The organism is Nocardia sp. NPDC004151 (genome assembly GCF_042874235.1).
GTDB lineage: Bacteria > Actinomycetota > Actinomycetes > Mycobacteriales > Mycobacteriaceae > Nocardia.
In genome coordinates this window covers 113,145-170,815 of record NZ_JBIAMR010000016.1, presented here as the reverse complement: position 1 = coordinate 170,815, position 57,671 = coordinate 113,145, and the positions used below count along the sequence as shown (strand labels likewise).

The 57,671-nt window shown below is 70.4% G+C and carries 40 protein-coding genes, 1 tRNA gene and 2 pseudogenes (2 of these 43 cut by a window edge); 26 read left to right on the top strand and 17 right to left on the bottom strand.

The features are described 5' to 3' along the window. A protein-coding gene (gene bcp, locus ACFYTS_RS29700; RefSeq protein ID WP_387308846.1) for a thioredoxin-dependent thiol peroxidase crosses the window boundary here: on the bottom strand, nucleotides 1-374 show its 5' portion. 127 nt of this gene lie to the left of the window's left edge; only the first 374 of its 501 coding nucleotides appear in the window; it begins with the start codon at nucleotides 372-374; its stop codon lies off the left edge, out of view. Between the two features lie 142 nt (nucleotides 375-516). Between bcp and ACFYTS_RS29695 the strand changes: the two genes are divergently transcribed. Then, on the top strand, nucleotides 517-741 hold the full coding sequence (locus tag ACFYTS_RS29695) for a DUF3618 domain-containing protein (RefSeq protein ID WP_357284235.1): 225 nt from the start codon (nucleotides 517-519) through the stop codon (nucleotides 739-741). Between the two features lie 211 nt (nucleotides 742-952). Here ACFYTS_RS29695 and ACFYTS_RS29690 read toward each other — a convergent pair whose 3' ends face one another. After that, nucleotides 953-1,258, bottom strand: a complete 306-nt coding sequence (locus ACFYTS_RS29690) for an excalibur calcium-binding domain-containing protein (RefSeq protein WP_357284238.1) — start codon at nucleotides 1,256-1,258, stop codon at nucleotides 953-955. A gap of 318 nt (nucleotides 1,259-1,576) precedes the next feature. Between ACFYTS_RS29690 and ACFYTS_RS29685 the strand changes: the two genes are divergently transcribed. Further along, entirely contained in the window at nucleotides 1,577-2,041 is a 465-nt protein-coding gene (locus ACFYTS_RS29685; protein ID WP_357284240.1) for a MarR family winged helix-turn-helix transcriptional regulator, read from the top strand. 35 nt (nucleotides 2,042-2,076) lie between these two features. Here the strand turns inward: ACFYTS_RS29685 and ACFYTS_RS29680 are convergent, their stop codons facing one another. Both ACFYTS_RS29680 and ACFYTS_RS29675 read right to left on the bottom strand, forming a co-directional pair. Next, the gene (locus ACFYTS_RS29680) at nucleotides 2,077-3,135 is read right to left on the bottom strand and encodes a crotonase/enoyl-CoA hydratase family protein (RefSeq protein WP_387308843.1); all 1,059 of its coding nucleotides are present in this window, start codon (nucleotides 3,133-3,135) and stop codon (nucleotides 2,077-2,079) included. Nucleotides 3,136-3,195: 60 nt separating this feature from the next. Continuing rightward, complete coding sequence (locus ACFYTS_RS29675; RefSeq protein ID WP_357284245.1) at nucleotides 3,196-3,510, bottom strand: hypothetical protein; 315 nt, start codon at nucleotides 3,508-3,510, stop codon at nucleotides 3,196-3,198. Nucleotides 3,511-3,856: 346 nt separating this feature from the next. Here ACFYTS_RS29675 and ACFYTS_RS29670 point away from each other — a divergent pair, with 346 nt between their 5' ends. Continuing rightward, a complete protein-coding gene (locus ACFYTS_RS29670; protein WP_387308841.1) occupies nucleotides 3,857-4,714 on the top strand; it encodes a GNAT family N-acetyltransferase in 858 nt (285 codons plus the stop codon). 16 nt (nucleotides 4,715-4,730) lie between these two features. On the opposite strand, the gene ACFYTS_RS29665 is transcribed toward ACFYTS_RS29670, so the two are convergent. After that, on the bottom strand, nucleotides 4,731-5,177 hold the full coding sequence (locus ACFYTS_RS29665) for a MarR family winged helix-turn-helix transcriptional regulator (protein WP_357284250.1): 447 nt from the start codon (nucleotides 5,175-5,177) through the stop codon (nucleotides 4,731-4,733). A gap of 79 nt (nucleotides 5,178-5,256) precedes the next feature. On the opposite strand from ACFYTS_RS29665, the gene ACFYTS_RS29660 reads away from it, so the two are divergent. From ACFYTS_RS29660 to ACFYTS_RS29650, 3 genes are all read left to right on the top strand, one after another. Further along, the gene (locus ACFYTS_RS29660) at nucleotides 5,257-5,631 is read left to right on the top strand and encodes a cupin domain-containing protein (protein WP_357284253.1); all 375 of its coding nucleotides are present in this window, start codon (nucleotides 5,257-5,259) and stop codon (nucleotides 5,629-5,631) included. Nucleotides 5,632-5,728: 97 nt separating this feature from the next. Next, nucleotides 5,729-6,550 (top strand): acyl-CoA thioesterase domain-containing protein, encoded by an 822-nt coding sequence (locus ACFYTS_RS29655; protein WP_357284254.1) that lies wholly within the window; start codon nucleotides 5,729-5,731, stop codon nucleotides 6,548-6,550. Between the two features lie 56 nt (nucleotides 6,551-6,606). After that, nucleotides 6,607-7,356 (top strand): ZIP family metal transporter, encoded by a 750-nt coding sequence (locus tag ACFYTS_RS29650; RefSeq protein WP_387308838.1) that lies wholly within the window; start codon nucleotides 6,607-6,609, stop codon nucleotides 7,354-7,356. Between the two features lie 9 nt (nucleotides 7,357-7,365). On the opposite strand, the gene ACFYTS_RS29645 is transcribed toward ACFYTS_RS29650, so the two are convergent. Then, entirely contained in the window at nucleotides 7,366-8,121 is a 756-nt protein-coding gene (locus ACFYTS_RS29645; protein WP_387308836.1) for an EI24 domain-containing protein, read from the bottom strand. Between the two features lie 56 nt (nucleotides 8,122-8,177). Between ACFYTS_RS29645 and ACFYTS_RS29640 the strand changes: the two genes are divergently transcribed. Then, nucleotides 8,178-8,825 carry an NUDIX hydrolase gene (locus ACFYTS_RS29640; RefSeq protein WP_387308834.1) on the top strand — a complete coding sequence of 216 codons (648 nt, stop codon included), beginning with the start codon at nucleotides 8,178-8,180 and terminating at the stop codon, nucleotides 8,823-8,825. A 2-nt stretch (nucleotides 8,826-8,827) separates the two neighbouring features. Here the strand turns inward: ACFYTS_RS29640 and ACFYTS_RS29635 are convergent, their stop codons facing one another. Next, entirely contained in the window at nucleotides 8,828-9,472 is a 645-nt protein-coding gene (locus ACFYTS_RS29635) for a substrate-binding domain-containing protein (RefSeq protein ID WP_387308832.1), read from the bottom strand. A 51-nt stretch (nucleotides 9,473-9,523) separates the two neighbouring features. Between ACFYTS_RS29635 and ACFYTS_RS29630 the strand changes: the two genes are divergently transcribed. Then, on the top strand, nucleotides 9,524-10,309 hold the full coding sequence (locus tag ACFYTS_RS29630) for an FAD-dependent monooxygenase (protein ID WP_387308830.1): 786 nt from the start codon (nucleotides 9,524-9,526) through the stop codon (nucleotides 10,307-10,309). A 49-nt stretch (nucleotides 10,310-10,358) separates the two neighbouring features. On the opposite strand, the gene ACFYTS_RS29625 is transcribed toward ACFYTS_RS29630, so the two are convergent. The 4 genes from ACFYTS_RS29625 to ACFYTS_RS29610 form a co-directional block, all read right to left on the bottom strand. After that, complete coding sequence (locus ACFYTS_RS29625) at nucleotides 10,359-10,514, bottom strand: hypothetical protein (RefSeq protein ID WP_387308828.1); 156 nt, start codon at nucleotides 10,512-10,514, stop codon at nucleotides 10,359-10,361. A 20-nt stretch (nucleotides 10,515-10,534) separates the two neighbouring features. Next, nucleotides 10,535-10,933 (bottom strand): PPOX class F420-dependent oxidoreductase, encoded by a 399-nt coding sequence (locus ACFYTS_RS29620; RefSeq protein WP_387308826.1) that lies wholly within the window; start codon nucleotides 10,931-10,933, stop codon nucleotides 10,535-10,537. Between the two features lie 147 nt (nucleotides 10,934-11,080). Continuing rightward, nucleotides 11,081-11,476 (bottom strand): DUF6463 family protein, encoded by a 396-nt coding sequence (locus ACFYTS_RS29615; protein WP_387308824.1) that lies wholly within the window; start codon nucleotides 11,474-11,476, stop codon nucleotides 11,081-11,083. After that, on the bottom strand, nucleotides 11,473-12,102 hold the full coding sequence (locus ACFYTS_RS29610) for a DUF2867 domain-containing protein (protein ID WP_387308821.1): 630 nt from the start codon (nucleotides 12,100-12,102) through the stop codon (nucleotides 11,473-11,475). Before ACFYTS_RS29610 ends, ACFYTS_RS29615 begins: the two co-directional genes overlap by 4 nt. A 94-nt stretch (nucleotides 12,103-12,196) precedes the next feature. Here ACFYTS_RS29610 and ACFYTS_RS29605 point away from each other — a divergent pair, with 94 nt between their 5' ends. From ACFYTS_RS29605 to ACFYTS_RS29590, 4 genes are all read left to right on the top strand, one after another. Next, nucleotides 12,197-12,781: a TetR/AcrR family transcriptional regulator gene (locus tag ACFYTS_RS29605; RefSeq protein WP_357284284.1), complete on the top strand. Its 585-nt coding sequence runs from the start codon at nucleotides 12,197-12,199 to the stop codon at nucleotides 12,779-12,781. A gap of 1 nt (nucleotide 12,782) precedes the next feature. Continuing rightward, nucleotides 12,783-13,490, top strand: a complete 708-nt coding sequence (locus ACFYTS_RS29600) for a ubiquinone/menaquinone biosynthesis methyltransferase (RefSeq protein WP_387308819.1) — start codon at nucleotides 12,783-12,785, stop codon at nucleotides 13,488-13,490. Nucleotides 13,491-13,663: 173 nt separating this feature from the next. Continuing rightward, complete coding sequence (locus tag ACFYTS_RS29595; protein ID WP_387308817.1) at nucleotides 13,664-14,098, top strand: YdeI/OmpD-associated family protein; 435 nt, start codon at nucleotides 13,664-13,666, stop codon at nucleotides 14,096-14,098. A gap of 110 nt (nucleotides 14,099-14,208) precedes the next feature. Then, the gene (locus ACFYTS_RS29590) at nucleotides 14,209-14,736 is read left to right on the top strand and encodes an AAA family ATPase (protein WP_387308815.1); all 528 of its coding nucleotides are present in this window, start codon (nucleotides 14,209-14,211) and stop codon (nucleotides 14,734-14,736) included. A gap of 96 nt (nucleotides 14,737-14,832) precedes the next feature. Here the strand turns inward: ACFYTS_RS29590 and ACFYTS_RS29585 are convergent, their stop codons facing one another. Further along, on the bottom strand, nucleotides 14,833-15,429 hold the full coding sequence (locus ACFYTS_RS29585) for a hypothetical protein (protein ID WP_387308813.1): 597 nt from the start codon (nucleotides 15,427-15,429) through the stop codon (nucleotides 14,833-14,835). Nucleotides 15,430-15,615: 186 nt separating this feature from the next. Between ACFYTS_RS29585 and ACFYTS_RS29580 the strand changes: the two genes are divergently transcribed. The 3 genes from ACFYTS_RS29580 to ACFYTS_RS29570 all read left to right on the top strand — a co-directional run bounded on the left by ACFYTS_RS29580 (nucleotide 15,616) and on the right by ACFYTS_RS29570 (nucleotide 18,255). Next, a complete protein-coding gene (locus tag ACFYTS_RS29580; protein WP_357284296.1) occupies nucleotides 15,616-16,014 on the top strand; it encodes a DUF4870 domain-containing protein in 399 nt (132 codons plus the stop codon). A gap of 95 nt (nucleotides 16,015-16,109) precedes the next feature. Beyond that, nucleotides 16,110-16,622, top strand: a complete 513-nt coding sequence (locus tag ACFYTS_RS29575) for a DinB family protein (RefSeq protein WP_357284299.1) — start codon at nucleotides 16,110-16,112, stop codon at nucleotides 16,620-16,622. Nucleotides 16,623-16,836: 214 nt separating this feature from the next. Beyond that, nucleotides 16,837-18,255 carry a serine/threonine-protein kinase gene (locus tag ACFYTS_RS29570; protein WP_387308810.1) on the top strand — a complete coding sequence of 473 codons (1,419 nt, stop codon included), beginning with the start codon at nucleotides 16,837-16,839 and terminating at the stop codon, nucleotides 18,253-18,255. Between the two features lie 7 nt (nucleotides 18,256-18,262). Here the strand turns inward: ACFYTS_RS29570 and ACFYTS_RS29565 are convergent. The 5 genes and pseudogenes from ACFYTS_RS29565 to ACFYTS_RS29545 all read right to left on the bottom strand — a co-directional run bounded on the left by ACFYTS_RS29565 (nucleotide 18,263) and on the right by ACFYTS_RS29545 (nucleotide 23,770). Next, a tRNA-Lys gene (locus ACFYTS_RS29565) sits at nucleotides 18,263-18,338 on the bottom strand. Between the two features lie 108 nt (nucleotides 18,339-18,446). After that, nucleotides 18,447-20,258: an acetyl/propionyl/methylcrotonyl-CoA carboxylase subunit alpha gene (locus ACFYTS_RS29560; RefSeq protein WP_387308862.1), complete on the bottom strand. Its 1,812-nt coding sequence runs from the start codon at nucleotides 20,256-20,258 to the stop codon at nucleotides 18,447-18,449. Nucleotides 20,259-21,074: 816 nt separating this feature from the next. Next, nucleotides 21,075-21,602: pseudogene (locus ACFYTS_RS29555) on the bottom strand (FAD-dependent oxidoreductase); the annotation flags it as partial. Between the two features lie 53 nt (nucleotides 21,603-21,655). Continuing rightward, complete coding sequence (locus ACFYTS_RS29550; RefSeq protein ID WP_387308807.1) at nucleotides 21,656-23,113, bottom strand: purine-cytosine permease family protein; 1,458 nt, start codon at nucleotides 23,111-23,113, stop codon at nucleotides 21,656-21,658. A gap of 225 nt (nucleotides 23,114-23,338) precedes the next feature. Beyond that, nucleotides 23,339-23,770, bottom strand: coding sequence for a MarR family transcriptional regulator (locus ACFYTS_RS29545; RefSeq protein WP_357284307.1), 432 nt, complete (start codon nucleotides 23,768-23,770; stop codon nucleotides 23,339-23,341). A gap of 134 nt (nucleotides 23,771-23,904) precedes the next feature. On the opposite strand from ACFYTS_RS29545, the gene ACFYTS_RS29540 reads away from it, so the two are divergent. The 11 genes and pseudogenes from ACFYTS_RS29540 to ACFYTS_RS29490 form a co-directional block, all read left to right on the top strand. Beyond that, nucleotides 23,905-24,978 carry an alkene reductase gene (locus tag ACFYTS_RS29540; protein WP_357284310.1) on the top strand — a complete coding sequence of 358 codons (1,074 nt, stop codon included), beginning with the start codon at nucleotides 23,905-23,907 and terminating at the stop codon, nucleotides 24,976-24,978. A 164-nt stretch (nucleotides 24,979-25,142) separates the two neighbouring features. Then, the gene (locus ACFYTS_RS29535) at nucleotides 25,143-26,066 is read left to right on the top strand and encodes a zinc-binding dehydrogenase (protein WP_357284312.1); all 924 of its coding nucleotides are present in this window, start codon (nucleotides 25,143-25,145) and stop codon (nucleotides 26,064-26,066) included. Nucleotides 26,067-26,224: 158 nt separating this feature from the next. Continuing rightward, the gene (locus ACFYTS_RS29530) at nucleotides 26,225-27,541 is read left to right on the top strand and encodes an FAD-dependent oxidoreductase (protein WP_357284315.1); all 1,317 of its coding nucleotides are present in this window, start codon (nucleotides 26,225-26,227) and stop codon (nucleotides 27,539-27,541) included. A 2-nt stretch (nucleotides 27,542-27,543) separates the two neighbouring features. Next, nucleotides 27,544-28,407, top strand: coding sequence for an alpha/beta fold hydrolase (locus tag ACFYTS_RS29525; protein ID WP_387308802.1), 864 nt, complete (start codon nucleotides 27,544-27,546; stop codon nucleotides 28,405-28,407). Continuing rightward, the gene (locus tag ACFYTS_RS29520) at nucleotides 28,404-29,936 is read left to right on the top strand and encodes an aspartate aminotransferase family protein (RefSeq protein WP_387308799.1); all 1,533 of its coding nucleotides are present in this window, start codon (nucleotides 28,404-28,406) and stop codon (nucleotides 29,934-29,936) included. The genes ACFYTS_RS29525 and ACFYTS_RS29520 overlap by 4 nt, the downstream gene beginning before the upstream one ends. Before the next feature lie 23 nt (nucleotides 29,937-29,959). Next, on the top strand, nucleotides 29,960-31,474 hold the full coding sequence (locus ACFYTS_RS29515; RefSeq protein WP_387308797.1) for an FAD-binding oxidoreductase: 1,515 nt from the start codon (nucleotides 29,960-29,962) through the stop codon (nucleotides 31,472-31,474). Nucleotides 31,475-31,505: 31 nt separating this feature from the next. Next, nucleotides 31,506-32,033 carry an ester cyclase gene (locus ACFYTS_RS29510; RefSeq protein ID WP_387308795.1) on the top strand — a complete coding sequence of 176 codons (528 nt, stop codon included), beginning with the start codon at nucleotides 31,506-31,508 and terminating at the stop codon, nucleotides 32,031-32,033. Between the two features lie 92 nt (nucleotides 32,034-32,125). Beyond that, on the top strand, nucleotides 32,126-32,902 hold the full coding sequence (locus ACFYTS_RS29505; RefSeq protein WP_387308793.1) for a thioesterase II family protein: 777 nt from the start codon (nucleotides 32,126-32,128) through the stop codon (nucleotides 32,900-32,902). A 114-nt stretch (nucleotides 32,903-33,016) separates the two neighbouring features. Further along, nucleotides 33,017-46,303, top strand: coding sequence for an SDR family NAD(P)-dependent oxidoreductase (locus tag ACFYTS_RS29500; RefSeq protein ID WP_387308791.1), 13,287 nt, complete (start codon nucleotides 33,017-33,019; stop codon nucleotides 46,301-46,303). A gap of 50 nt (nucleotides 46,304-46,353) precedes the next feature. Continuing rightward, nucleotides 46,354-55,362, top strand: a complete 9,009-nt coding sequence (locus ACFYTS_RS29495; RefSeq protein WP_387308789.1) for an SDR family NAD(P)-dependent oxidoreductase — start codon at nucleotides 46,354-46,356, stop codon at nucleotides 55,360-55,362. A 19-nt stretch (nucleotides 55,363-55,381) separates the two neighbouring features. Further along, nucleotides 55,382-57,671 (top strand): annotated as a pseudogene (locus tag ACFYTS_RS29490) (type I polyketide synthase) (its annotated part continues 3,935 nt past the right edge of the window); the annotation flags it as partial.

The window sequence follows — 57,671 nt, the reverse complement described above, 5'->3', positions numbered from 1 at the left end:
GAGCGGATGACGCCGGTCACCTTCTTGCCGTACATCATCTTCTCGCCGAAGGCGCCGTACGCGGACAGCGTCTCCTTCTCCGGATCCGACAGCAGCGGGAAGGTGAGCTGTTCGGTGTCGCGGAACTTGGCCAGCTTGGCCGGCTTGTCGGGGGAGATGCCGATGACATCGATGCCGGCGCCGTCGAGATCGGCCAGGTTGTCGCGGAAATCGCAGGCCTGCTTGGTGCAGCCGGGAGTGCTGGCGGCCGGGTAGAAGTACACGATCACCTTGCGGCCGCGGTAGTCCGACAGCGAGACGTCCTTGCCGTCGGCATCGGGCAGAGTGAAGGCGGGCGCGGTGTCCCCGGGACTGAGTCGGTGATTCTCGGTCATGCCGCCACGCTAGTCGACGGGCTCGAGCCGGTGTTGGCGATACACTCTCGGCAGGTCGGCTCGCCTGCGCGTGCGTCGCGCGAGAGCGGCCCCGATTCGACGGCGCCGCGGATTCCGCGCGGCTTTCAGACAGGAGTGTGACGTGGCGAGAGATACCGAGGCGATCGAGCGGGAGATCGAGGCCGCACGCAACCGGCTCGCGAGCACGCTCGACGAGCTGGCGGTACGCGCCGACCCCCAGCGGCTGGCGGACAATGCCAAACAGTCCCTGGTGGCCAAGATCAACGAGCCGAAGATCAAGTACAGCCTGATCGGCGCGGGCGCCCTGATCGCGACCCTGGTCGTGGTGAAGATCTTCCGCCGCTGAGCGGCAGCCGGATTCGGGGGACAGCCCCCCGAACCCGAACACGGATGTGGCCCGGTCCCCTGCATGGGACCGGGCCACATTTTTCTGTGCCGAGGACAGCCGTGGCTTCTCGGGCCGGGAACAGCTGTGGCCCGGTCCGTCCGGACCGGGCCACGCGTCTCCCTGGGGCTTCAGGGGTTCACCCCTGTGAGTCCCGAGAGTGGGGTCTCTCTCAGACCGTCGGGCAAGCCATGCCGGTGCCGTCGGGGTCCAGGTGCGGGCTGTAGCCGGGCTGGCCGCGGAACAGCGGAGCGGCACCGGCGGCGCGGGCCTGGTCGCAGTTCTGGTACACGGGGCCGCCGGCGGAGCCGGTCTGGCTGAGACCCGCGGAGCCGGTGGCGGCCGAACCGGTGTCGATGGCGGAGGATCCGGTACCGGCGGATCCGGTGATGACATCGGCGGTGGCAACGGCGGTCTGGGCTGCGATGGTCGTCAGGCCCGCGACGCTGGCGGTGACGAGTAGCCGGCGAACGTTCATGTATTCCTCAATGTCGGCGCGGTTAGGGTTAGCTGGCCCGAGTGTTCTGGCGCAACGTTGCATTGTCAACCGGATGAGCTATTCATCGAGGTGAATTAGGGGATTAACCCCGAATGCCGGAACCTCTTCTGCCACTATGTGTCTCATTCGTCCTGACTGAAATGCGCTCGGGCATTGATGATTTCCGCCAGAACTACGCAAATCGAACGGTCAGTACTGTACCGAAGGTTGCATGCCGGGGGTGGCACGGATTCTCCGTGAACTTCCTGAGGGTTAACATGGTGTCCATGTCAACTATTTCCCGATATCATGGATGTCATGACGCGCTGGCTGACCGATGAGGAACAGACGACCTGGCAGTCCTTCATCCGCATGCGGCAACGCCTGGACTCGGCGATCGCCGCCGGACTGACCCGGGACGGGCTGTCGTTCTCCGACTACGAAGTGCTGGTCGCGCTGTCCGCGGCCGGTGGCCAGCTGCGTGCCAAGGAACTGGGCGCGGAGATCTGCTGGGACAAGAGCCGCCTGTCCAAGCATCTTTCCCGGATGGCGACCCGAGGGCTGGTCGACCGCTGCCAGGCCGCAGACGACGCCCGCGGCCGCGAGATCAGGCTCACCGACGCGGGCCGCGCCGCCCTCGAGGCCGCCGCGCCCAACCATGTCGAGCTGGTGCGGCGGCTGTTCATCGACGAGATGACCGTCGAGGAGGCGAAGGCCGTACGCTCACTGGCCGACCGGGTGGTCGCCGAGGTCGAGCGCGCGGATCTGGACGGGATCGACTGAGCGGCGACCGACGGGGTTCGGTCGACCCGGCCCGACTACGCCTCGGGCTCGGCCGGTTTCGACTCGCCCGCGGGCTTCCCGAATTGCGCCCGCTTCCAATCGCCGAACGGCTCATCGCGTTCCCGCACGGCCTCGCGGAAACCAGCGGTGGCCGAGCGCAATTGGAAGGCATAGCCCTCTCGGGTGTGCCGTGAGATCCCGTCGAACACGGTGCTGACCATGCCGGAGTTGGCCACGCCCTGGTTGAGCAGCGCGCTGTTGAGGGCCAGCTTCGCCATGACCAGCTGGTTGATCGGCACCATCGAAATGCGCTCCAGCAGTTCCTCGGTGCGCGCGTCCAGTTCATCGGCGGGCGGGGCTTCGATGGCGAGGCCCCATTCGAGCGCCTGCTTGCCGCTGAGGCTGTCGCCGGTGAACAGCAGGCGCTTGGCCCGCTGGTCGCCGACGCGGTGCGCCCACATGCCCGCGGCGGGGATGCCCCAGGTGCGGGTGGGCGGGTAGCCGAAGCGGGCGTCGTCGGCGCAGATGATCTGGTCGGCGAACAGCGCGATATCGGTGCCGCCCGCGATGGCGAAGCCGTGCACCTTGGCCACGGTCGGCTTATTGGCGTGCAGCAGGCTGGAGAAGCCGCGGTTGAAGCGCGACATCATGGCGTAGTCGACCATGGGGTCCCAGGTGGCCCACGGATTGTGATTGCGCGCCTGCACGACCGGATCGAGCACGCTGCCCTCGGCGGGCTGGGCGCCCTCGGCCGGTTCGAGGCCGTTCTCGGCGAAGATCGACAGGTCGTAGCCGCCGCAGAAGCCCTTGCCGCGCCCGCTCACCACGATGACGTGCACCCGTGGATCCAGGTCGGCGCGCTCGACGGCCGCGGCCAGTTCGATCGGGGTGTCGACGGTGATGGCATTGCCGCGCTCGGGCCGGTTGAAGGTGATGCGCGCGATCCGGCCGGTCACCTCGTAGGTCAGGGTGCGCCCGGTGTACTCGTTCACCGGTTCCGGGCGGCCGGCGAACAGCGAGTCGTCGCCACCGGTCAGGTCGTCGCGCCAGGCGGCCGGGCGGGTGCCGGCGTGGTTCTCGTAGTCGGGGGACACCCAAGCAGTGAACCCTTGTTCATTTCTTGCTGTCAAGAGTTCACGGGCGATGGCTTCCCGCTACTCCCAGGGCTTGACCGGCGGTTTCACCCACAGGATCTTCTCGTCCGCGTGATCGCGCACGGCCGCCGGATGCCCCGGATTCCGGGCCGCCCACGCGTCCTTCTCCCCGAGCAGCCGGGCCACCGCCTGCCAGGTCTCCTCGGTGCTGGGCGGATTCGTCTCCGCCGCCCGGGCCAGTTTCCGCCGCTGCGCCACCGGCAGCTCCAGCAACTCGACCCCGCTGATCCCGCGTGCCCAGACATACGCGGCCAGCCGCCGAGCCTTCTCCTCGCGGCTTCGGCTGGCGTGATCGGAATGTGCGTAGTCGGCCATATCTTCCTCGAACTCCGCGCAACCTCGCAGGTCGCGGGCCATGACATACCGACCCTACCGGAGTCCTGGCCCCCGATCGCCGCGTGCTCGAGTCCCCGCCGCCGCGCCCGACCCCCGCCGTCGGCGCCGAGTGGCGACGTCCTGGTCGGTGAGGTGCCGGCGGGAGCCATGGGGCCGTGGGCCGGGGTGGTTTCCGCTGGACGCGGCATTGCCGGCACCGGAGCGGGTTGTACCCACGTCGGGGCGGCGTCGTGCTGCCGCGCGGGCCGGGTGGCGCTGCTCGCGCTCTGCCCCGGCTCCGCGAATTCTGCCGAGTAGCAGCGGTTTTGCGGCTACCGTTGGTCGCATGCCGGAGACCGTGCGCATCGATGATCTGGTCGTTTCCCGGGCGACGCCGGGGGAGTGGGCCACCGTGGTGGAGTGGGCTGCCGCCGAGGGCTGGAATCCGGGGCGGCGGGATACCACCTCGTATTTCGCGCAGGATCCCGACGGGTTCTTCCTGGGGCGGGTGAACGGGGAGCCCGCGTCCGCGGTGTCGGTCGTCAATTACGGCGCGGACTACGCCTTCCTGGGTTTCTATCTGGTGCGGCCGGAGCTGCGCGGGCGTGGATTCGGGCTGGCCACCTGGGAAGCCGGGTTGAAGCACGCGGGAAACCGGGTGGTCGGCCTGGACGGGGTGCCCGCGCAGCAGGACAACTATCGGCGCAGTGGATTCGAACTCGCCTACAGCAGTGCGCGATTCATCGGGGTGCCACGACTGCCGTTGCCCGACAACGCGGTCACGGCGCTCGCCCCGGCGGATACGGCGGAGCTGCTGCCGTACGACTCCGCGTGCTATCCGGCGGATCGCCCGGCATTTCTCACCGCCTGGCTCGACGAACCGGGGCATCGGACGTTCGCGCGCATTGTGGACGGTACGCTCACCGGGTACGCCGTCCTGCGCCCCGCCCGGGACACCCTGCGGGTCGGGCCCCTGTTCGCGGATACGCCCGCCGACGCGCGTCAGCTGCTGGCCGCGCTGGCCGCGCACGCGGCGGGAATGCCTCTGGCGGTGGATGTTCCGCTGGTCAACGAGCCCGCGGTGCGCCTCATGGAGGAGGCCGGTCTGACGCCGAGCTTCGAGACCGCGCGCATGTACACCGGGCCGGTGCGGGATCACCGGCTGGATCGGGTGTTCGGCGCGACCACCCTCGAACTGGGCTGAGTTCCCCGCGGATCGGTCACCAGGCCGAGGGGCGCACGCGGCCCGGTGTGACCACGCGCGCGAGGGCGTTGCGCAGGTCCACCGTCGCTTCGACCCCGAGTGTCGCCGCCCATCGCTCGGTGAACCGGGCCGCGGCGGCGTCGGCGGCGCGGGTGCACGCCCAGCCGCGTTCGGTGAGCGTGATGATCTTGGCGCGGGCGTCCGTGGGATGCGGATTGCGCTGCGCGTAGCCCTTTTTGACGAGCTCGTCGACCAGCTGGCTGGCCGCCTGCTTGGTGACGCCCAGGTGTTCGGCGATCTCGCCGACCGTCGCCCCGGACGGCGCCATGCGCACGAAGGCGAAGCCGTGGGTGGGCCGGATGTCGGTGAACCCGGCCGCCACGCAGCCGTCGTTGATGGCGTCGGTCACCTCGGCGGCGGCCGCGAGCAGCAGCAGCGGCAGGTCCTGTACGGGTCCGGGCATGTCTGAGATCTTGGCACTTGACAAAGAAGTCAACAAGCTTGACTATATAGTCAAGCTACTTGACCAAAGGAGAGTGCTCATGCCCGTCGTCCACGCCGCCGATATCCAGTCCCACGAGATGCACGGTTCCCGCTTCACCCCCTTGATCCGCCCCGCTGTCGGCAGCAGCGAGCTGTGCGTGTGGCGTCTCGAGATCGCGCCCGGCACCCAGGGCGTCGCGCACCGCATCCACCGCGAGGAGGGCTTCGTGGTGCTGGCGGGCTCGATCACGCTGACCATCCAGGGGGAGTCGGCGCGACTCGCCGCCGGTGACGCGGGCGTGGCGCCCGCGGATTCGGTCATCCGCCTGGACAACCCGTCCGACCGGACCGCCGAGGTGCTGGTCACGGCCCCGGTCGGCTTCACCGGCGAGCTGCTCGACGGCACCGTGGTGAACCCGCCCTGGGTGAACTGACTCCGCCCGCTGCTCGCTGATCGGGACGCGCGCCTTCCCCCGCGTTTCTGACACGTGTTCTAATTTGGAAGATCATTCACCAGGTAGGGGAGGCATCATGACCGCGTTCTTCACTCGGGAGGACGGTCGCTATACGGCGACCCGCATGGCGGTCAGTGCCTGGTCTTCCAGCCAGCTCGCGGGCACCGCCGTCTGCGGGCTGCTGGCCCACGAGCTCGAAACCCACAACCCCGGTTCCGAGTTCGTGCCCGCCCGTTTCACCGTCGACATGTTCAGCCCCGTCCTGAACGAGCCGATCGAACTGCACAGCTCGATCGTCCGCGACGGCAACCGCATTCGCGTGGTCGACGCCTCGATCGTCCAGCAGGACCAGGTCCGGGCCCGCGCCACCGTCCAATTCCTGATCGCCGCGGCCGAGCCGCCCGGCGAGATCTGGCAGCCCACCCAGGAACTGCCGGTCCCCGACCAGCGGCTCGACCGCCCCGAGGGCGCGCCGCCGCTGTTCAAGTCCGGATCCGCCGACTGGACCCACGATTTCGCCTCCGGCGTCAACCCGCATCGCAAGGCCGCCTGGAACAACGTTCCGCCCCTGATCGCGGGCGAGCCCATCACCCCGTTCGAGCGCGCGGCCTTCGCGGCCGACACCACCAACCTGGTGTGCAACTGGGGCACCGCGGGCGTCGGCTACATCAACACCGATGTCACCATGACCCTCTCGCGCCTGCCGGAGGGCCCGGAGATCGGCGTGCACGCCCGGGATCACGTGTCCGCGAACGGTATCGCGGTCTCCACGGCGACTCTCTACGACCGCACCGGCGCGCTGGGCGTGTGCACCATCACCGCCCTGTCCAATGCCCGCCGCATGGTCGACATGGCGGCGTTCGCCGAAGCGCAGTCCCTGCCCGCCGTCACTCGCTGAGCCGCCCATCGGCCGGTCGCGCACCGTCGGGCCGGGTCCGGTGGTAATCACTGGACATGGGCACTGTGGTCGAGGCGGGTGGCTGGGGACTGCTCGCGGGCGCGGCACTGGTGATGGGCGCGGGCCTGGGCTATCTGGTCCAGGTTCCCGCCAAGCTGGTGGCGACCATCATGGCGTTCGGCAGCGGCGTACTGCTGTCGGCGGTCTCGTTCGAGTTGATCGACGAGGCGCACGCGCGCGGCGGGCTGGTGCCCACCACGGTCGGCGCGCTGGCCGGGGCCGCGCTGTACACCGGCGCGAACAGCGCGCTGGCCCGCCGTGGCGCGCGGCACCGCAAACGGTCTGGTGATCAACAGCCTTCGGAGGCCGATCAGGAAGGGTCGGGCACCGCGATCGCGTTGGGCGCACTGCTCGACGGCATCCCCGAATCGATGATCATCGGTGTGGGCATCGCCTCCGGCGGCGCGGTCAGCGTCGCGACCGTCGCCGCGGTGTTCATCAGCAATATCCCCGAGGGTCTGTCCAGTGCCACCGGCATGCGTCGCGCGGGCCGCACTCCCGTCTACATCTTCGGCCTCTGGGGCGGCATCGCGGTGCTCAGCGCGGCGGCGGCCATGCTCGGTTTCGCCCTGTCGGATGTGCTGTCCGCGTCCGTCCTGGCCGCCATCATCGCGCTGGCCGCGGGCGCGATCCTGACCATGATCGCGGACACGATGATTCCCGAGGCCTTCGAAAACGCCCACCTGGTGACGGGTTTGGTCACCGTCGCCGGATTCCTCACCGCCTTCGCGCTCTCGACCAGGTGAGCGGCGGGATCAGGCCCGGGTCGGTTCGCCCAGTAGTTGACGGCTCAGCAGTGTGGCCCCGGCGACCGCCCCGGGCATGAGGAACACGGCCACCACCGGGATGAGGAACGCCGCCGCGAGGGGTGCGCCGAAGCCCCAGGCCACGGTCTTGCGGGAGCGCAGCATGGCCATCTGCTGGTTCAGCTGCACTCCGCGTCGTTGCAGCGCAACCGAAGTCAGCTCCTGGGTCAGGAAGAATCCGGTGACGAACACCGCCAGCACGGGAATCACCGTCTGCCCGATGACGGGCACGAACCCCAGCACGAACAGCAGTGCCGCCCACAGCATGGCCCGCACCAGGATTCGAGCGCTGTCCCGCACGGACACCCACAGCTCGACCCACCAGGCCAGCGCCGATTCGGGCGCGGTTCCGTCCGGCGAGACCGACCGGTCGACCCGCTCGGAAATCACGTCGTAGAACGGCGATCCGATCAACAGGGTGACCGCGGTGAAGGTCAACGCCGCCACCAGCACCGCCAGCGCGATCAACGCCACCATCAGCGCTGCGCGGAACAACCCCAGCCAGGGGCTCGGCCACCCATCCGCGAACGGTGTCAGCGTCTCCGCCACATCTCCGCCCCGGGTGATCACCCCGACCAGTGCGGCCCCGTAGATCACCAGCGTGATCAGCGCGGGCACCAGCCCCAGCCCGTACTCCCGGCGATGCCGTGCCACCCACCGCTGCCCCGCCAAGAACTGGGCAAATCCCATCCCGAAATCGCGCATGCCGGAACGATACTGGCTGCTTGACGGTGGGTGTCGCGGCGATCTAGGTTCGGCGAATGCCCGTCGACCAGGACAGCAGCGGATACCGCTGGACCGCCGTGCCCGCGGCCCGGTTGCGGGACGCGATGGCCGAGGCGCTCGACGCCTTCCCGCGCCGGCCCGTCGACCCGGAAGGCCGCAAACCCGCCGCGGTGCTGATCGCGATCGTCGACCGCGGTGCGGACCAAGGCATCTGGCTGACTGAACGCGCGCCGAGCCTGCGCGCCCACGCCGGCCAGCTGGCCCTCCCCGGCGGCCGCCTCGACCCGGGCGAGGACCCGCAAGCCGCGGCCCTGCGCGAACTTCACGAGGAACTGGGCATCGCCCTGCCCCGATCGGCCGTCCTGGGCCTGCTCGACGACTACCCGACCCGGTCCGGCTACATCATGACCCCCGTCGTGGCCTGGGTCGGCGACCCGCCGGCCCTCGCCCCGAACCCCGCCGAAGTGGCTTCCGTGCACTGGATCCCACTGGCCGAACTCGACGTCAACCCGCGTTTCGCCGCCGTCCCTGGTTCCGACCGCCCCACCATCCAGCTCCCGCTGCTCGGCGGCCACCTGCATGCCCCCACCGCCGCGATCCTGCACCAGTTCCGCGAAGTGGCCCTGCATGGCCGCGCGACCCGCGTGGACCACTTCGATCAGCCCCGCTTCGCCTGGGAGTAGGTCTATGCGCCGCGTAGGTCGGTGAGGACTTGGGCGAGGGCGCGGATAGGCTCGGTGTCCGCGTCGGCGCGCCAGCAGAGGTGGTAGGTGAGGGGCGGGATGTCGGGGATGGGGATGAAGCGGACGTGCGACATCTTCCAGAATTCGGTGACGTGGGCCGGGAAGGAATGGATGATGTCGCCGTTGATGACCCATTCGATGAGGTCGTCGACATTGGTGACCGGGCGGAGGCGATTGATCGGGCGTCCGGACGGTGTGGTGAAGGGGAGGTAGGTCTCCTCCCATTCGCGGGCGTTGCCCGGCGGCATCGAGTGCAGGTAGTCGGGGTAGTCCTCGATCGACACCGTGTCGCGATCGGCCAGTGGGTGGCCGCGGCTGACGGCCATCACCCGGCTGTCGCTGAAAAGGGCTGGGCCGACGGTGATGTCGTCGGGGACCGGGCCCCAGACGGCGATCACGTCGTAGTCGCCGTTGCGCAGGGACCCGAAGACGTCGGTGTAGGGGAGTCGGTGGACCTGGAGCTCCCACTGCGGGTGGCGGGCGCGGAATTCGTTCCAATAGCGGTGGAACTCGGGGATGTTGAACGGCAGCAGGGCCAGTTTCAAGACCGCGGTGTGCCCGCGGGCGGCCTGTTTGGCGCGCCGCACACTGAGTTCCAATCCTTCGAACAAGGGTCGCAGGTCGTCGCGTAGTTGACGATGGCCGAACTCGGCGCCAGTATCCGCCGCGTCCTGGGCTTCGACCTGCCTCTGGGTGAGCCGTCCCGGCTGTCCCGCTATGTCTTCCAGGACCGACAGGCCGAAAACTACCGTGCCGGAAGAGTTTTCCTCGCAGGCGACGCGGCCCACCTCTTCCCGGCCACGGGCACGGCCCTCAACTGCGGTCTGTCCGACACCGTCAACCTGGCCTGGAAACTCGCTGCGGCAGTGCAGGGTTGGGCGCCCGCTTCACTCCTCGACACCTACCACACCGAACGCCACTACGCCGGTGCGCGAGCCCGTCTCCAAACCCGCGCCCAAGTCGCTCTGCGCCGAGGCGGCGACCCCGCCGCCGAGGCCCTCCGGGACGTCCTCACCGAACTCCTCACCGACGACCCCGCAGCCCACCGCCTGGGCGCCCTCGTCGGCGCCACCGACCTCCGTTACCCCACCCCCGAAACCCACCCATTGACCGGAACTTTCGCCCCGAACCTCACCCTCCACACCGACCCCGACATCGTCACCGTCGCCGAACTCATGCATACCTCCCGCCCCGTCCTCCTCGACTTCGCCGACCGCCCCGAACTCCGGGAAGTCGCCGAACGCTGGCCCCTCCGGGTCGACGTCATCACCGCCAAAACCGACAACCCTCCCGCCGACGCCCTCCTGATCCGCCCCGACGCCTACATCGCCTGGGCAGCGGATTTCGCCGAGCCCGCCGAAACCGCGGCATCGGGTCTCCACCAGGCCCTGTCGACCTGGTTCGGTGCACCGATGACCCACTGAAACGCGTCATGCCCCGGTAAGTGATTGCCGGGGCATGACGACGGTTACGTCAGTAGATCCAGGGACCGGGCTGACCCTGGCCGGGGGCTTGCGGCGTGCTCTGCGCGGCGGGACGGAAGTAGGCGGTGGATTGTTTGCCCCACCACAGGATTACGATGGCCAGCTCGATCGCCCAGCCCAGGGAATTGATCACGATCGTGGGCACGGTTCGCCTACGCCACCTGATTACTCGGCGCGGCGGCTGGTGAAGTCGAAGGAGCCGCCGTCGATGCCCCAGGAGATGATGCGGTCCGGGTGGATTCGGATGATGGCGCGTTCCTGGTGGGGGAACGGCGGGTCGATGTCCTCGATCGCCTCGGCCGTGCCGCGCACCTCGACGCCGCGAATCTCGTACGGTTCCAGCGAAACCTGTTGGTCGACAACGAATGACACCCGGCTGCCGGACTGCACATTGCGGTACTTTCGAGTGGCGACCATCCGCATGCCGCCGATGTCGATGGTGCCGTCGGCGTTCACCCGGTAGCTGGTCGGATTGTTCTGCACCACACCGTCGGCCGACACCGTCGCCAGCCGGCCGAGCCCGGCCTCAGCGAGGAACTTCTGTTCATTGATGGTGAAGCTCATGTCGATTACTCCTCGTCGGTTACTGCAACCTAGCAGTGCTAGATTCGGGAGCAACGGTAACACGGGCTCGAGAGCTTGTCTAGCGTTGCTAGATTGCAGTTCTTCGCGAAGAAGTCGAGGTCGAATAGGTCGGAACGATGGTGGCCGTTACCCGGCTTCAGGTGTCGGGGCGGGGGCGGGATGTCGGGCGCCCGCCACCAGTAGACCGGTCGCCACCGCCATGATCGGCCATGGCGTGAGCGGCATGATCACCGCGCCCAGGATGGTCCAGGCCCCGAGTATCCAGGCGATGAACGGCGGTGGCGTGAGGGCGCGCCGATCCAGCCACAGCACGATCAGTCCGACGGTGACCAGCGGAATTCCGAAGCTGTCCAGCGAAAGCCAGAGTGCGCTGTTGGCGGGGCTCATCGCGGACAGGTCGTCGTGCCACAGGGCGCCGCCGAACCAGTCACCGGCATGGCGCGCGGCGCCCTCGAGGGTCAGGGCCAGAATGGTGTGCGCGGCTCCGAAGAAGACGACGAGCCGACCCGCCCACGTGATCACCGGACCTCCTCGGTCGAGCACCCGGCGTCGCCGCCCCCGGTCGAATTGTGTTGGCGCCACAGGCGATCCCATCGGCGCAGCATCGCGGGATAGACGATGAGCAGACGGAACGGTTCGATGCCGGCCAGGTACAACCGGCCGCGGAGTCCATTCGGTTTGACCAGGACCGCCATCCGCAGCTCGTACCCGTCGCCAGTCGGGACCCAGCCGAGGTGCGCCACCCCGTGCACGGTCTTGTTCGCCAGCTCGAGCGCCGATTCATCATGGGTTTCGTACAGCGTCGTGAACGGGGTGCCCGGCACGGTCGGACCGGCCGGCTCCTGGCGCAGGTCGTCGGGCAGCCGGTCGCGTAGTGACCGAACCCGGGTCCCGAGTCCAGCGCCGGGATCGTCCCAGCTCAGGAGGGCGCCGAGCCGCCAGCGCACCGCGAAGAGGAACCGAACCGGCGGGGACGCGGTGGATGGGCCGCCGTCGGTGTCGAGCAGGGCGAGAGCGACTGGGAAGTCGTCCGCTCCGGCGCCGGGCGCTCGAAAGGCCCAGACGTCCTGTATCTGGAAGTCGGGCGCGATTTCGTGGATCCGCCATGGCATTTCGGTGTGCGCGGCGCGGGGGAGTCGATTGGACATGACACCGTCCTCAGTGGGTTATACGGTTGCGTATAATGTGAGGCTAGATCAGTTATACGGTTCCGTACAACGTTGGAGTGGGGTGGATCACGGCATGGGTGCGCTGCGCACACCGCGCGAGACATGGATTGACGCCGGGTTGAGCGCCTTGGCCACCGGGGGCGTCGATGCGGTGCGCATCGAGACCCTCGCCAAGGCGCTCGGGGTGACCAAGGGCGGGTTCTACGGCTACTTCGCCGATCGTGAGGCGCTGCTCACGGCGATGCTCGACACCTGGGAGCACGAAGCGGTCGACAATGTGCTCGAGGAGGTCGAGCAGGCCGACGGCAGCGTTCTCGACAAGGCCCGGCTGGCTGGTCGCCTCACCTTCTCGGATGGCCGGTTGCTTCCCATCGACCTGGCCGTGCGTGACTGGGCCCGCCGCGACGCCGCCGTCGCCGAACGCCTACGCCGAGTGGACAATCGGCGCATGGACCTACTGCGTGACGCGATCGGCACCGTCTGCTCCGATCCCGCCGAGATCGAGGCTCGCAGCCTCCTCGCCTTCTGCGCGGCCATCGGCAGCCATTTCCTCGCCGCCGATCACCCCGGCCGGACTCGTGAAGAGGTCATCGCGCGAGCGGGAGATCTGATCCTGAACCGTTCGACGGGCGAGCGCCCCGACGGCGCGGGTGCGTGAGATGGCCATCGATGAGGTGCCCCAGGGCAAAAGTGTTGCGGTGCACGGGATCTTCCAGGGAATCGCCGAGTACTACGATCGGATGAACCGGGTCATGACTCTCGGCCGTCATCGCCGGTGGTGTCGTGAGGTCGCCGAGCTCGCCGCACCGCCCGCGGGCGGGAGCCTGCTCGATCTCGCCACCGGCACAGGCGTGATCGCACTGGAGGCCGCCCGCGCCTATCCCACCGCCACCGTCACCGGCGCCGACTTCTCCGAGCGGATGCTGGAGCGCGCCAAGACCAAGCCGGGGGCTGACGCCGTCCACTGGCAGCTCGCCGACGCCGCCGACCTGCCCTTCGGTGACGAATCGTTCGATGCGATCACCGAGGGCTACCTACTGCGCAACGTCGAAGACCTCGAAGGGGTGTTGCGCGAACAGCAACGGGTGCTCCGACTCGGCGGTCGCATCGTCATCCTCGAGACCTGCCCGCCCAGCGGTCCGGCGAAGCCGATCGTGGAGTGGGGATTACGCACAATCGTGCCGCTGCTCGGGCAGGTGTTCTCCGGCGACCGCTCGTCGTACACCTATCTCGAATCCAGCACGCGCGCTTTCGAATCCCCGCGACAGGTCGCGGATCTGTTGATTCGCCTGGGTTTTCGAGACGTAGGCTGGCGAAAGAAGTTCTTCGGAACCAACGTCATCATGTGGGCCACCAAGGCGCGCTAGCGCGTCGGCGGCACACCGGTGTCGGCTGTGCACTGCGCTGCGCGGCACGAGGATCGGCCCGTGCCGCGGCGGTTCCGGACGCGGCGATGATCCTGGTGTAGGAAGTGGGAGCGGCAATCGGAGCCGGGCGTGCCGGATCCGCGGTGAGCCCGCAGAACCACAGGAGAAGGAACATGAAGTTTCGGGCCATCGTCGAGCCGCCGGAGCCCATGCGCGGCTTGGAAGTTCCGCCCGAGGTAGTGGAAGCGCTCGGCGGGGGCGCCCGCCCGCCGGTGACGATCACGCTCAACGGCCACTCCTGGAAGAGCCGGGTCGCCATCCTGCGCGGCCGCAACCTACTCGGTCTCAGCAATGCCAACCGGAAGGCCGCCGGTGTCGAGATCGGCGACGAAGTCGAGGTCGAAGTGCGGCTCGACTCCGAACCCCGAGTCATCGTCGAGCCCGACGACTTCACCCAGGCCCTGGACGCCGACCCCGCGGCCCGCGCCGCCTACGACAACCTCTCCCACAGCCGTAAACGCGAGCACGTCCACGCCATCGAGAGCGCCAAGAAGCCCGAGACCCGCCAACGCCGCATCGAGAAGGCCATCGCCACCCTGCGGGGCTGAAGTCGAGAAGCGAAGAGGCGAGCCGCGCGAGCCTGTTCAGCGCAGAGCTGATCTGCGCGCCCTGGCACCAGAGGGCTGGTCGTACAAGAACATCGAATCGAAGGAGTCGAATGCGGATCGGGGTATCCGGACCACACGGGACCGGCAAGACAACGCTGGTTCACGAACTGTGTTCCCGCTTCGACGAACTCATGCCGATCGAGGAACCGTATGTCCTCCTCGAGGAAGACGGCTACGACTTCGAATACCCGCCCTCGCGCGCCGACTACCGAGCCCAGCTGGCCCGCTCGATCCAACTGCTGACCAGCGAGCCGGACGGATCCGTCTTCGACCGAACCCCCTTGGACTTCCTGGCTTACCTGTCAGCGACCGGCCTCGACCTCGAGTCCGCCACCACTCCCGCCACAGTCCGAAATGCCTTGGCCACACTGGATCTCCTGGTCCTGGTGCCCATAACCCCCGAAACCGAACGACTCCTGCCCTCGGTGGAGATGCTCGGTCTGCGCCACACGGTCAACGACACGCTCCTGGAGTTGGCCTACACCGACCCGCTGCACCTCCTCGCCGACATCCCGGTGATCGAGTTGAGCGTCCCCCTGGCGGATCGAGTCGAAACAATCGGCGCCATGATCCGGTAACCCAGGCAGCGGAACTCGATAGCGGCGCAGCAACTTCGGGCGGCCTACTCATATCCGAACCACAGCACTCGGATGCGGTCGCAGGTCACCCGGTTGCTAATGATCGGTTCGTCGCTCGTCGGTGTACCAGTCCGGTGCCGGTTCGACCGCCTGTAGCAGGCCCCAATCGATGTGGGCGAAGTAGCGCTGCTGACGTCCGGTATCGGGATCGGTCGCGGTGAAAGCAACCACGTCTCCGACCGCACCGAATCCGTCGACGAAGTCAATTGGGCCGAGGCTGGATTCTTGCAGCTCCTCATTTGTGCACGACCAGGGCGTCAGATCAGCAACGGAGTCGATCTGCGGCCTTGGCAGCTCCGGTCTGCGAAGCAACCGTTTGAGTACGTTGTATCCGCGATGAAGCTCTGTGAATTCGAGCTGCAATCCCGGCCAGAACGTGAGATCCCACACCGCATACCGCACCGTGCGGCTGCCGACCTGTTCGCTTCGCTCCGAAGTCGGTGCACCCCAGGCTGTTACATACTCATCGATCGACTTGAAGTTGTTGACAGCCTCTCCGTAGAACCACCGCTTCTCAGCGATCGCGGTGTCGACCCGGGTAGCGCCGAGATGACGGCGTAGCTCCGCGGCCTGGGCCGGCGCGCTCTTGTTCATCGGGTGCAGCATCGCCAATTGGTAGTCGTACAGCGTCATGACAGGCTCGCCGGCCATCATCCCTCCCCGTCGGCAGAATCCCCACGAATGTACCGGCGTCGCTGAAACGCACTCGTCTGCTTCTGGACGATTTCTGTGCGCGGCACTGACCCCGCAGCCAATGGACCTGCGGGTTCATGCTGAAGTTGAGATCGGTAGGGGGCGTGCGCGGCATTTACTTACGCCATGACATTTTCTCAGCCTCCCGCCAACCAGCCGCAGTCCACCGGCCTGGACAAGAAGACCAGCGCGATCCTGTCCTACGCGCTGGGCTGGCTCACCGGAATCATCTTCCTGTTCCTGGGGAAGAACGACCCCGACGTGAAATTCCATGCCTCGCAATCGATCGTCTTCTTCGGAGCGGTCTCCGTCCTCAACTTCGTGCTGAGCATCGTCGGGTCGCTGCTCGGGGCGCTGGGGATCATCTTCAGCCTCGCCGGGCTCGCGGTCGGGCTCCTGGCGCTCGTCGTCTGGATCATGGCCATGGTGCAGGCGAACAACACCGGCGGTGTCCGCGCGCCGCTGCCCATTGTCGGAAAGTTCATCGCCCCGTATGCCGATCAGCTGGCCGGTTCGGTCAAGTAGCGGCGAAGATCAACGGCCCGAGGGGATCTCGGGCCGTTTTGGCGTTTCCGGGGAAGGCGCGGGCGGCCGGCGTGGGAACGGGTGAGAATGATCGAATGGAGTCGATCGAGCGGGCAGAGACGCCTCGGGTTGCCGGGGAACACGAGACGCTCGGCAGTTTTCTCCAGTTTCAGCGGGATACCTTGGCGTGGAAGTGTTCAGGGCTCTCGGATGCCCAGCTGCGGCAGCGGGCGGTGCCGCCGTCGGCGTTGTCGTTGCTCGGACTGGTTCGTCATATGACCGACGTGGAACGTGGCTGGTTCGCCCGCACGCTCGGGGGTGTGGACGCGCCCGCGTTCTACTGGGGCGCCGAGCGGTCGGAGGATGTCGACTTCGACGTCGACGATGCGGATGTGGATGAGGCGTTTCGCCTGTGGCACGAGGAATGCGCTCGCTCGCGGGAGATTGTGGACAGTTGTGAATCGCTCGACACGGTCGGCGATCACCAATCCGGTGACGACGGATACAGCGCGCGCTGGATCCTCACCCACATGATCGAGGAGTACGCCCGCCACAACGGCCACGCCGACCTACTCCGGGAACAGCTGGACGGTCAGACGGGCGAATAGGACCCTCGCGGGTTCGCTCCAAGTTTGATGATCCATCGTCGACACACTGTCGAAGGCGACCCACATGCTCGCCGTCCATGACGGGGGCTGCCGTCGGACCTCGTGCGGGCAAGGGCGATCTGACCGTCCCGGTTGCGGGCGCCTCGGGCACCCGTATTCGAGTACGGTTGACTGGTTCCGAAGTTGCTGGGGCACTGAACCACTGGGAGCCTTCATGTCTGCGCTGGGACGACCGGGCTGGGTTCTCGGCGGCCGCTACCGGTTGATCGAGAAGCTGGGCAGTGGCGGGTTCGGGACCGTGTGGAAGGCGCGCGACGAGCGGTTGCGGGTGGATGTCGCGGTGAAGGAAGTGCTGCTCCCGCAGGCCGAATCGAGCGCACAGCACGCCGAGCGGGTTGTGCGGGCCGAACGTGAGGCCCGCAATGCCGCCCGGCTGCGCGACCATCCGAATATCGTCGGCGTTCTCGATGTCGTCACCGACGGCGGGACGCCGTGGATCGTCATGCGCCTGGTGTCCGGCCGATCCTTGAAGCAGCGACTCGACAGCGACGGGCCGGTGGACGTCACGGAAGCCGCCGCCGTCGCCGTCGCCTTGTTGCAGGCCCTGCGGGCCGCCCATGATGCCGGCGTGGTCCACCGCGATGTCAAGCCGGGCAATATCCTGCTCGCCACCGGCGGCGAGGTGCTGCTCACGGATTTCGGGACCGCCCGCCACCACTCCGATCACACGCTGACCGCCAAAGAGACGCTCATCGGTTCGTTCGAGTACATGGCGCCCGAACGCATCGACGGCGACGACACGCCCGCCGGTGACCTGTACGCCCTCGGCGTCACGCTCTACCAGGCGGTGGAGGGGGTTTCGCCGTTCCGTCGCGACACCATTCACGGAACCATGAAAGCGGTCATGTTCGGTGCGGTTCCCGCGCCGGTGCGCGCCGGGCAACTCGGCCCGCTCATCACCCGGCTGATGGATCGGCAGCCGGAGTCACGTCCGTCCATCCCGCACGCGTTGGCCATGCTCACGGATCGGACACCGCCCGACATCGCGCCGAAATCGGAAGTACCCAAGGGAAATTCGCGACCATCGGGCACCGGCCGTAGGCGTGGCGAGGTCGGCCAGTTGCTGGCCCGGGCCCGAGATCATCAGAAGCGCGGCGATATCGGCGAAGCCGAACGGCTACTCCGTCAGGCCGCTTCGATGAACGACACCCTCTCCATGTCCTTCCTGGCGCGACTCCTCGAAAACCGGGGCGCCCGCGCGGAAGCCGAACGCTGGTACCGGCGGGCCGCCGAGCACGGCGATACGCTCTCGATGCTGACCTTGGGCCATATGTGCATGAAGACCGGTGACCTCGGCCAGGCCGCCTACTGGTACCGCCGCTACATCGACAATGGCCACATTCTCGGAAAAGTCCACTTGGCAACGGTTCATGAGGCCCGAGGCGAGGACGACCGAGCCGAGCTCCTCTACCGCGAGGTGGAACGAGACGGCGACATGGTCGCTCTGAAAGCCCTGGGCGATCAATGGAAATCCCTCGGGCGCACGGACGCCGCGAAACGCGTCTACCGCAAATCCGCCGAAGCCGGGTACGCCCCGGCGAAGGACGCCCTCGGGAATTTGACCTCGGGTTAGGTCTTTCTGGTGCGCCATCAGGGACTCGAACCCCGAACCCGCTGATTAAGAGTCAGCTGCTCTGCCAATTGAGCTAATGGCGCTTGCTACTTCGTTGCGGGAAGGAACTTTAGCAGGGTGGTGGCGAGAAGTGGAATCGGGTTTCTGGGAGGGGTGACGGCCCCGGCCGGGGTGCCGGGGCCGGTCCGGGGTTAGTTGATTTCGGCGAGGACGGTGCCCTGGGTGATGGCGCTGCCGGGCTCGACGGTGAGGCCGGTGATGGTGCCGGCCTTGTGGGCGGTGACCGGGTTCTCCATCTTCATGGCCTCGAGCACCACGACCAGGTCGCCCGCCTCGACGGATTGGCCCTCTTCGACGGCCACCTTGACGACGGTGCCCTGCATGGGGGCGGTGACGGCGTCGCCGGAGGCGGTGCCCGTGCCCGCGCCACCGCGCTTGCGGGGCTTCGGCTTCTTACGCACCGGCGTGGACGCGGCGGAGGCGGAGAACTGGGCGGGGATAGAGACTTCGACGCGGCGGCCGCTGACCTCGACGACGACCTTCTGGCGCGGAGCCTGTTCGTCCTCTTCGATGGCGACAGCGCCCGTGTAGGGCTCGATCGGGTTGTCCCACTCGTTCTCGATCCACTTGGTGTAGACGTCGAACTTCTCGCCGTCACCGATGAACGCGGGGTTGGTGACGATGTGGCGGTGGAAGGGGAGGACGGTGGCCAAACCCTCGATGCGGAATTCGGCGAGGGCCCGTGCTGCCCGTTGGAGGGCTTGGTCGCGGGTTTCGCCGGTGACGATCAGTTTGGCGAGCATGGAGTCGAATTGGCCGCCGATGACCGAACCCTCGACCACGCCCGAGTCGACGCGCACACCGGGACCAGTCGGTTCGCGGTAGGTGACGACCGGGCCCGGTGCCGGGAGGAAGCCGCGACCGGCGTCCTCACCGTTGATGCGGAACTCGAAGGAGTGGCCGCGCGGAGTCGGGTCCTCGGTGATGGACAGCTCGTGGCCCTCGGCGATGCGGAACTGCTGACGCACCAGGTCGATACCGGCGGTCTCCTCGGTGACGGGGTGTTCCACCTGCAGGCGGGTGTTGACCTCCAGGAAGGAGACCGTGTCGCCCTGGACGAGGTATTCGACGGTGCCCGCGCCGTAATAGCCTGCCTCGCGGCAGATCTGCTTCGCCGACTCGTGGATCTCGGACCTGACTTCATCGGACAGGAAGGGCGCGGGGGCCTCCTCGACGAGCTTCTGGAAGCGGCGCTGCAGCGAGCAGTCACGGGTACCGGCGACCACGACATTGCCGTGCTGGTCGGCGATGACCTGGGCCTCGACGTGACGGGCCTTGTCCAGGTACTGCTCCACGAAGCACTCACCACGACCGAACGCCGCGATGGCCTCACGCGTCGCGGACTCGAACAGCTCCGGGATCTCCTCGATGGTGTGCGCGACCTTCATGCCACGACCACCACCACCGAAGGCGGCCTTGATGGCCACCGGAACACCGAACTCCTTGGCGAACGCCACGACCTCGTCGGCGTCCTTCACCGGATCCTTGGTACCCGCGGCCATCGGCGCCTGCGCGCGCTCGGCGATGTGGCGCGCGGTGACCTTGTCACCCAGATCCCGGATGGACTGCGGCGACGGACCGATCCAGATCAGACCCGCGTCGATCACGGCCTGCGCGAAATCGGCGTTCTCCGACAGGAACCCGTAGCCGGGGTGGATCGCGTCCGCGCCGGCCTTCGCGGCGGCGTCGAGGATCTTGTCGAACACCAGGTACGACTCGGCCGAGGTCTGACCACCGAGCGCGAACGCCTCATCGGCGAGCTTCACGAACGGCGCGTCGGCGTCCGGTTCGGCATACACCGCGACGCTGGAGATTCCGGCGTCCTTGGCGGCCCGGATCACCCGGACAGCGATCTCGCCTCGGTTGGCTACCAGGACTTTCGTGATTCGCGTGGTGGGCACAGTGGATCCTGTCTCCTTGCCGGGTTCGGAGGCGGCCAGCATCTCGTCGCGTTCCACGACCTTGACGCGTTCGCGGCCCTGCGGTTCGCCGAGGGCACGTTCGTGGGCGTCGAGGCGGTACCAGCCCGCCCAGGTGGTGAACGGGATGCCCTTGCGCTCCAGGAATTCGATGACGGCATCGGGGTCGGGGTGGGCGGCGGGGGTGAAGGACGGGGCGTCGTCGAGCAGGCAGGCGATGGTTTCGTTGGCGTCGCCCTTGGTGTGACCGATGAGGCCGACGGGGCCGCGCTTGATCCAGCCGGTGACATAGGTGGCGGACAGGCCGGGGATGCGGCCCGCGGTGTTGGGGACCGTTCCGCTGTCCTCGTCGAAGGGCAGGCCCGGAATCGGCTGGGAGAGATATCCGACCGCCCGGTAGACGGCCTGGACATCCCAATCACGATATGCGCCGGTCGGTTTCACGTTCCCGGTGCCGTCGAGTGCGGTGCGCTCGGTCCGCAGACCGACGACCCTGCCGTTCTCGCCGAGGATCTCCGAAGGGTTCTCGAAGAAGTGCAGGAACAGCTTGTGCGGGCGGTCGCCGACATCGCGAATGGCCCACTGTTCCAGGGTGTTGCAGATCATGTCGACCTGCTTGGAGTTGCGGCGCGCGGCTTCCGAGCCCTCGTCGTAGTCGATGTCCTCAGGGTCGACGATGACCTCGATGGTGGGGGAGTGGTCGAGTTCGCGCAGTTCGAGGGGCGTGAACTTGGCCTGGGCGGGACCCCGGCGGCCGAACACGTGCACCTCGAGCGCCTTGTTGGCCTTCAATCCGTCGTAGACGTTCGGCGGAATCTCCGTGGGCAGCAGTTCATCCCCGGTCTTGGCCAGCACCCGCGCCACATCCAGCGCGACATTGCCGACCCCGAGCACGGCGACCTTCTCCGCCGTCAATGGCCAGGTCCGTGGCACATCCGGATGCCCGTCGTACCAGGACACGAAGTCCGCCGCGCCGTAGGAACCGTCCAATTCGATGCCCGGAACATCCAGTGCGCGATCAGCATTCGCCCCGGTGGAGAAGATGACCGCGTCATAGAACTGACGCAGATCCTCGAGGGTGATGTCGACCCCGTAGTCGATATTGCCCAGCAGCCGCACCTGCTCCTTGTCGAGCACCCTGTGCAAGGCGGTGATGATTCCCTTGATCCGCGGGTGATCCGGCGCGACGCCGTAGCGGATCAACCCGAACGGCGCGGGCATCCGCTCGTACAGGTCGATGCTCACCCCGTCGAACCCGGCGTGCCCATCGGATTTCATCAACGCGTCGGCGGCGTAGATCCCGGCCGGCCCGGCCCCCACGATCGCAATGCGTAGTGGGCGGGTCGCTGCACTCTGTTCGGTAATCATGGTTCCCTTCACGACTTTTCGGTCACCGACAGGCGCCGCGACCCGCCGGTTGTTCACGCGTTGATCTCGGCCGCCGCGATCCGCGAGCGGTAGAGCGTGCGGCTGAGCACCGCGTAGACGGTGGCCGCGACGGCCGGCCCGGCCAGCGCCGACAGGTCCGCGCCCCCGAGGGCCGAGGCCACCGGCCCCTCCCACGAGGTGGTGTGGATGCACAGCCCCGCCGAGATGCCGCCGACGATGATGGCCGTGACACCGGCGACGTTGAAGCCCGCCGTGTACCACTGCGCACTCCCGGGGTGTTCGTCGTTGAGCGATACCCCGTCATACCGGTTGCGGCGCAACACGATATCGGTCACGTAGATGGCGACCAACGGCCCCAGCACCACGACGGTCAGTTCCAGCCACCGGCTCAGGGTCGCGAGGAAGTCCTCGGCGACGAACAGCGCGTAGAAGGTGATCGCGCCGCCGAGCACGCCGTCGATGAACACGGTCTGCGAGCGCCGCATCCTCACGCCGAGACCCTGCAGGCACAGGCCCGAGGAGTAGGTGGTGAGCACGTTGGTGGTGATCGCGCCGACGACGATCACGGCCAGGAACACCGGGTAGAACCACCCGGGCAGGATGCCCTTCAGCGAGGTCTGGGGGTCGGTCATGTCGACGCTGGTCCCCGCGATGACGCCGATGACGCCCAGCGCGACGGCCGGCACGAACCCGCCCAGCGCGGTCCACCCCATCACCGCGCGCTTCGACACCGATTCGGGCAGATAGCGTGCGTAGTCCGCGCCGACGGTCCACGACAGCGGAGCCGACGCGACCAGCGCCACCCCGACCAGCAGCGCCGACCACAGCGAGGAACCCGTGAGCGGCTGCGCGGGAACGTAATCGAACTTGGCGTGGCCGAACACGAAGACGCCCAGCAGCACACAGCAGAGTACGAGGGCCGCGGTGAAGAAGGGGCTGAGCCGCACGATCGTCGCGTGCCCGTAGATGCTGATCGTGAAGGTCGCGACCGCCATGACCGCCACGATCACCAGCTTCACCGGCGTCGACACCGTGACGCCCAGATGCCCGGCCAGCGCGAACGCCGCGAGCGAACCGAACGACAGGTTGATCGCCTCGTAGGAAATGGCGATCAGCCAGTTGAGCCCCGCGCCGAAGAGCCGGTTACCGCGAATGCCGAACATCGAGCGCATGATCACCACGCTGGGCGTCCCCGCCGCCGGGCCGCTGACCGCGAGCGCGCCGACGCCGAGCCAGAACAGGTTGCCCAGCACCACGACCGCCAGCGCCTGCCACAACGACAGGCCGAGCAGCAGCGCCGTGCCGCCGAGCACGATGTAGATGTAGGCGACATTGGACGCCGCCCAGATGGTGAACAGCTCACGTGGCGTGCCGCGGCGCTCCTGCGGGGGAACGAAGTCGATGCCGCGAACCTCGATGTGCCCGAACGCATCCCCCGATGGTTCCGGTGCTGGTCTTCTGGTTGTGATGTCCTCTTGCTGACTGGTCACCGCGCGCCTCCGAATACCTTGTGCAGCTTCCGTATTCGACGTGTCCACGACACGTCCGCGGCGAAACTATCGCCGCGAGCGTCATCGCCCGGTCATCGTCGGGACATCAGGAAGCATTCGCGCAGGTCAGAGCGGTGCGCGTGAGATCGTCACGCGTTGATCGGGGTGTTTGCCCGCGGGTAGCGTTGGGCCGCAGTGAGTTCGGTGGGTCCGTCGCCGGTGTGGTTACCGGGGCGGGGTGAGTGCTTTGCGAAGAAGGTCGGCCAGTTGTTGTTGTTCGTCGGGGGTCAGATTGGCGACCGCGCGGCGGGGGAAGTCGAAGGAGTCCTCGAACGCGTCGTTGACGGCTTCGCCCTCGGGGGTGCGCTGGATGCGCCGGAAGCGCCGGTCGGCGGGGTCGGGTTGGCGCAGGACCAGGGAGCGGGCCTCGAGCCGGGTGACGATCTGGGTGATGTTGGAGGCGTCACAGCCGAGTTCCTCGGCCAGTTCGCCCATTCCGCGCGGTGTGCCGACCCGGCCGAGCACGCAGGCGTGGGCCATGCTCATGCCCTGGTCACGGGCGGCGTCCTCGAAGGCGTGGTTGTAGGCGTCCACGAATTCGAACATCACCTGCTCGACGTCGGTGGATGTGCTCACGGGACCTGCCGGTACTGCCATGCAGAAAATTCTAAGCCAAGACTTGACGAAGGTACTTGATTGGATAAATCACATGTGCCAGCATGGTGCTTGATCCAATCAAGTAATTGCGCGCACCAGTCCGGCGCGCGACTCGATCCAGCAAGGAGTACAAGGTGAGCACTCTGTTCGAGCAGGTCTCGATCGGCCGGTTGCAGCTGCCGAGCCGTCTGGTGATGGCGCCGATGACCCGCAACCGGGCCACCCTGGATGGGCTCGTCACCGAGCTCACCGCCGAGTACTACACGCAGCGCGCGAGCGCCGGCCTGATCATCAGCGAGAGCATCCAGCCCAGCGTCATCGGCCAGGGCTACTTCCTGACCCCGGGTCTGCACAACGAGGCCCAGACCGAGGCCTGGCGCCAGGTCACCGACGCCGTGCACCGGGCGGGCGGCCGCATCATCGCGCAGCTGACCCACTGCGGCCGCATCGGCCACCCCATGCTGTACCCGGACAACGCGCTGCCGCTGGCCCCGTCCGCGGTGGTCTCCGGTGAGCAGCTGTTCACCCCCAACGGCATGATCGACCACCCGGAGCCCCGGGAGATGACCGCCGAGGACATCACCACCACCATCGCCGACTTCGTGGCCGCCGCGCGCAACGCCATCGCCGCCGGCTTCGACGGTGTCGAGGTCCACGGTGCGAACGGCTATCTGCTGCACCAGTTCCTGGCCGACAACACCAACCTGCGCACCGACAACTACGGCGGCTCGATCCCCAACCGCATCCGCTTCGTCACCGAGGTGGTGGCCGCGGTCGCCGAGGCCATCGGCGCCGACCGCACCGGTATCCGCCTGTCGCCCGGCAACCCGTTCAACCACATCGTCGAGGCCGACCCGGCCCCGCTGTACGTCGAGCTGCTCACCAAGCTGTCCGACCTGGACATCGCCTACGTGCACATCATGGAGGGCGGCGACCGCGAGCTGACCACCAAGCTGCGCGCGGCCTTCTCCAACAGCATCATCCTGAACCCGCACGCCACCCCCGAGGCGTTCCCGGCGTCGGTCGACGCCGCCGAGCAGGCGCTGGAATCCGGTGTGGCGGACGCGGCCGCGCTGGCCACCCTGTGGCTGGCCAACCCCGACCTGGATGCCCGCATCAAGGCCGGCGGCCCCTTCAACACCCCCGACGAGGCCACCTTCTACGGCGGCGACCACGTCGGCTACACCGACTACCCGACCCTGGGCTGAGTGAATCCCGGCCCCGGGCCGAGTCGCTCACCGGCCCCGGGCAGCGTCACCCATAACTGAATTCGCAACGGCCGCCCCGATTTCCGATCCCGGCCGGGACGGAATCGGGGCGGCCGTGCGCCCGGACCATGTCCGCCGATCCCCTGAGAAGAGGAGCACTGAAGATGAAGGCACTCGTCCACGACCAGGCCGCCCCGCACATGCTGCGCCTGAGCGACGCGCCCGCCCCGACGCCGGGGCCGTCGCAGGCGCTGATCGACGTCGCCGCGTTCTCGTTCAATTTCGGGGAGGTCGCCTTCCGGGTCCCGGACCTGCCGACCGGCACGATTCCGGGCTGGGACGCCGCCGGCACCGTCGTGGTCCCCGCGGCCGACGGCTCGGGTCCGCCCGCCGGCAGCCGCGTGGTGACCTTCGGCTGGGGCGGCGCCTGGGCCGAGCAGCGCGCGGTCGATACCGCGGAACTGGCCCTGGTGCCCGACACCCTGGATCTCGGTGCGACAGCGGCGCTTCCGGTCGCCGCGGTCACCGCCTTGCAGGCGATCCGGCGACTCGGCGACATCACCGGACGCCGGGTGCTGGTGACCGGCGCGTCCGGCGGCGTCGGCCGGTTCGCGGTGCAGCTCGCGCACCTCGCCGGTGCGGAAGTCGTTGCCTCGGTGGGCAGTCCGGCCCGTGGCGCGGGTCTGGTCGAGCTGGGCGCGACCGAGGTGATCCTCGGTCCCGCGGCCCTGCGCGGCCGGGTCTTCGGCGCGGTCGACAATGTCGGCGGCCAGCAGCTGGCCGACGCCTATCTGCGGCTCGAGACCGGCGGCACGGTGGTGGCGGTCGGCAAGGCTTCGAAGCAGCCGACCCTCATCGATTTCGAGGAGGCCCGCATCCGGGTCGATCGCGCGCGGATCGAGACCTTCGTCATCGGCACCCCGCTCGGCGGCGAGCTCACCGAACTGGTCGGCCTGGCCGAGCGCGGGCGGCTGGATCCGGCCATCGGCTGGCGCGGCGACTGGACCGACTACCTGCGGGCCGCCGACGCCCTGGTGGGTCGTCAGGTCCCCGGCAAGGCGGTGCTCGACGTGCGCCGCGCGGACTGAGCCGGACCCTCGAAAAGTCGCTCGTACCAGCATTTTTCGTGCCCAGTGTCTCGACGATGACCGGTCGGTGAGCCGCCCGTGGATACGTTCACCCCGTGGCCGCGCGCGAACGGGCGGTGAGCCACTGGCACGAGCGGTACGAGCAGAGGAGACAGGCCATGACCACCCGTGGAGAGAACCGCGCCGTCGTATTGGGGGGTGGGCTCGCCGGTTTGTTCGCCACCCGCGTGCTCGCCGAGAAGTACGAGCGGGTAACCCTTGTCGACCGGGACCACCTGACCGGTCCGAACCTGCTGCGGCGCGGCCTGCCGCAGGGCCACCACCTGCACGGTCTGCTCTCGCGCGGCCAGCAGATCGCCGAGGAGCTGTTCCCCGGCCTGACCGACAAGATGGTCGCCGACGGCGCGGCCATCGGTGACGCGTCCAAGGACGTGCGCTGGATCATCAACGGCAAGAAGCTGGTTCAGGTCGATTCGGGCCTGGTCTGCCTGACCGCCAGCCGCCCGTTCTTCGAGGGCCACATCCGTGAGCGGGTGCTGGCGCTGCCGAACGTGGAGCTGGCCGAGCAGTCCGACATCAGCCGCCTCGAGGTGGTCGAGGACGGCAAGCGGATCGCCGGCGTGTGGGTGTTCCCGGAGAACTCGCACGAGACCCTGATCCCCGCCGACCTGGTGGTCGACGCCTCGGGTCGCGGTTCGCGCGCCTCGGTGTGGCTCGACGACCTCGAGTTCGGCCGGGTCGAGGAGGAGAAGCACAAGATCGGCATGGGGTACGCCACCCGGTACTACCGCATCCCGGACGAGGCGTTCGGCGACGACATCTCGATCAACACCGTCGCCTCGGCCGGTGTGCCGCGCGGCTGCATCTGCCAGAAGATCGACGGCGGCCGGGCCATCGTGACCGCCTACGGCATCCTCGGCGACCACCCGCCGACCGATCCCGAGGGCTTCCTGGCCTTCATCAAGACCCTTGCCGCGCCGGACATCTACGAGACGCTGCAGCAGGCCGTACCGCTCAACGACCCGGTCGCCTACAAGTTCCCCACCAACCTGCGCCGTCACTACCAGCGCATGACCGCCTTCCCGGCCGGCTTCCTGGTGATCGGTGACGCCGTGGCCAGCTTCAACCCCAGCTACGCGCAGGGTATGACGGTCGCCGCCATGGGTTCGGCCGTGCTGCGCAAGCACGTCCAGGCCGACGGCGAGATCGACCCGCTGGCCTACTTCCGCGATCTGGCGGCCGAGGCCATCGACGGCTGCTGGGACATGGCGATCGGCGCCGACCTGAGCTACCCCGAGGTCCAGGGTGAGCGCACCCCGGAGATCCTCGAGGCGCACGCCTTCATCGCCAAGGTCCAGGACGCGGCCGCCCGCGACGGCGACGTGTCGCGTGCCTACCAGCGCGTCATCGGCCTGGCCGATCCCGCCACGGTGCTGCACGAGCCGGCCCTCGAAGCCAAGATCTTCGCGGAGTAGTCATGACCGTGGAACGAATCAGCCTGGGCGAGTTCACCTTCGACGTCGACGTCGCCGGTCCCGCCGATGGTCCGGCCGTGCTCCTGCTGCACGGCTTCCCGCACAGCCGCGAGTCCTGGAACGAGGTGGCGCCCATCCTGCACGAGGCCGGGCTGCGCACCATCGCCCCGGATCAGCGCGGGTACTCCGACGGCGCGCGGCCGGCCGGGGTCGCCGACTACGCGCTGCCGAACCTGGTGGCCGACGCGCTCGGCATCCTGGACTCGCTGGGCGTCGAGTCCGCGCACGTGGTCGGTCACGACTGGGGCGCCGCGGTCGCGTGGTATCTCGGTGCGCGCCACCCGGATCGGGTGCGGAGCCTGGTCGCCCTGGCCATCCCGCACCTGGACGCCTACCAGCACGCCTACCGCGTCGACGAAGAGCAGCAGCACAGTTCGCAGTACGTCGAGTTCCTCATGTCGGCCGACTCGGGCGCGCAGTTCCTCGCCGACGACGCCGCCCAGCTGTGGGCGTGGTTCGCCCAGGCGGGGGAGGGTGTGCTGACCCCGGAACAGGTGAGCCGCTACGTCACCAAGCACAGCGACCCGGCCGTGCTCGAGGCCGCGCTGAACTGGTACCGCGCCAACAACCTGCTCGGTGAGCCGTTCGGCTTCGGCCCGGTGACCGTTCCGACGACCTTCGTCTGGAGCGTCACCGACACCGCTGTCAGCAAGCTCGCGGTCACCGAGACCGCCCAGCACGTCACCGGCCCGTACCGGCTGGTCACGCTGGAGAAGACCTCGCACTGGCAGCCGCAGCAGGCGCCGGAAACCGTTGCGGGAGAGATCTTGAACCTGGTGCGCGCCGGAGAGGTCCAGAGCCGATGACCACGATCGAGAACGCACAGGACTACGCCGAACCGTATCTGCTCGGGGTGCTGGCCACGGCCGGGCTCGATGTCGAGTACACCCGCGGTGAGGCCGACACCCTGTACTACCGCAAGGACGGTCAGGAAGTCGCCGTCCTCGACTTCGTCGGCGGCTACGGTTCGACGCTGCTCGGGCACAGCAACCCCGAGCTGATCGAGCACGCCCGTGAACTGCTGGCCGGGCAGACGCCGATCCACGCCCAGTTCTCGCGCCACTCGTACGCCAATCGCGTGGTTTCCCAGCTGAATTCGATCATCCGGCGCGAGCTGGACGACGACGAGAACTACTTCGCGATCTTCGCCAACAGCGGTGCGGAGGCCATCGAGGCCGCCATGAAGCACGCGGAGTTCGAACGCTTCGCACGGATCGCCGGGCTCCGGGCCGACCTCGAGGCCAATGTCGAGGCCGCGCGCGCCGCCGTCGCGGACGGGCGGGCGTCGGGCGACATCGAGGCCCTGGTGGCCGCGGCGACCGCGCACAACGACGGGTTGTTCGCGAGCACGCCGCTGTTCCTGAGCCCCGTCGGATCCTTCCACGGCAAGCTCGCCGGCAGCGTCCAGCTCACCTACAACCCGATCTACCGGTCGGTGTTCTCGGCGCTGGCCGCTCAGGCCCGGTTCGTCCCGATGGACCAGCCCGGCGCGCTCGACGAGATCGTCGCCGCCGAGCGGCGCGACCTGCACGACCTGGAGATCGCCGACGGCCGGGTGCGCGTGACGCCGCGGTCGTTCCCGGTGTTCTGCGCCCTGGTGCTGGAACCGATCCTGGGCGAGGGCGGCATCCACGAGGTGCCGGTGGAATTCGCCAAGGACGTCAACCGGGTCGCCGCCGACCTCGGCATCCCGGTGGTCGTCGACGAGATCCAGGCCGGAATGGGCCGGACCGGAGCGTTCCTGTCCAGCAGCCACCTGGGTCTGCGCGGCGACTACTACGCCATGGCCAAGAGCCTGGGCGGCGGTATCGCCAAGGCCGCGGTGCTGCTGGTGCGTGAGTCGCGGTACCTGCGCGACTTCGAGATGATGCACAGCTCGACCTTCGCCAAGGACAGCTTCTCCTGCCTGATGGCGGAGAAGGTGCTCGGCGTGCTCGAGGCGAACGACGGCGAGGTGTATCGCACGGCGGCGCAACGGGGTTCGGAGCTGCTGACCGCGCTGCGCGGGCTGCGGGCCGAGTTCCCGACGGTGATCGCGGACGTGCGCGGGCGCGGCCTGATGGCCGGACTGGAGTTCGCGAACCTGGCCGAGGCGGACTCGCAGGTGCTGCGGGAACTCGACGGCAGTGGCTTCTTCGGCTACTACGTCTCGGGTTTCCTGTTGCGCGAGCACAATATTCGCACCTTCCCCACCTCGAGCGCGGTCTACACCCTGCGGTTCGAGCCGTCGGTCCACCTCACCACGTCCGATATCGACCGGCTGATCGTCGCCCTGCGCGACGTGTGCCTCGAGATTCGCGACGCGGAGGGCGCCCGCCTGGCGCCGATCGCCTGAACGGACAGAAGGAGAGACACACCATGATCGACACCTTCGACGTCGAACGGGTGACCCCGGACGACGAGCGCTACGGCGTGCTCGCGGCCAGCTTCAACGGCCGATGGAGTGGCGCGCCCGAGTACGTGCTGCTGCCCAAGACGGCCGACGAGGCCGTGGCGGCGGTGCAGCACGTGCTCGATCGCGGCGTGCGGTTCGCGCTGCAGAGCAGTGGCGCGTGCTACGAGGACCTGATCGTCAACCCCGACATCCAGGTCATCATCAGTGCGTCGCAACTGAATTCGGTCGAGTACGACGCCGAGCTGTCCGCGTTCGCGGTGGGCCCCGGCGTCAGCACCGCCGACCTGTACCAGAAGCTGTACGACGGCTGGCATGTCACCGTCCCGGCCGGGATCGGTCCGCCGGTCGCGCTGGGCGGGCAGATGACCAATGCGGGTTACGGTCCGCTCTCGCGGCAGTTCGGGCATCTCGTCGACTACCTCGAGGCCGTCGAGGTAGTCGTCGCGGACGCCGACGGCAAGGCCCGCAAGGTCGTGGCGACCCGGCGGGCCGACGACCCGAACCGGGACCTGTGGTGGGCGCACACCGGCGGCGGTGGCGGTACCTACGGGCTGGCCACCAGGTTCTGGCTGCGCGCGCCCGGCGCGACGGGCGCCGAACCGGCCGACCAGTTGCCCTCGGCTCCAGAGGAACTGATCGTGTCCGAGGTCGTCTGGTCCTGGGATCAGCTGACCGAGGACGCGTTCGGCAAGCTGCTTACCACCTTCACCGCCTGGCACGAGAAGCACGCGGGCGTCGACTCGCCGTACGTGAATCTGTTCAGCGCGCTGAAGCCGCGGCACATCTCGGCCGGTGAGTTCCTGATGTCCTCGCAGATCGACGCGGCCACCCCGGACGCCGACCGGCTGCTCGACGAGTTCCTGGCCGCCATGGCCGAGGGCGCCGGCATCACCTACCGGGTCGACGCGCGCAAGCGGGTCGAGTGGATCTCCCACGTCACCGCGTGGGCGGATCTGGGCGGAGACGGCTGGGAAGGCAAGGGGCGCTTCAAGGCCAAGTCGGCCTACCTGCGCACCGCGCTGCCCGCCGATCAGGTGGCGGCCCTGTACCGCAACCTCACCGATCCGGCGTTCGACAACCCCGCCACCCTGGTGGAGATCGCCGGGTACGGCGGCCGTGTCAATACCGTCGAGGCCGCGGAAACAGCGTCCCCGCAGCGGGATTCGATCATCAAGATGCTCTACATCGTGATGTGGGCGACGCCGGAGGAGGACGCGGCCCAGCTGGCCTGGCTGCGCCGCTTCTACGGCGAGGTCTACGCCGCGACCGGCGGAGTGCCGGGACGGGGCGGCGCCAACGACGGCGCGGTCCTGAACTACACCGACACCGATCCGCTGGACCCGGCGCTGCACACCGCGCCGATTCCGTGGCAGGAGCTGTACTTCGGCGCCGCCCTGCCGCGCCTGCGGGAGATCAAGGCGATGTGGGACCCGCGCGGCCACTTCACCCACGCCCTGGCCGTTCGCGGCGACAACTGACCGCACTACCAGATCACCCTGGAGGCATCCGATGACATCGCTCGAGAAGATCGAGTACTTCGACGACCGCTACCGCAAGGCCCGCGCCGAGCTGGGCGGCGCGCTGCCCGACGCCGACACCATCGGCGACTTCATGAGCCGGTGGTACCAGGCGGTGAACTCCGCCGACATCGACGCGCAGCTGGCCATGTGCACCGACGACATCCTGGTCGAGGACCCGGCCATGTTCGGCCGGTTCAGCGAGGGACACGAGGACTTCCGCCTCTTCGCCCAGATCACCTACAAGGCATTCCCGGACATGCGGTTCGAGGCCACCGGTGCGCCGCTGGTGGCCCTGGACGGCAACCGCATCGTGGTGCCCTGGCACGGCCAGGGCACCCTGTCCGGCGGCATCTCCGGCTGGCCGCCGGAGCACCCGGAGGAGCCGGTCGCGGCCACCGGTCGCAAGTTCGATCTGGAGGGTATGGACACCTACGAGTTCCGTGACGGCCTGATCAGCTACTGGCGCATCAGCTACGACAACTTCGAGATGTCGCAGCAGCTGGGCCTGATGGGCTGACACTTCTCCTGATCGGTTCGCGCCGGGCACCGGGTACCCCTCCCCGGTGCCCGGCGCGAAACCGTTCGGTATACGACAAGGGAATTCGTGTGATGGAAAAACGTCTGTCCGGCAACCCTTCTCCGAACGCGTGGATTCGCCGATTCGGTCCGGCGCCCGCCGCCCCGCACCGATTGGTTTGCTTTCCGTACGCGGGCGGATCCGCGAGCTATTTCTTCCGATGGATGCAGGCCCTCGCACCCGAAATCGACGTGCTCGCCATGCAATATCCCGGCCGTCAGGAACGCCGCACCGAAACGGTCGTCGACGATATCGACCGGCTCGCCGATCACATTGCCGCGGAGTTGCTTCCGTGGCTGGACCGGCCCACCGCGTTCTTCGGGCACAGCATGGGCGCGATTCTCGCCTTCGAGGTCGCGCTGCGGCTGGAACGGTCCGGGACCCGGCTCACCGAACTGTTCGTCTCCGGCCGCCGCGCACCCGCCACCAGCCGCGATGAACGCACCTACCTGGCCGATGACGCGGAGCTGCTCGACGATGTCGTCCGCCTGGGCGCGACCGACGCCGCCGCGCTCGCCGATCCGGAGATCGCCGCCATGGTGCTTCCCGTCATCCGTGGCGACTACCGGGCCATCGAACGCTACCGGTGGACCGGCGGGCCCCGGGTGCGCTGCGGGATAACGGCGTTCGCCGGGGACATCGACCCCAAGACCACCGTCGCCGAGATGGCCGAATGGCGGACGCACACGCACGGCGAGTTCGAGTTGCGTGAGTTTCGCGGTGGCCACTTCTTCATCAACGAGCATGTCGACGCGCTGCACACGGAGATCCGCGAACGGGCCACCGGCACCGCTGTGTGGTCGAAATAACTGAATTACCAACGGATTACCAACCTGTTCCGATCGCACGGCTACGTTGAAATCGCGCCTTCTGATGGCGTCACTTCCACACCACGTGCCGAATGGGCAAGGGGGAGAGCCGTTTTGAGTTCCAACAACGCCACCGATAATGCCGGGATCGCCGTCATCGGATTCGCGTGCCGCCTACCCGGCGCGGGCAACCCCGCCGAGTTCTGGGAACTGCTGAGCTCGGGCACCAGCGCCATCTCCTCCTGGCCCGACGACCGCGCCGCGTACGCCGGGGCGGGCGACCGTCCCGAGCGGCGCGGCGCGTTCCTGGCCGATATCGAGGGCTTCGACGCGCCGTTCTTCGGGATCTCCCCGCGCGAGGCGGCCGCGATGGATCCGCGGCAGCGGCTGGTGCTCGAACTCGCCTGGGAGGCCCTGGAAGACGCCGGCACCCGGCCCGAGCAGTTGCGCGGCGGCGATACCGCGGTACTGGTCGGCACCCACCGCGACGACTACGCCGCGCTGCTCGGCACCCTGCCCGAGGACGCCATCACCCATCACAGCCTGACCGGCGCCAGCCGCGGCGTGATCGCCAACCGGGTCTCCTACTTCCTCGGCGTGCACGGGCCCAGCCTGACCGTCGACTCGGTGCAGTCCTCGGCCCTGGTGGCGGTGCACCTGGCGTGCCAGAGCCTGCGCGCCGGCGAGGCGTCCACGGCCCTGGTGGCCGGTGTCAACCTGAACCTGTCCGCGGCGACCGCGGTCGCGACCGAGCGTTTCGGCGGGCTGTCGCCCACCGGCACCTCCGCCGCCTTCGACGCGAGCGCCGACGGATTCGTGCGCGGTGAGGGCGCGGTGGCGCTGCTGCTGAAGCCGCTGGCCGACGCCATCGCGGCCGGTGACCGCGTCCACGGCGTGATCCACGGCAGCGCGGTCAACAATGACGGTGCGACCGAGGGACTCACGGTGCCCGGGCGGGCCGCCCAGGAGCAGGTCCTGCGGGAGGCGTACCGGCGGGCCGGGGTGTCCACGGCACAGGTCCAGTACGTCGAGACACACGGCACCGGGACGCCGGTCGGTGATCCGATCGAGGCGGCCGCGCTCGGCGCGGTACTGGGGTCGGGGCGGACCCGGCCGCTCCCGATCGGCTCGGTGAAGACCAATATCGGGCACCTGGAGGGCGCGGCCGGGCTGGCCGGACTGCTCAAAGTGCTGCTGTGCCTGCGCAATCGGCAGTTGCCGCCGAGCCTGAACTTCTCGGACCCGAATCCCGCGATCCCGTTCGGTGAGCTGAATCTCGCTGTGCAGACCGAGCTTTCGGAGTGGCCCGAGCCCACTGCGCCGCTGCTCGCGGGTGTGAGCTCGTTCGGCATGGGCGGCACCAACTGCCACCTCGTGGTGGGTGAAGCGCCGGAGCGCGAGCCGGTGACCGCGGCGGGCCGTACGCTCGCGGTCGTGCCGTGGGTGCTCTCGGCGCGCACGCCCGAAGCGCTCGCGAGCCAGGCGAAGCGGCTCGCGGAACTCGCCTCGCCGGATCTGGCCGATGTGGGCTGGTCACTGGCCACCACCCGGACGACGTTCGACCACCGCGCCGTGGTCGCCGCGGGTGACGGCCCGGCCCGGCAGCGCGCGCTCGAGGCGCTCGCCGCGGGGCTGCCCGCGCCGCAGCTGGTGACCGGTTCGGTCGAGCCGGGCGAATCCGCGGTGGTGTTCTCCGGCCAGGGCGGTCAGCGGATCGGGATGGGCCAGGAGCTCTACCGCGAATTCCCAGTATTCGCAGCGGAATTCGACGCCATCGCCGCGCATCTGGATCCGGTCCTGGACCGCCCGCTGCGCGACCTCATCGCCACCGGCGTGGACCTGGACGAGACCGGCTACGCGCAGCCGGCGCTGTTCGCGGTGCAGGTGGCGCTGTATCGGTTGGTCGAATCCTGTGGTATCGCAACGGATTTCGTCGCCGGTCACTCCATCGGTGAGATTGCCGCGGCACACGTGGCGGGGGTGCTGTCGCGCGCCGACGCGGCCACCCTGGTCGCGGCGCGCGGACGGCTCATGCAGGCGCTGCCGAGCGGCGGCGCGATGATCGCGCTGGAGGCCACCGAGGACGAGGTCGCGCCACTGCTGGCCGGACTGCCCGAGCTGGGGATCGCCGCCGTCAACGGGCCGCGCGCGGTCGTCATCGCCGGATCGGAGCACGGCGCGGTCGAGGTCGCCGCCCGGGTTTCCGCCATGGGGCGGAAGACCAAGCGGCTCAAGGTCTCCCACGCCTTCCACTCGCCGCTCATGGAGCCGATGCTCGACGAGTTCGCGGCGGTGGTACGGACCCTGACCTTCGCTCAGCCGACCCTGCGGGCGGTGTCCTCGGTGACCGGCGGACCCGCGCAGGAGTGGGCGTCGGCGGACTACTGGGTGCAGCACATCCGGCAGCCGGTCCGATTCATGGACGCCGTCCGAGCGCTCGAAACCTACGGCGTGAGACAGGTATTCGAACTCGGACCCGACGGGGTGTGCTCGGCCATGATCGCCGACGCGGCCGTCGACGCCGAGCGGATCACCGCCGTCCCGGCGCTGCGTCCGGGCCGGGACGAACCCGTCACCATCGTGACCGCGGCGGGGCAGCTGTTCACCCGGGGTGCGCGGATCGACTGGCCCGCACTGTTCTCCGGGTCCGGTGCGCGGGTCGTGGACCTGCCGACGTATCCGTTCCAGCGCCGCAGGTATCCGCTGTTGGGGGGAGCGTCCGTGCCCGCTGTCGCCCCGGCGACGGCCGCGCCCGCCCCGGCGGAGGTGGCGGCCGCCGCTCCCGCGGTGGCGGACATCGATGTGGATGCCCTGGTCACCGGCCACATCCGGGCCGTGCTCGGCTTCGACGCCACCGAACGCGTCGACGTCCACGCCCGCTTCCGTGATCTCGGGTTCGATTCCCTGCTCGGGGTGGAACTGCGCAAGGCGCTCGCGCGCGCCACCGACCTGAGCCTGCCCGGCGGGCTGCTGTTCGACTACCCGACGCCTGCGGCCCTGATCGACTACCTGAACGCCGCGCTCACCGGCACCGCGAACGACGGTGCGGCCGAGGCGTTCACGGCCGCGGGCGACGAGCCCATCGCCATCGTCGGCATGGCCTGCCGCTATCCCGGCGGCATCGCCGGACCCGACGACCTGTGGCGGGTGGTGGCCGACGGCATCGACGCCATCACCGAATTCCCGGCCGACCGCGGGTGGGACGAGGCTCTCTTCGCCGGGGACCGGCCCGGCGGCAGTTACGTGCGGGTCGGCGGCTTCCTCGACCACGCCGACGAGTTCGACGCGGGCCTGTTCGGCATCTCGCCGCGCGAGGCGCTGGCCATGGACCCGCAGCAGCGGCTGCTGCTCGAAACCTCCTGGGAGGCCATCGAACACGCGAGCATCGATCCGCAGTCGCTCGCCGGATCGCGCACGGGAGTGTTCGTCGGTGCGACCGTCTCCGACTACGGCCCCCGCATGCACACGCCCACCGCGGGCACCGAGGGCTACGTGCTGACCGGTACCGCGAACAGCGTGATGTCGGGTCGCATCGCCTACCAGCTGGGCCTGCTCGGCCCGGCGCTGACCGTGGACACCGCGTGCTCCTCGTCGCTGGTCGCCATCCACCTCGCGGTGCGCTCGCTGCGCGCGGGGGAATCCGCCCTGGCGCTGGCCGGTGGCGCGGCCGTGATGGCCAATCCCGGGATGTTCGTGGAGTTCTCGCGCCAGCGCGGCCTGGCGCCCGACGGCCGCTGCAAGCCGTTCGCGGCCGCCGCGGACGGCACGGCGTGGGCCGAGGGCGCGGGCGTGCTGCTGCTGGAGCGGCTCTCCGACGCGCGCCGCAACGGCCACCGGGTGCTCGGTGTCATTCGCGGCACCGCCATCAACCAGGACGGCGCGTCCAATGGCCTGACCGCGCCCAACGGTCCCGCGCAGCGGCGCGTGATCGGCGCGGCCCTCGCCGACGCCGGGCTGACCGCCGGGGCGGTCGACGCGGTGGAGGCCCACGGCACGGGCACCGCGCTGGGCGACCCCATCGAGGCCGACGCCCTGCTCGCGACCTATGGCGCACAGCGTGACTCGGGCCGGCCCTTGTATCTGGGATCGTTGAAATCGAACATCGGCCACGCGCAGGCCGCCGCCGGTGTGGCCGGTGTGATCAAGATGGTGCAGGCCATGCGGCACGGCGTGCTGCCCGGAACCCTGCACCTCGACGCGCCCACGCCGCACGTCGACTGGTCGGCGGGCAGCATCGAACTGCTGGCCCAGCGGCGCGACTGGCCGCGCGGGGCGCACCCGCGCCGGGCCGGTGTGTCCTCCTTCGGCATCAGCGGCACCAACGCCCACCTGGTCCTCGAAGAGGGCGAGTCCGTTTCCCCTGCAGCCGCATTCCCCGCGGACACCTCCGACCCGACCAGAACCGTGGTCGCCGCAGCCGCGCAGACCGAAGCCGGGGTGGCCGCATCCGCTCCCGCCACATCCACGTCCGCTGGATCTGAGAACGCACGCTCGGTAGCCCCGTCCGGGGCAGCCGCATTCGCGGGCGGCGCGGTCGCGCGGCCGGTGGCGTGGCTGGTGTCCGGCCGGGACCGGCAGGCCCTGCGCGCGCAGGCGGGCAAGCTGGACGAGTTCCTCGCCGCGCGGCCGGAAGCGTCGATCGGCGCCTTCGCGGACTCGCTGGTGCGGACCCGGGCGCTGCTGCCCGAACGCGCGGTCGTGGTCGGCCGCACGCACGCGGATTTCCGGTCCGGTCTGGCTGCTCTGCGCGATGGAACCGCTGCGCCGCAGCTGGTTTCGGGACGGGCCGCACGTGCTGTGCGCACCGCGTTCCTGTTCACCGGTCAGGGGGCGCAGCGTCTCGGTATGGGGCAGGAGCTCCATGCCGCCTTCCCCGCCTTCGCCGCGGCCTTCGACGAGGTGTGCGCGGCCTTCGACCCGTGGCTGGCACTGCCGCTGCGCGAGGTCGTTCGCGACAATATCGACGCCCTGGACCGGACCGAGTACACCCAGCCCGCCCTGTTCGCGGTGGAGGTGGCGCTCGCCGCGCTGTGCCGCGAGCTGGGCCTGATTCCCGATGCGGTGGCCGGTCATTCGATCGGTGAGCTGGCGGCGCTGCACGTCGCCGGTGGTATCGGACTGGCCGACGCCGCGAAGCTGGTGGCCGCGCGCGGTCGGCTGATGCAGGCGGCGCGCGCGGGTGGGGCGATGATCGCCATCGGCGCGCCCGCCGACGAGGTGGCCGCATCGCTCGACGGGCACGCGGTGGATATCGCGGCGGTGAACGGACCTGCCTCCGTGGTGATCTCCGGTGACACCGACGCCGCCGAGGCCGTCGCCGAGCGGTGGCGGGCCGCCGGTCATCGCACGCACACGCTGCGGGTCAGCCACGCCTTCCACTCCGCGCACATGGATTCCGCGCTGGCGGAGTTCCGGGCCGTCGCCGAGTCGGTGTCCTTCACCGACCCCGTGATTCCCGTGGTGTCCGCGCTCTCGCCCGAGCGGGCCGATCTCACCTCGCCCGACTACTGGGTGCGTCAGTTACGCGGCACCGTGCGCTTCCTGGACGCCGTACGCCGGCTCGAGGACGACGACATCCGGCTGTTCGTGGAGATCGGCCCCGACGCCGTGCTCACCGCCATGGCCCGTGAATCCTTCGCGACCCCGGCGTCGATCGCGGTGCCCCTGCTGCGTCGCGGCCGCCCCGAGGCCGACACCTTCGTGACCGGTCTGGCCACCGCGCACGTCCACGGCGCGCCCGCCGACCTGACCGCCCTGGTCGAATCGTCCTCGGCCACCGTCGAATTGCCGACCTACGCGTTCCAGCGCGGCAGCTACTGGCTGCGCGGCGGCCTCGAGCGGCCCGCCGCCGGGCATCCGATCCTCACCACCCGGGTCGATCGCGCGGACCGCGACGAGGTGCTCTTCAGCGGCACCCTGACCACCGCCGAACACGGCTGGCTGCGCGACCACGTCATCGCCGGTGCGCCGATCCTGCCCGCCGCCGCGTTCGTGGACTTCGCCGTCGCCGCGGCGAATCTGATGGGCGCCGAACAGGTTTCCGAAGTCGTGGTGGAAGCCGCGCTGCCGCTGGACGGTTCGGTGGAGGTGCAGCTGATCGCCGGCGCCGCCGGAGCGAACGAGCGGCGGCCCTTCACGATCCACGCCCGGACCGCCGAGGACGCGCCCTGGTCGCGGCACGCCTCCGGATTCTTCGACCTCGCCGCCGCGCCCGCCCCCGGCCTCGGCGACGAGTGGCCCGCACCGGATGCCGTCGAGGAGCCGATCGAGCACGCCTACGACCGGCTCGCCGGCCTCGGCTACCAGTACGGCGCCGCCTTCCGCGGCCTGACCCGCTGGTGGCGCACCGGCGACGCGCTGTTCGCGGAAGTGCGGCTGCCCGACGCCCGGATCGACGAGGCGGGTCGCTACGGCCTCCATCCCGCGCTGCTCGACGCCGTCCTGCACCCGCTGGTGCTGGACCTGGCCGATGCCGCCGGGCCCCGGGAGATGCTGCTGCCGTACGCGTTCTCCGCTGTACGCGTGAGCCTTCCGGGCACGAGCGCGCTGCGTGCCCGCCTGATCCGCTCCGGCCGTACGTCGGCCGAGATCACCGTCACCACCGACGACGGCACCCCGGTCGCCGTCATCGGGGCGCTGGACTTCCGGCCCACCGCCGTCGAGGGCTTGGTCGCCAGGCCGCCGCTGTACGCCCTCGCCTGGCAGCCGCTGCCCGAATCCGAGTCCACCGGAACCGAAGTCGAGACCCTCGTCCTCGGCCCCGGAGACACTCCCGAAGAGGTGCACGCGGCCACCATCCTGGCCACCGAATCGATCCAGCGCCACCTGGCCGAGGCAAGCTCGCCGCTCGTCCTCGTCACCCGTGGCGCGGTGGCGACCGCCGCGGGCGAGCGGGTCGACGACCTCGCCGGCGCCGCGGTGTGGGGTCTCGCCCGCGTCGCCGCCGGCGAACACCCCGGACGGGTGCTGGTGCTCGACATTCCGGCGCAGGACGAGATCGGGGAGTGGCCGAACCGTGCCGCCGCCTCCGGGGAAGCCCAGCTCGCCGTCCGCGACGGTGCGCTGCACATCCCCCGGGTCGCCACGCGCACAGCCGAATTCACCGGCACGCCGATCCGCACCGACGGCACCGCGCTGATCACCGGTGGTACCGGCGGCCTCGGCGCGTTGTTCGCCCGTCACCTGGTCGCCGAACACGGTGTGCGCCACCTGCTGCTGGTCAGCCGCCGCGGCCCGGCCACTCCCGGCGCGGAGGACCTGACCGCCGACCTGCGCGCCGCCGGTGCGACCGTCGAGGTGCTCGCGGCCGATATGGCCGACCCGAACGCCGTCGCCGGGGTGCTCGCCGCGATCCCCGCCGACCGTCCGCTGCGGGCGGTGGTGCACGCCGCGGGCACGCTCGCCGACGCCATGATCGACGCGCTGACCGCCGAGCAGATCCACACCGTGCTGCGCCCGAAGGTCGACGCCGCCTGGCAGTTGCACCGGGCCACGGCCGACCTGGATCTCGACGCGTTCATCCTGTTCTCGTCGCTGTCGGGCACCATCGGCACGGCGGGACAGGGCAATTACGCCGCGGCCAACGCCTACCTCGACGGCCTCGCCGCCCATCGCGCCGCCTCGGGCCTGCCCGCCCGCTCCCTGGCGTGGGGTCTGTGGGACACCTCGGTCGGCATGGGGACGGGTCTGTCCGCGGCCGATATCGAGCGCTGGAAGCGCCTGGGCGCACCGCCGTTGCCGGTCGAGACGGGCCTGGCGCTGTTCGACACCGCGCTCGGCAGCCCCGAACCGGTCGTGGTCGCGGCGACCATCGACTATGGCGTGCCCGCCGCGGCCGCCCCGGCCATCCTGCGCGCACCGGTGCGCCGGGGGAACCGGACCGCGGGCGGCACCTGGGCCGACCGCATGACGGCACTCGCCGACGATCGGCGCGCCGACGCGCTGCTGGAGTACGTGCTGAGCGTGAGCGCCGCCGTGCTGGGCCATGATTCGGCCTCCGGCCTCGACGCCGACAGCGCCTTCCGGGAACTGGGCTTCGACTCGCTGGCCGGGCTCGAACTGCGCAACCGGATCGGCGCCGAGACCGGCTTCACCCTGGGCGCGACCGTCGTCTTCGACCACCCGTCGCCGACCGCGCTGGCCACCCACCTCGGGGAACTGCTGCGGCCGAAGCAGCCCGCCGCCGCCACGGTGGCGGTGAAAGCCCGGACTGCCCAGGACGATCCGATCGTGATCGTCGGCATGGCCTGCCGCTATCCCGGTGACGTCCGCACGCCCGGCCACCTGTGGCAGCTGGTCGCCGACGGTGTCGACGCCATCGGCGAGTTCCCGGTCAACCGCGGCTGGAACGTGGACGAACTCTACGATCCGCGCTCCGAACGGCCGGGCACCTCCTCGACCAAGAACGGCGGCTTCCTCTACGACGCCGACCTGTTCGACGCGGACTTCTTCGGCATCTCGCCGCGCGAGGCCACGGCCACCGACCCGCAGCAGCGCCTGCTGCTCGAAACCGCCTGGGAGGCCATGGAATACGCGGCCATCGACCCGGCGACCCTGCGCGGCAGCCGCACCGGCGTCTTCACCGGCGCCATGTACGACGACTACGCCATCCGGGTGCAGGGCGCGGCGGGCGAATTCGAGGGCCTGCTGCTGGCGGGCAACCTGTCCAGCGTGATCTCCGGCCGCCTGGCCTACACCTTCGGTTTCGAGGGTCCCGCGATCACGGTCGACACCGCCTGCTCGTCCTCGCTGGTGGCCATGCACCTGGCCGCGCAGTCGCTGCGCAGCGGGGAATGCGATCTCGCCGTCGCCGGCGGCGTCACGGTGATGTCCACCCCGAACACCTTCGTCGAGTTCTCCCGGCAGCGCGGCCTGTCCGCCGACGGCCGCTGCAAGGCGTTCAGCGCCGACGCCGACGGCACCGGCTGGTCCGAGGGCGTGGGACTGGTGGTGCTGCAACGACTCTCCGACGCCCGCGCCGCCGGGCACGAGGTGCTGGCGGTGCTGCGCGGCACCGCCGTCAACCAGGACGGCGCGTCCAACGGCCTGACCGCGCCGTCGGGCCCGGCGCAGGAGCGGGTGATCCGCGCGGCACTGGCCGACGCCGGACTGTCCGCCGCCGAGGTGGACGCGGTGGAGGCGCACGGCACCGGCACCCGGCTGGGCGACCCGATCGAGGCGCAGGCGCTGCTCGCCACCTACGGCAGCGACCGCGCGGACGACCGGCCGCTGTGGCTCGGATCGTTGAAGTCGAATATCGGTCACTCGCAGGCGGCTTCGGGCGTGGGCGGCGTGATCAAGATGATCGAGGCCATGCGCCGGGGCGTGCTGCCGCGCACCCTGCACGCCGAAACGCCCAGCCCGCACGTGGACTGGGCGTCGGGCGCGGTGCGGCTGCTGACCGAGGCGCGGCCGTGGCCGGAGACCGGGCAGCCGCGCCGGGCCGGTGTGTCGTCGTTCGGTGTCAGCGGCACCAACGCGCACGTCATCCTGGAGCAGCCCGCCCCGCGGACCGCCGTCGCGGTCGCGCCGGAGCAGCCGGTGCCGTGGATCCTGTCCGCCAAGGACGACGCCGGACTGCGGGAGGTGGCCGCCCGGCTGCGCGACCACCTGGCCGAAACCGATGCCCGCCCAGCCGATATCGGCCTCACCCTGGCGACCGGACGCGCGCGGCACGATGTGCGCGCCGCCATCACCGGTGGGCCCGCCGAGCTGGCCCGGGCCCTCGACGACATCGCCGAGGACCGGCCGAACACCGCCGTCGCCCGGGCGCGGCGGGGATCGCGCGGCAAACTGGGCATGCTGTTCACCGGTCAGGGCAGTCAGCGGCTCGGGATGGGTCGCGAACTGTACGAGACCTCACCGGTTTTCGCGGGGGTCTTCGACGAGATCTGCGCGCTGCTGGACCCCGGTCTGGCGCGCCCGCTGCGCGAGGTGCTGTTCGCTCCGGAGGACTCCGCGGACTCGGCGCTGCTCGACCAGACGCATTTCGCGCAGGCCGCGCTGTTCGCCGTCGAGACGGCCCTGTACCGGACGGTCGAAAGTCACGGTCTGCGACCGGATTACCTGACCGGGCACTCGATCGGCGAGGTCGCCGCCGCGCATGCCGCCGGGGTGCTCGACCTGGCCGACGCCGCGACGCTGGTCTCCGCGCGCGGACGGCTCATGCAGGCGGCCCGCTCGCACGGCGCGATGATCGCCGTCGAGGCCACCGAGGCGGAGCTGGCCCCGGACCTGGCCGGGTACGGCGACGCCGTGGTGATCGCCGCGATCAACGGCCCGCGTTCGACCGTCATCTCCGGTGACGCCGACGCGGCCGCCGCGGTCGCCGAGCTGTGGCGCGAACGCGGACGCAAGGTGCGGCAGCTGCCGGTCAGTCACGCCTTCCACTCCCCGCACATGGACGACGTGCTCGACGAATTCCACCGCGCCATCGCGCATCTGGACTTCCGGCCGCCGAGCATTCCCCTGGTCTCCAATGTCACCGGAACCCTGGCCACCGTGGAGGAGGTGACCGACCCCGGGTACTGGGTCCGCCACATCCGCCTCGCGGTGCGCTTCCTCGACGGCATCCGCTACCTCGAGAGCGCCGGCGTCACCGACTTCGTGGAGATCGGGCCCGACGGGGTGCTCTCCGCGCTGGCGCAGCAGACCCTCACCGTCACCGACGGTTTCGCCGCGCCCGTGCTGCGTCGCGGCCGTTCGGAGCGGCAGGCGCTGACCGCCGCGGTGGCGATCGCGGGCATGCGCGGCCACCGCGTGGACTGGGACAGCCTGTACACCGGCGCCCGCCGGGTCGCCGCGCCCACCTACCCGTTCCAGCACAAGCGGTACTGGCTCGAACCCGCCGGCCGGACACCGAATCTCGCCGGGGTGGGCCTGGGGGCCGCCGACCATGAGCTGCTGGGCGCGGCCGTCCCGATCGCGAATCGTGACGAGGTGCGTTTCACCACGCGCCTGGGCGTCGAATCCGTGCCGTGGCTGGCCGATCACGCCCTCGACGGCCTGCCGGTGGTGGCGGGCACCGCGCTGGTCGACATGATCCTGCACGCCGCGGGCCGGGTCGGCTGCGACGAGCTGGCCGAACTCACCATCGGCGCGCCGCTGGTGCTGCCGCCGGGCGGCACCACCGTCCAGGTCGGCATCGGGCTGCCCGACGAACTGGGCCGCCGCGCCGCCGAGGTCCACTCGCGTCGCACCGACGACGGCGAATGGGTCGCCCACGCCGGCGGATTCGTGGTCGCCCGCACCGAGGACCGCGCCGCGGGCACCGTCGGTGCGATCGACGACTCCGAGTTCGACCTCACCGGCGTCTACGAGCGGCTGCACGACCTCGGCTACCAGTACGGTCCCGCGTTCCAGGGGTTGAAGCGGGTGCGCCGCACCGACGAATCCCTGTTCGTCGCGGTCGAACTCCCGGAGGCGCGGCACGGCGACCACGTCGACCTGCACCCGGCTCTGCTCGACGCCGCGCTGCACGCGCTGCTGCCGGGCGTCACCGGCGAGTCGGCCCGCTCGTGGCTGCCCTTCGCGTGGAGCGGCGTGCGGATCCACGCGACCGGAGCGACCGCGCTGCGGGTGCGCATCGACGTGGAGGACGCCGGAACCGACGCGCTGCGGGTATCGCTGCACGCCGACGATCCCGCCGGAGCGCCGGTGGCCACCGTCGATTCGCTGGTCCTGCGGGCTCGCACGGCCGTCACCGCCGCCATCGAGGTGGACGGGCTGCTCGTGCCTCGGCTGCGGCCCGTGCGGACCGAGGGCGACGGCGTCGGGGTGCAGATCATCGAAGCGCCCACCGGCTCGCCCAAGGCCGTGCTGCACGCCACCCTGGAGACCGTCCGCGACTGGCTCGCGCAGTCCGAGGGCGAGCGGCTCGCGATCGTCACCGCCGCGGGCGAACTCGGCCACGCGGGCATCCGCGGCCTGGTCCGGTCGGCGGAGGCGGAGAACCCGGGCCGGGTCACCGTCGTCGAGATCGACGAGTCCGAACGCTCACGCGACGTCCTGGACCGGGCCGCCGCCACAGGTGAACCGCACGTCGTGGTGCGCGACGGCGAACTGTTCGCGCCCCGCCTCGAGCGGATGCGGCAGGTCGCGGGGGAGACCCCGGACTGGTCGCGGGGCACGGTCCTGATCACCGGCGGCACCGGCACCCTGGGCACACTGCTGGCCCGCCACCTGGTGGCCGAGCACGGCGCCCGGGACCTGCTCCTCCTCAGCCGCCGCGGCCCCGCCGCCCCGGGCGCGGCCGAATTGAGCTCGGAGCTGGCCGAATTCGGTGCGCGAGTCGCCATCGTGGCCGCCGACGTGACCGACCGCGACGCGCTCGCCGCCGCTATCGGCGACCGCACCATCGGCGCGGTCGTGCACACCGCGGGCCTCACCGAGGACGGTGTCGTCACCGCTCTCACCCGCGAACAGCTCGACCGGGTGCTGCGGCCCAAGCTCGACGCGGCCTGGCACCTGCACGAACTCACCCTCGCCCACCGGCCCGCGGCCTTCGTCCTGTACTCCTCGGTGGCGGGCCTGCTCGGCACCGCCGGCCAGGCGAACTATGCGGCCGCCAACACCTACCTGGACGGTCTCGCCGAACACCGGCAGGCCCAGGGCCTGCCCGCGACCTCGCTGGCGTGGGGCCTGTGGGCCGGGAGCAGCGAACTCAGCGGCCACCTCGAGGACGTGGACCTGCGGCGGCTCGCCCGCTCGGGCCTGCTGCCCCTCGACCCGGCCGCGGCCCTGGACTTGTTCGACGCCGCCGTCCGCACCGGGGAACCGGTGCTCGCGGTCACCCGGATCGATCAGGAAGCCCTGCGCGCCAACGAGTCCGGGGTGCCCGCGCCGCTGCGGGACCTGGTGCGCACCAAGGCGCGCCGCGCCGCCGCGCCGGCCTCGACCGCACCGGATCCGACGGCCCGGCTGGCCGGACTCGACCCCGACGCGCGCATCCAGGCGCTCGCCGATCTGGTCCGGGCGCGCGCCGCCGCGGCCCTGGGCCACGACGACGACTCCGCCGTCACCCGGGACCGGTCCTTCCAGGAGCTCGGCTTCGACTCGCTCATGGCGGTCGAACTGCGCAACGACCTCGGCAAGGCGCTCGGCCTGGCGCTGCCCGCCACCCTGATCTTCGATCACGCCAACCCGGCGGCCCTGGCCGAACACCTGGCCGGACAGCTCGGATTCGACACCGGCGCCACCGAAGTGCCCGTGCTCGAACTGATCGACGGCCTGCGACCGTCCATCACGGCCGCGTTGACCGACACCGACACCGGCCAGGCCGCGGCCATCGCGGCCCGGCTGCGGGAACTGCTGAGCCTGGTCACCGCCGACACCGGCTTCGAGGGCGATCTCGACGCGGCGACCGACGACGAGCTCTACGCGCTCATCGACGAGCTCGACTGAATTCCCCCACCTCCCTTCCTCTTCCGACCTCAACCGAAAGGCGACGGCCGATGTCCGACCAGGCGAAGCTGCGCGAATACCTCAAGCGTGCGATCGCGGATTCCCACCAGGCCCGCAAGCAGCTGGCCGCCGTCGAGGAATCGATGCGCGAGCCGATCGCCGTCGTGGGACTGGGATGTCGCTACCCGGGCGGGGTCGTGAACCCGGCGGGACTGTGGGACCTGGTCACCCGGGGCGCGGACGCGGTCTCGGAATTCCCGGCCAACCGCGGCTGGGACCTCGGATCGCTGTTCGACAGCGACGCCGGGCAGGCCGGCCGGTCCTACAGTCGCGGCGGCGGATTCCTGCTCGACGCGGACCAGTTCGACGCGGGCTTCTTCGGACTGTCCCCGCGCGAAGCGCTGGCCATGGACCCGCAGCAGCGGCTGCTGCTCGAAACCGGCTGGGAGGCACTGGAATCGGCGGGACTGGTGCCGCGTGCGCTGCGCGGCACCCAGACCGGCGTGTTCGCCGGGCTCATGTACTCCGACTACGGCGCGCGGCCCGGTGTGGGCGGGGAGTTCGAGGGGTATCTGTTCGCCGGTAGCGCGGGCAGTATCGCGGTGGGCCGCCTGGCGTACCTGCTGGGCCTGGAGGGTCCGGCGATCTCGGTCGACACCGCGTGCTCGTCCTCGCTGGTGGCGCTGCACCTGGCGGCGCAGTCCCTGCGGCGCGGGGAATGCGACCTGGCGCTGGCCGGTGGCGTGACGGTGATGTCGACGCCGCAGGCGTTCGTGGAGTTCTCGCGTCTGCGCGGTCTGTCGGAGGACGGCCGCTGCCGCTCCTACGGCGCCGGCGCCGATGGCACCGGCTGGGCCGAGGGCGCTGGTTTGCTGGTGCTGCAACGCTTGTCGGACGCGGTGGCCGCGGGCCGGGACGTGCTGGCGGTCATCCGGGGCAGCGCGATCAATCAGGACGGCGCGTCCAACGGCCTGACCGCGCCGTCCGGCCCCGCGCAGGAGCGGGTCATCCGGGCGGCCCTGGCCGACAGCAGGCTGTCCGCGAGTGAGGTCGACGCGGTCGAGGGCCACGGCACCGGCACCCGGCTCGGCGACCCGATCGAGGCGCGGGCGCTGCTGGCCACCTACGGCAGCGACCGGGCCGCCCGGCAGCCGCTGCTGCTGGGCTCGCTGAAATCCAACTTCGGGCATTCGCAGGCGGCCGCGGGCGTGGGCGGCGTGATCAAGATGATCGAGGCCATGCGGCACGGCGTGCTGCCCCGCACCCTGCACGCGGAAACCCCGACCCCCGAGGTGGATTGGTCCTCGGGGGCGGTGGAGCTGCTCGTGGAGCCCCGGGACTGGCCCGAGACCGGGCAGCCGCGCCGGGCCGGTGTGTCGTCGTTCGGGTTCGGCGGCACCAACGCCCACGTGATCGTCGAACAGGCTCCGGTTCCGGAAACCGCTGAGCCGCAGCCGGTCACGGTGGAACTGCCCGTGGTGCCGTGGCTCGTCTCGGGCCGAACGCCCGAGGCCGTCGCGGCGCAGACCGCCAGACTGCGTGAGTACGTGGCGGATTCGCCCGCCGGTGATCTGGATATCGCCTACTCGCTGGCCACCGCGCGCACCGCCTTCGAGCACCGCACCGTGTTGTGGCCCGGCACGGACGCCGCCGACACCGCGCCCATCGTCGCCGGTGAGGGCGGGCTGGGCGTGGTGTTCACCGGTCAGGGCGCGCAGCGGATCGGTATGGGCGCGGAGCTGGCGGCTCGCTTCCCGGTCTACGCCGAGGCTCTGGACGAGATCGCGGCCCTGCTGGATCCGCTGCTCGGCCGCTCGCTACGGGAGCTGATCACCAGCGGCGAGGGACTCGACGGCACCGGTATGGCTCAGCCCGCGCTGTTCGCCGTCGAGGTCGCCCAGTGGCGGCTGCTGCGCTCCTGGGGCGTGAATGTCCGTGCGGTGGCGGGCCATTCGGTGGGTGAGTTCGCGGCGGCGCACGTGGCCGGTGTGCTGTCGCTGGCCGACGCGGCCCGTCTGGTGGCGGCCCGTGGCGCGTTGATGCAGGCGCTGCCGACGGGTGGCGCGATGGTCGCGGTCTCGGTGTCCGAGGCGACGGTGCTGCCGCTGCTGGGTGATCTGGTGTCGATCGCGGCGGTGAACGGTCCGGAGTCGGTGGTCCTGTCGGGCCCGGAGGAGGCCGTCCTGGCGGTCGTCGCTCAGCTGGACTGCCGTCACAAGCGGTTGACCGTGAGCCACGCCTTCCACTCGGCCCTGATGGACCCCATGCTCGAGCAGTTCCGCGCGGCCGCCGAGACCATCACCTACTCGCCGTCCACCATCCCGTTCGTCTCCACCCTCACCGGCCAGGTCACCGAGCCGGCGGGCGCGGACTACTGGGTGGACCAGGTGCGCGGCGCCGTCCGCTTCGCCGACGCCGCGACGACGCTCGCCGGACTCGGCGTCAGCGCCATCGCGGAGATCGGCCCCGACGCCGTCCTCACCCCGCTGCTGGAAGCCGTCACCGACACCCCCGCGATCGCGATGCAGCGCCGCGACAGCGCCGAAGCCGATACCCTCGTCCGCGGTCTCGCGAGCCTGCACGCGCACGGCATCGGCATCGACTGGGAGGCGTTCTTCGCCGGCACCGGCGCCCGCCGGGTCGCGCTGCCCACCTACGCGTTCCAGCGCGAGCGGTACTGGCTGCACCCCAATACGGCCTCGGCCGCCTCGGGTTTCGACCCGGTCGACCACCCGATCCTCACCGGCGTGCTGCACCTGTCCGACATCGACGGCGCGCTGCTCACCGGTGTGCTCGACCTCAATACCCAGCCCTGGCTGACCCAGCACACCATCGACGGCGCCACCATCGTCCCCGGCACCCTGCTGCTCGAGCTGGCCTTCCGGGCCGCCGCCGAAGCCGCCGAAGAACTCTCCCGGGTCGAGGAATTCACCATCGCCGCGCCCCTGGAACTCACCGATCAGCCGGTGACGCTCCGGGTCAGCCTCGCCGCCGCCGACGACAACGGCAAGCGACAGGTGGAGATCCGCTCCCGCGTGGCGGGCGGCCAGGACTGGCGGCTGCACGCAACCGGACTGCTGGGCGCGGCCGACGCGAGCACCGACCCCGGCGTCATCGGCGAGTGGCCTCCCCGCGGCGCGCAGGAAGTCGACCTCGCCGGGGCCTACGACCGCGCGGCCGACCACGGCTACGAGTACGGCCCGGTGTTCAACGGGTTGCGCAAGCTGTGGCGTCGCGGCGAGGACCTGTTCGCCGAACTCGCCCTCGACGACGAGTACGCCGCCGGGGCCGACCGGTTCACCGTGCACCCCGCCCTGCTCGACGCCGCGGCGCACGCGCTGGTCCCGGGCATCTCCGACACCGATCGGCCCGCGCTGCTGCCGTTCTCGTGGTCCGGGGTCGCGATCCCCGAATTCCCGGCGACGGCGCTGCGGGTCCGGATCACCCCGGCCGGGCGCGACGCGGTCACCATGCTCATCGCCGACGGATCCGGCGCGACCCTCATCGCCGTGGACGCGCTGGCCTTGCGCCCGCAGGCCGCGGCCGGTGCGGACCAGACGCTGTTCGAGCTGGAGTGGAGCGAAATCCCCACTCCCGCCGCGGGATCCGACCGCAGCGGGTGGGTGGCGGTCGGCGAGGTACCGGGCGTGGAGACCCGGTACGCCGAGCTGGACGAGGTCACCGGCACGCCCGCCGTGGTCGTGGTCAAGCTGCCCGCCGCCGAGCAGGACACGGAGATTCCCTCCGCCGCACACGATGTCGTCCACCACGCCCTAGCGGTCGTGCGCACCGCCATCGTCGACGAGCGATTCGTGAGTTCCCGGCTGGTGTTCCTCACCGAGTCCGCGGCCGGTCCCGCCGCCGCGAACCTGCCGCAGAGCGGAGCCTGGGGCTTGGTCCGCGCGGCCCAGACCGAACACCCGGAGCGCTTCACGCTCGTCGACGTCGACACCGACCCCGGTTCGTGGGACGCCCTCGACGCCGCCATCGCGAGCGGTGAGCCGCAAGTGGCGATTCGCGGTGGGGCCCTGCATGTCCCGCGCCTGATCCGCGCCCGCGCCGCCACCGTCGACACCGATCCCTGGACACAGGGCACGGTGCTGATCACCGGCGGCACCGGCACCCTCGGCGCGGCCCTCGCCCGGCATCTGATCGACACCCACGGCACCCGCTCGCTGCTGCTGCTGAGCCGCCGCGGTCTCGACGCGCCCGGCGCGCCCGACCTGCGGGCCGAATTGACCGAGCGCGGAGCGGAAGTCACGGTCCTCGCCTGCGACGTCACCGATCCGGCCGGGCTGGCCGCCGTCATCGCCGCGCACCCGGTGCACGCGGTCGTGCACACCGCGGGCGTGCTCGCCGACGGCATCGTGGAATCGCTGACCCCCGACCAGGTCACCAGCGTGCTGCGGCCCAAGGTCGACGCGGCCTGGGCGCTGCACCAGGCCACCCGCGACCTGGAACTCGGTGCGTTCGTGCTGTTCTCGTCGCTGGCGGGTCTGGTCGGCACGGCGGGCCAGGCGAACTATGCCGCCGCCAACACCTTCCTCGACGCGCTCGCCGAGCACCGCCGCTCGCTCGGACTCCCCGCGGTGTCCATCGCGTACGGCCTGTGGGAGCAGGCCAGCGGCATCACCGACGAGATGAGCGCCGTCGACCGCGAGCGCATCCGCCGCCTCGGCGTCCTGCCGCTGCCGACCGCCGCCGGGCTGTACGCCTTCGATGCGGCCACGGCCCTCGGCGTCCCGCTGCTCGCGGTCACCGGCCTCGACACCGCCGCCCTGCGGTCCTCCGGCGACGTCCCGGCGATGTTCCGCCGCCTGGCCCCCGCGACCCGCGCCCGCAAGTCTCCGCGCGACGGATTCGCCGCCCGCCTGGCCCAGCTCTCCGAGACCGAGCGGGCCGCGGCCCTGCTGGACCTGGTCCGCACCAATGCCGCCGCGGTCCTGGGGCATTCGGGCTCCGGCGCGGTCGGTGCGGACCGGTCCTTCCAGGATCTCGGGTTCGATTCGCTGACCGCGGTCGAACTACGCAACCGGCTGGCCGAGGCCACCGGCGTGCGCCTGCCCGCCACCCTGGTCTTCGACTACCCGACGCCCGCGACCCTGTCGGAGCGGCTGTCCGGTGAGCTGGTCGGCGCGAAGCCGCAAGCCGTGGCGACGGCCACGGTGACCGCCCGGGACGACGAACCGATCGCCATCGTCGGCGTCGGCTGCCGCTACCCCGGCGGCGTCACCGATCCGGACCAGTTGTGGGACCTCGTGTTCCGCGGCGTCGACGCGGTCTCGGAATTCCCGACCAATCGCGGTTGGGACCTGGGCTCGCTGTTCGACAGCGATGCCGAACAGGCCGGCCGGTCCTACAGCCGCGGCGGCGGATTCCTGATGGACGCGGACCTGTTCGACGCGGGCTTCTTCGGACTGTCCCCGCGTGAGGCCCTGGCCGTGGACCCGCAGCAGCGCATGCTGCTCGAAACCGGCTGGGAAGCCCTGGAATCCGCGGGCATCGTGCCCCGCAGCCTGCGCGGCTCACGGACCGGCGTGTTCGCGGGGGTGATGTACTCCGACTACGGCGCGCGCCCCGGCGTCGGCGGCGAACACGAGGGCTACCTGTTCGCCGGCAGTGCGGGCAGTATCGCGGTGGGCCGCCTGGCCTACTCGCTGGGCCTCGAAGGACCCGCGATCTCGGTCGACACGGCCTGCTCGTCGTCCCTGGTCGCACTGCACCTGGCCGCGCAATCCCTGCGTCGCGGCGAATGCGACCTGGCCCTGGCCGGCGGCGTGACCGTCATGTCCACGCCGCAGGCGTTCGTGGAGTTCTCCCGCCTGCGCGGCCTGTCGGTGGACGGCCGGTGCCGCTCCTTCGGCGCGGGCGCCGACGGTACCGGCTGGGCCGAAGGCGCGGGACTGCTCGCGCTGCAACGACTCTCCGACGCGCGCCGCGAGGGCCGCGAGGTGCTGGCCGTGCTGCGCGGCTCCGCGGTCAACCAGGACGGCGCGTCCAACGGGCTGACCGCGCCCAACGGCCCGTCCCAGGAACGCGTCATCCGCGACGCGCTCGCCGACGCCGCCCTGCTCGCCTCCGAGGTCGACGCGGTCGAGGGCCACGGCACCGGCACCCGCCTCGGCGACCCCATCGAGGCCCAGGCCCTGCTCGCCACCTACGGCAGCGACCGGGCGGGGGACCGGCCCCTGCTGCTGGGCTCGCTGAAGTCCAACTTCGGGCACTCGCAGGCGGCCGCGGGCGTGGGCGGCGTGATCAAGATGATCCAGGCCATGCGCCGGGGCGTGCTGCCGCGCACCCTGCACGCGGAAACCCCGTCGCCCGAGGTGGATTGGTCCGCCGGGTCCGTGGAACTGCTGAACGAGGTTCGGGACTGGCCCGAGACCGGGCAGCCGCGCCGGGCCGGTGTGTCGTCGTTCGGGTTCGGCGGCACCAACGCACACGTCATCGTCGAACAGGCTCCGGAGCCGGAAGCGGCCGAGCCGCAGGCGGTCTCGCTGGAACTGCCGGTGGTGCCGTGGGTGATCTCCGGTCGCACGCCGGCCGCGGTCGACGCCCAGGCGGCCCGGCTGCGGGAGTTCCTCGCGAATTCGACCGTGCGGGAACTGGATATCGCGTTCTCGCTCGCCACCGCGCGCACCCCCTTCGAGCACCGGGCCGCCGTGGTCGGCGGCGACACCGGGGAACTGGTCGCCGCGCTCGCCGACGCGCTGCCGGTCACCGCGCGATCGGGCGGCACCGCCTTCGTCTTCACCGGCCAGGGTGCACAGCGCCTCGGGATGGGAATGGACCTGTACGAACGCTTCCCGGTCTTCGCCGCCGCGTTCGACGAGGCCGCCGCGCACCTCGACCCGCTGCTGGGCCGGTCGCTGCGCGAGCTGATCACCACCGGTGACGGTCTCGACGGCACCGGGACGGCCCAGCCCGCACTGTTCGCCGTCGAGGTCGCCTTGGCGCGACTGCTGGCGCACTGGGGGATTCGCTGCGACTACGTCGCCGGGCATTCGGTGGGTGAGTTCGCGGCGGCGCACGTGGCCGGTGTGCTGTCGCTGGCCGACGCGGCCCGTCTGGTGGCGGCCCGTGGCGCGTTGATGCAGGCGCTGCCGACGGGTGGCGCGATGGTCGCGGTCTCGGTGTCCGAGGCGACGGTGCTGCCGCTGCTGGGTGATCTGGTGTCGATCGCGGCGGTGAACGGTCCGGAGTCGGTGGTCCTGTCGGGCCCGGAGGAGGCCGTCCTGGCGGTCGTGGCCCAGTTGGACTGCCGTCACAAGCGGTTGACCGTGAGCCACGCCTTCCACTCGGCCCTGATGGACCCCATGCTCGACGAATTCCGCGCCGTCGCGGAATCGGTCACCTACTCCACACCGGCCATCCCGTTCGTCTCGACCGTCACCGGTCGGATCGCCGAGCCCACCACGGCGCGGTACTGGGTCGACCAGATTCGCCGGCCGGTCCGGTTCGCGGATGCCGCAACCACTCTGGCTGCCCTCGACGTCACCGTGCTGGCCGAGGTCGGACCCGACGCGGTGCTCACGCCGCTGGCCGACCAGGTCACCGACACCGCCGCCATCGCCCTGCAACGCCGCGACACCGAGGAGGCCCGCGCCCTCATCGCCGGTGTGGCGCAACTGCACTCCCTCGGCGCGACCGTCGACTGGGCGGCGTTCTTCGCCGGGACCGGCGCGCGCCGGGTCGCCCTGCCCACCTACGCGTTCCAGCGCGACCGGTACTGGCTGCACCCGACCGCCTCCACCGCCACCTCGGGTTTCGACCCGATCGAGCACCCCGTGCTGACCGGCGTGCTGCACCTGCCCGACGCCGACAGCGTGCTGCTCACCGGCGGCCTGAACCCGAACGCGCTGCCCTGGCTGGCCGCCCACACCACACCCGCGACCACCCTGGTCCCGCCCGCCGTCCTCGTCGACCTCCTGCTGCGGGCCGGCGACGAAGTCGGCGCGGACCACATCGAGCAGCTGGAACTGACCCGGCCGCTCACCGTCCCCGCGGGCCAGGAGGCCCAGCTGCACGTGGTCATCGGCGCGGCCGACGACACCGGCCGCCGCACCGCCGGAATCCGGGCCAGGTCCGCGGGCGGCGCCTGGACCGCCATCGCCACCGGCGCCCTCGCCCGCGGCGGCGATCCGGGCACCTCCGTGGCGGCCGACCAGCCCGCCGAGCACCACCTGCCCGCCGAATCGGCCATCCAGGCCACCGGATTCGCCCTGCACCCGGAACTGCTGGACGCGGCTCTGCCGAGCACCCTCGGCGCGGATTCGGTGCTGGCACCGGTCATCTGGCGGAACGTGCGCCTGTACGCCACGGGCGCGGACGCCGTCCGGGCCCACGTGCGACCGGTGGACGGGGACGCGGTCACCGCGTATCTGACCGATCCGGCCGGGAACCCGGTGTTCAGCGCCGAAGCCGTCGAGTTCCGGACCCTCGAACTCGGCATCGACAGCGAAACCCCGGGCGACACAGGGCGATCCGCGCCGATTCGCCCGGCGGCCGTCACGGCCGACACCGCCGAGGTCCTGCGGGCCCGGCTCGCCGATCTCGACGAGACCCAGCAGCTCGACGCCGTGGTGGACACGGTTCGTGCTCAGCTGGCCGCGGTGCTCGGCATCGCGGACCCCCTGAGCATCGAGGCCGACCGCCCGTTCCAGGAACTCGGCATGGACTCCATGACCGCGGTGCAGCTGCGTAACCGGCTCTCCCTGGCGACCGGAACCACGTTGCCCGCCACCGCCGTCTTCGACCGGCCCACCCCGGCCGACCTGGCCGCGTTCGTCCTCGACGCTCTCCGGCCGCCCGCCCCCGCCGACGTGCTGTGGGCGGAACTGGACCGCTGGGAACGCGTCGCCGACGACCTGGGCGAGGCCGACCGCGACCGGATCGCCGAGCGGCTGCGCGAACTGGCCGGCCGCTGGGCTGCGAGCCCGGTCACCGAGAACCCCGCGACCGAGGCCGTCGACGCACACCTCGCCACCGCCTCGGCCGAGGAACTCCTGAGCTTCATCGACGGCGAACTCGGCCGCATTTCCGACCACGAGCTGGGCTGAAAAGAGGACACCGGCAATGCCTGAAGACAAGAAACTGGTCGAGTACCTGCGCTGGGCCACAGCCGAACTCACCAAGGCCAAGGGCCGCATCACCGAACTCGAATCGGCGTCGGCCGAACCCATCGCGGTCGTGGCGCAGGCCTGCCGCTACCCGGGCGGCGTGAACTCCGCCGCCCAGCTGTGGGACCTGGTCGACACCGGCACCGACGCCATCACCGAATGGCCCGCCGACCGCGGCTGGGACGTCGCGGCCCTCTACGATCCCGACCCCGAGCACGTCGGCACCTCGACCACCCGCCACGGCGGATTCATCGACCACGCCACCGATTTCGACGCCGGACTGTTCGGCATCTCCCCGCGCGAGGCCCTCGGCATGGACCCCCAGCAGCGGGTCGTGCTCGAAACCGCCTGGGAACTGTTCGAATCCGCGGGCATCGACCCGATGTCGCTGCGCGGCAGCGGCACCGGCGTGTTCGTCGGCGCCGGCGAGCAGAGCTACCTCGACCTGGCCGCGCCGCCGGACCTCGAGGGCTACGCCATGACCGGGCGACTGGGCAGCGTGGTCTCGGGACGGCTCGCCTACACCTTCGGGTTCGAGGGCCCCGCCCTCACCGTCGACACCGCGTGCTCGTCCTCGCTGGTCGCCGTGCACCTCGCGGCGCAGGCGCTGCGGCGCGGCGAATGCGACCTCGCGGTGGCCGGTGGCGTCACCGTCTACGGACACCCCGGCGGCTACATCGAATTCTCGCGGCAGCGCGGCCTGTCCGCCGACGGCCGCTGCAAGTCCTACGGCGCGGGTGCGGACGGCACCGGCTGGTCGGAGGGCGTGGGTCTGCTCGCACTGCAACGACTCTCGGACGCCGTCGCCTCCGGTCGCGAGGTGCTCGCCGTCCTGCGTGGCTCCGCGGTCAACCAGGACGGCGCGTCCAACGGGCTCACCGCGCCCAACGGCCCCTCCCAGGAACGCGTGATCCGCGCAGCCCTGGCCGACGCCGGACTCTCCGCCGCCGAGGTGGACGCCGTGGAAGGCCACGGCACCGGCACCCGGCTGGGCGACCCGATCGAGGCCCAGGCGCTGCTGGCCACCTATGGCCGGGAACGCACCTCGGCGCGGCCGCTGTGGCTGGGATCGATGAAATCCAATATCGGCCACACGGTCGCGGCGGCGGGCGTCGGCGGCGTCATCAAGATGATCGAGGCCATCCGCCACGGCGTTCTGCCCAAGACCCTGCACTCGGAGACGCCCAACCCGGATGTGGATTGGTCGTCGGGCACGGTGCGCCTGCTGAACGAAGCCCAGCCCTGGCCCGAGACCGGGGCTCCGCGCCGGGCCGCGGTGTCCTCGTTCGGCGTCAGCGGCACCAACGCCCACATCGTCATCGAACAGGCTCCCGCGCCGGACGCGCCGGAACCGCGGCCGGATTCAGCGGATTCGCCGGAAGCCGCAGCGCCGCAGCCGGTTCGGCTTCCATCACTGCTCTGGCCGGTGTCCGGCAAGTCCGCGGCCGCGGCCCGCGCGCAGGCGGCCGCGCTGGCGGAATTCGCCGCCGGCACCGACGCTCGGGACCTGGACATCGCGTACTCGCTCGCGACCACCCGCACCCAGCTGGAGTACCGGACCGTCGCCGTCGGCCGCGACCGGGCCGAACTGCTCGCCGGTCTGACCACCGACCCGACCTCCACCCGGACCGGCAAGACCGCCTTCGTCTTCACCGGTCAGGGCGCCCAGCGCCCCGGCATGGGTCTGCGCCTCCACGATGCCTTTCCGGCCTTCGCCGCCGCGTTCGACGAGGTCTGCGGCCACCTGGACCCGCTGCTGGATCGACCGCTGCGCGACGAGATCACCTCCGGCGAGCGGCTCGACGAAACCGCCGTCACCCAGCCCGCCCTCTTCGCCGTCGAATACGCGCTGGCGAAGCTGGTGGCGTCCTGGGGCATTCGCGCCGACTACCTCACCGGCCACTCGGTCGGCGAACTCGTCGCCGCCCAGCAGGCGGGCGTGCTGTCGCTGGCCGACGCCGCCACCCTGGTCGCCGCGCGGGCCCGCCTCATGAACGCGTTGCCGCGCGGGGCGATGCTCGCGGTGCGTGCGGGCGAGGACGCCGTGCGCGACCAGCTCTCCGACCGGGTGAGCCTCGCCGGCGTCAACGGACCCGCCTCGGTGGTGCTCGCCGGCTCGGCCGAGGACCTGGAGGCCATCGCGGAAACCCTGGGACAGCGCGGGATCCGCTCCCGCCGCCTGGCCGTCAGCCACGCCTTCCACTCCCACCACATGGACCCGATCCTCGACGAGTTCGAGGCGGTGGCCC

Coding starts and splice junctions, on each gene's coding strand:
- ACFYTS_RS29515 (WP_387308797.1), top strand. CDS start 29,960: ATGATCGACACCTTCGACGTCGAACGGGTGACCCCGGACGACGAGCGC.
- ACFYTS_RS29535 (WP_357284312.1), top strand. CDS start 25,143: ATGAAGGCACTCGTCCACGACCAGGCCGCCCCGCACATGCTGCGCCTG.
- ACFYTS_RS29560 (WP_387308862.1), bottom strand. CDS start 20,258: ATGCTGGCCGCCTCCGAACCCGGCAAGGAGACAGGATCCACTGTGCCC.
- ACFYTS_RS29610 (WP_387308821.1), bottom strand. CDS start 12,102: ATGTCCAATCGACTCCCCCGCGCCGCGCACACCGAAATGCCATGGCGG.
- ACFYTS_RS29580 (WP_357284296.1), top strand. CDS start 15,616: ATGACATTTTCTCAGCCTCCCGCCAACCAGCCGCAGTCCACCGGCCTG.
- ACFYTS_RS29605 (WP_357284284.1), top strand. CDS start 12,197: ATGGGTGCGCTGCGCACACCGCGCGAGACATGGATTGACGCCGGGTTG.
- ACFYTS_RS29690 (WP_357284238.1), bottom strand. CDS start 1,258: ATGAACGTTCGCCGGCTACTCGTCACCGCCAGCGTCGCGGGCCTGACG.
- ACFYTS_RS29585 (WP_387308813.1), bottom strand. CDS start 15,429: ATGACGCTGTACGACTACCAATTGGCGATGCTGCACCCGATGAACAAG.
- ACFYTS_RS29590 (WP_387308815.1), top strand. CDS start 14,209: ATGCGGATCGGGGTATCCGGACCACACGGGACCGGCAAGACAACGCTG.
- ACFYTS_RS29495 (WP_387308789.1), top strand. CDS start 46,354: ATGTCCGACCAGGCGAAGCTGCGCGAATACCTCAAGCGTGCGATCGCG.
- ACFYTS_RS29620 (WP_387308826.1), bottom strand. CDS start 10,933: ATGAGCTTCACCATCAATGAACAGAAGTTCCTCGCTGAGGCCGGGCTC.
- ACFYTS_RS29530 (WP_357284315.1), top strand. CDS start 26,225: ATGACCACCCGTGGAGAGAACCGCGCCGTCGTATTGGGGGGTGGGCTC.
- ACFYTS_RS29645 (WP_387308836.1), bottom strand. CDS start 8,121: ATGCGCGATTTCGGGATGGGATTTGCCCAGTTCTTGGCGGGGCAGCGG.
- ACFYTS_RS29665 (WP_357284250.1), bottom strand. CDS start 5,177: ATGCCCGGACCCGTACAGGACCTGCCGCTGCTGCTGCTCGCGGCCGCC.
- ACFYTS_RS29575 (WP_357284299.1), top strand. CDS start 16,110: ATGGAGTCGATCGAGCGGGCAGAGACGCCTCGGGTTGCCGGGGAACAC.
- ACFYTS_RS29640 (WP_387308834.1), top strand. CDS start 8,178: ATGCCCGTCGACCAGGACAGCAGCGGATACCGCTGGACCGCCGTGCCC.
- ACFYTS_RS29670 (WP_387308841.1), top strand. CDS start 3,857: ATGCCGGAGACCGTGCGCATCGATGATCTGGTCGTTTCCCGGGCGACG.
- ACFYTS_RS29655 (WP_357284254.1), top strand. CDS start 5,729: ATGACCGCGTTCTTCACTCGGGAGGACGGTCGCTATACGGCGACCCGC.
- ACFYTS_RS29630 (WP_387308830.1), top strand. CDS start 9,524: ATGGCCGAACTCGGCGCCAGTATCCGCCGCGTCCTGGGCTTCGACCTG.
- ACFYTS_RS29510 (WP_387308795.1), top strand. CDS start 31,506: ATGACATCGCTCGAGAAGATCGAGTACTTCGACGACCGCTACCGCAAG.
- ACFYTS_RS29685 (WP_357284240.1), top strand. CDS start 1,577: ATGACGCGCTGGCTGACCGATGAGGAACAGACGACCTGGCAGTCCTTC.
- ACFYTS_RS29675 (WP_357284245.1), bottom strand. CDS start 3,510: ATGGCCGACTACGCACATTCCGATCACGCCAGCCGAAGCCGCGAGGAG.
- ACFYTS_RS29600 (WP_387308819.1), top strand. CDS start 12,783: ATGGCCATCGATGAGGTGCCCCAGGGCAAAAGTGTTGCGGTGCACGGG.
- ACFYTS_RS29570 (WP_387308810.1), top strand. CDS start 16,837: ATGTCTGCGCTGGGACGACCGGGCTGGGTTCTCGGCGGCCGCTACCGG.
- ACFYTS_RS29650 (WP_387308838.1), top strand. CDS start 6,607: ATGGGCACTGTGGTCGAGGCGGGTGGCTGGGGACTGCTCGCGGGCGCG.
- ACFYTS_RS29595 (WP_387308817.1), top strand. CDS start 13,664: ATGAAGTTTCGGGCCATCGTCGAGCCGCCGGAGCCCATGCGCGGCTTG.
- ACFYTS_RS29660 (WP_357284253.1), top strand. CDS start 5,257: ATGCCCGTCGTCCACGCCGCCGATATCCAGTCCCACGAGATGCACGGT.
- ACFYTS_RS29545 (WP_357284307.1), bottom strand. CDS start 23,770: ATGGCAGTACCGGCAGGTCCCGTGAGCACATCCACCGACGTCGAGCAG.
- ACFYTS_RS29525 (WP_387308802.1), top strand. CDS start 27,544: ATGACCGTGGAACGAATCAGCCTGGGCGAGTTCACCTTCGACGTCGAC.
- ACFYTS_RS29520 (WP_387308799.1), top strand. CDS start 28,404: ATGACCACGATCGAGAACGCACAGGACTACGCCGAACCGTATCTGCTC.
- ACFYTS_RS29505 (WP_387308793.1), top strand. CDS start 32,126: ATGGAAAAACGTCTGTCCGGCAACCCTTCTCCGAACGCGTGGATTCGC.